General features: G+C 71.7%; 45 protein-coding genes, 1 tRNA gene and 7 pseudogenes. 31 read left to right on the top strand and 22 right to left on the bottom strand.

From position 1 onward, the window contains the following. Positions 1-148 precede the first annotated feature (148 nt). From ACWCQS_RS05235 to ACWCQS_RS05225, 3 genes are all read right to left on the bottom strand, one after another. Positions 149-223, bottom strand: a tRNA-Leu gene (locus ACWCQS_RS05235). A gap of 52 nt (positions 224-275) precedes the next feature. Further along, on the bottom strand, positions 276-1,154 hold the full coding sequence (locus ACWCQS_RS05230) for an LLM class flavin-dependent oxidoreductase (protein ID WP_451003194.1): 879 nt from the start codon (positions 1,152-1,154) through the stop codon (positions 276-278). Positions 1,155-1,220: 66 nt separating this feature from the next. Next, positions 1,221-2,240 (bottom strand): aldo/keto reductase, encoded by a 1,020-nt coding sequence (locus tag ACWCQS_RS05225; protein ID WP_451003193.1) that lies wholly within the window; start codon positions 2,238-2,240, stop codon positions 1,221-1,223. 244 nt (positions 2,241-2,484) lie between these two features. Here ACWCQS_RS05225 and ACWCQS_RS05220 point away from each other — a divergent pair, with 244 nt between their 5' ends. Beyond that, on the top strand, positions 2,485-3,096 hold the full coding sequence (locus ACWCQS_RS05220; RefSeq protein ID WP_451003192.1) for a TetR/AcrR family transcriptional regulator: 612 nt from the start codon (positions 2,485-2,487) through the stop codon (positions 3,094-3,096). Positions 3,097-3,601: 505 nt separating this feature from the next. Then, entirely contained in the window at positions 3,602-3,880 is a 279-nt protein-coding gene (locus ACWCQS_RS05215; RefSeq protein WP_451003191.1) for a hypothetical protein, read from the top strand. A 45-nt stretch (positions 3,881-3,925) separates the two neighbouring features. Here the strand turns inward: ACWCQS_RS05215 and ACWCQS_RS05210 are convergent, their stop codons facing one another. Next, on the bottom strand, positions 3,926-4,225 hold the full coding sequence (locus tag ACWCQS_RS05210) for a hypothetical protein (RefSeq protein ID WP_451003190.1): 300 nt from the start codon (positions 4,223-4,225) through the stop codon (positions 3,926-3,928). 190 nt (positions 4,226-4,415) lie between these two features. After that, a complete protein-coding gene (locus ACWCQS_RS05205; protein WP_451003189.1) occupies positions 4,416-4,664 on the bottom strand; it encodes a hypothetical protein in 249 nt (82 codons plus the stop codon). A gap of 21 nt (positions 4,665-4,685) precedes the next feature. On the opposite strand from ACWCQS_RS05205, the gene ACWCQS_RS05200 reads away from it, so the two are divergent. Together ACWCQS_RS05200 and ACWCQS_RS05195 are read left to right on the top strand one after the other, a co-directional pair. Then, positions 4,686-5,225, top strand: a complete 540-nt coding sequence (locus ACWCQS_RS05200) for an ArsR/SmtB family transcription factor (protein ID WP_451003188.1) — start codon at positions 4,686-4,688, stop codon at positions 5,223-5,225. Beyond that, a complete protein-coding gene (locus ACWCQS_RS05195) occupies positions 5,222-6,505 on the top strand; it encodes an MFS transporter (RefSeq protein WP_451003187.1) in 1,284 nt (427 codons plus the stop codon). The genes ACWCQS_RS05200 and ACWCQS_RS05195 overlap by 4 nt, the downstream gene beginning before the upstream one ends. A gap of 217 nt (positions 6,506-6,722) precedes the next feature. On the opposite strand, the pseudogene ACWCQS_RS05190 reads toward ACWCQS_RS05195, so the two are convergent. Next, positions 6,723-6,953 (bottom strand): annotated as a pseudogene (locus ACWCQS_RS05190) (Tn3 family transposase); the annotation flags it as partial. Positions 6,954-7,108: 155 nt separating this feature from the next. Between ACWCQS_RS05190 and ACWCQS_RS05185 the strand changes: the two are divergent. Further along, positions 7,109-8,209 (top strand): trypsin-like serine peptidase, encoded by a 1,101-nt coding sequence (locus ACWCQS_RS05185; protein WP_451003186.1) that lies wholly within the window; start codon positions 7,109-7,111, stop codon positions 8,207-8,209. Positions 8,210-8,337: 128 nt separating this feature from the next. Further along, positions 8,338-9,984 carry an APC family permease gene (locus ACWCQS_RS05180; protein WP_451003185.1) on the top strand — a complete coding sequence of 549 codons (1,647 nt, stop codon included), beginning with the start codon at positions 8,338-8,340 and terminating at the stop codon, positions 9,982-9,984. A gap of 52 nt (positions 9,985-10,036) precedes the next feature. Here the strand turns inward: ACWCQS_RS05180 and ACWCQS_RS05175 are convergent, their stop codons facing one another. Further along, the gene (locus ACWCQS_RS05175; protein ID WP_451003184.1) at positions 10,037-11,872 is read right to left on the bottom strand and encodes an arabinofuranosidase catalytic domain-containing protein; all 1,836 of its coding nucleotides are present in this window, start codon (positions 11,870-11,872) and stop codon (positions 10,037-10,039) included. A gap of 262 nt (positions 11,873-12,134) precedes the next feature. Between ACWCQS_RS05175 and ACWCQS_RS05170 the strand changes: the two genes are divergently transcribed. Then, positions 12,135-15,047 (top strand): lectin, encoded by a 2,913-nt coding sequence (locus ACWCQS_RS05170; protein WP_451003183.1) that lies wholly within the window; start codon positions 12,135-12,137, stop codon positions 15,045-15,047. A gap of 68 nt (positions 15,048-15,115) precedes the next feature. Beyond that, a complete protein-coding gene (locus ACWCQS_RS05165; protein WP_451003182.1) occupies positions 15,116-16,291 on the top strand; it encodes a PP2C family protein-serine/threonine phosphatase in 1,176 nt (391 codons plus the stop codon). Positions 16,292-16,303: 12 nt separating this feature from the next. Here ACWCQS_RS05165 and ACWCQS_RS05160 read toward each other — a convergent pair whose 3' ends face one another. Both ACWCQS_RS05160 and ACWCQS_RS05155 read right to left on the bottom strand, forming a co-directional pair. Next, a complete protein-coding gene (locus ACWCQS_RS05160) occupies positions 16,304-17,110 on the bottom strand; it encodes a maleylpyruvate isomerase family mycothiol-dependent enzyme (RefSeq protein WP_451003181.1) in 807 nt (268 codons plus the stop codon). Positions 17,111-17,197: 87 nt separating this feature from the next. Further along, positions 17,198-19,654 carry a SpoIIE family protein phosphatase gene (locus ACWCQS_RS05155; RefSeq protein WP_451003180.1) on the bottom strand — a complete coding sequence of 819 codons (2,457 nt, stop codon included), beginning with the start codon at positions 19,652-19,654 and terminating at the stop codon, positions 17,198-17,200. 182 nt (positions 19,655-19,836) lie between these two features. Between ACWCQS_RS05155 and ACWCQS_RS05150 the strand changes: the two genes are divergently transcribed. Beyond that, positions 19,837-21,903 carry a SpoIIE family protein phosphatase gene (locus ACWCQS_RS05150; protein ID WP_451003179.1) on the top strand — a complete coding sequence of 689 codons (2,067 nt, stop codon included), beginning with the start codon at positions 19,837-19,839 and terminating at the stop codon, positions 21,901-21,903. Positions 21,904-21,971: 68 nt separating this feature from the next. Here ACWCQS_RS05150 and ACWCQS_RS05145 read toward each other — a convergent pair whose 3' ends face one another. Beyond that, on the bottom strand, positions 21,972-22,583 hold the full coding sequence (locus ACWCQS_RS05145; protein ID WP_451003178.1) for a TetR/AcrR family transcriptional regulator: 612 nt from the start codon (positions 22,581-22,583) through the stop codon (positions 21,972-21,974). A 99-nt stretch (positions 22,584-22,682) separates the two neighbouring features. Between ACWCQS_RS05145 and ACWCQS_RS05140 the strand changes: the two genes are divergently transcribed. The 3 genes and pseudogenes from ACWCQS_RS05140 (at position 22,683) to ACWCQS_RS05130 (ending at position 24,729) form a co-directional block, all read left to right on the top strand. Then, positions 22,683-23,474 (top strand): SDR family NAD(P)-dependent oxidoreductase, encoded by a 792-nt coding sequence (locus ACWCQS_RS05140; RefSeq protein WP_451003177.1) that lies wholly within the window; start codon positions 22,683-22,685, stop codon positions 23,472-23,474. A gap of 106 nt (positions 23,475-23,580) precedes the next feature. Next, a pseudogene (locus tag ACWCQS_RS05135) lies at positions 23,581-23,677 on the top strand. A 284-nt stretch (positions 23,678-23,961) separates the two neighbouring features. Beyond that, on the top strand, positions 23,962-24,729 hold the full coding sequence (locus ACWCQS_RS05130) for a GNAT family N-acetyltransferase (RefSeq protein ID WP_451003176.1): 768 nt from the start codon (positions 23,962-23,964) through the stop codon (positions 24,727-24,729). Between the two features lie 42 nt (positions 24,730-24,771). Here the strand turns inward: ACWCQS_RS05130 and ACWCQS_RS05125 are convergent, their stop codons facing one another. After that, positions 24,772-25,620 (bottom strand): alpha/beta fold hydrolase, encoded by an 849-nt coding sequence (locus tag ACWCQS_RS05125; protein WP_451003175.1) that lies wholly within the window; start codon positions 25,618-25,620, stop codon positions 24,772-24,774. A 115-nt stretch (positions 25,621-25,735) separates the two neighbouring features. On the opposite strand from ACWCQS_RS05125, the gene ACWCQS_RS05120 reads away from it, so the two are divergent. Continuing rightward, positions 25,736-26,335 carry a TetR/AcrR family transcriptional regulator gene (locus ACWCQS_RS05120; protein ID WP_451003174.1) on the top strand — a complete coding sequence of 200 codons (600 nt, stop codon included), beginning with the start codon at positions 25,736-25,738 and terminating at the stop codon, positions 26,333-26,335. A 13-nt stretch (positions 26,336-26,348) separates the two neighbouring features. Here ACWCQS_RS05120 and ACWCQS_RS05115 read toward each other — a convergent pair whose 3' ends face one another. Both ACWCQS_RS05115 and pip read right to left on the bottom strand, forming a co-directional pair. Next, entirely contained in the window at positions 26,349-26,975 is a 627-nt protein-coding gene (locus ACWCQS_RS05115; protein ID WP_451003173.1) for a DinB family protein, read from the bottom strand. Positions 26,976-27,091: 116 nt separating this feature from the next. After that, the gene (gene pip, locus ACWCQS_RS05110) at positions 27,092-28,057 is read right to left on the bottom strand and encodes a prolyl aminopeptidase (protein ID WP_451003172.1); all 966 of its coding nucleotides are present in this window, start codon (positions 28,055-28,057) and stop codon (positions 27,092-27,094) included. Positions 28,058-28,350: 293 nt separating this feature from the next. Here pip and ACWCQS_RS05105 point away from each other — a divergent pair, with 293 nt between their 5' ends. The 5 genes from ACWCQS_RS05105 to ACWCQS_RS05085 all read left to right on the top strand — a co-directional run bounded on the left by ACWCQS_RS05105 (position 28,351) and on the right by ACWCQS_RS05085 (position 34,952). Next, positions 28,351-29,124 carry a polysaccharide deacetylase family protein gene (locus tag ACWCQS_RS05105; protein ID WP_451003171.1) on the top strand — a complete coding sequence of 258 codons (774 nt, stop codon included), beginning with the start codon at positions 28,351-28,353 and terminating at the stop codon, positions 29,122-29,124. 227 nt (positions 29,125-29,351) lie between these two features. Beyond that, positions 29,352-30,560, top strand: a complete 1,209-nt coding sequence (locus ACWCQS_RS05100; RefSeq protein WP_451003170.1) for an EfeM/EfeO family lipoprotein — start codon at positions 29,352-29,354, stop codon at positions 30,558-30,560. Further along, complete coding sequence (efeB, locus tag ACWCQS_RS05095) at positions 30,557-31,795, top strand: iron uptake transporter deferrochelatase/peroxidase subunit (protein WP_451003169.1); 1,239 nt, start codon at positions 30,557-30,559, stop codon at positions 31,793-31,795. Before ACWCQS_RS05100 ends, efeB begins: the two co-directional genes overlap by 4 nt. 204 nt (positions 31,796-31,999) lie before the next feature. Further along, positions 32,000-33,814 (top strand): phospholipase C, encoded by a 1,815-nt coding sequence (locus tag ACWCQS_RS05090; protein ID WP_451003168.1) that lies wholly within the window; start codon positions 32,000-32,002, stop codon positions 33,812-33,814. Between the two features lie 133 nt (positions 33,815-33,947). Then, entirely contained in the window at positions 33,948-34,952 is a 1,005-nt protein-coding gene (locus ACWCQS_RS05085; RefSeq protein ID WP_451003167.1) for an aminoglycoside phosphotransferase family protein, read from the top strand. Positions 34,953-35,041: 89 nt separating this feature from the next. On the opposite strand, the gene ACWCQS_RS05080 is transcribed toward ACWCQS_RS05085, so the two are convergent. Continuing rightward, on the bottom strand, positions 35,042-35,764 hold the full coding sequence (locus ACWCQS_RS05080) for an SMI1/KNR4 family protein (RefSeq protein WP_451003166.1): 723 nt from the start codon (positions 35,762-35,764) through the stop codon (positions 35,042-35,044). A 100-nt stretch (positions 35,765-35,864) separates the two neighbouring features. On the opposite strand from ACWCQS_RS05080, the gene ACWCQS_RS05075 reads away from it, so the two are divergent. Both ACWCQS_RS05075 and ACWCQS_RS05070 read left to right on the top strand, forming a co-directional pair. Further along, positions 35,865-36,890, top strand: coding sequence for a hypothetical protein (locus tag ACWCQS_RS05075; protein ID WP_451003165.1), 1,026 nt, complete (start codon positions 35,865-35,867; stop codon positions 36,888-36,890). 155 nt (positions 36,891-37,045) lie between these two features. After that, entirely contained in the window at positions 37,046-38,599 is a 1,554-nt protein-coding gene (locus ACWCQS_RS05070; RefSeq protein WP_451003164.1) for a N,N-dimethylformamidase beta subunit family domain-containing protein, read from the top strand. Between the two features lie 6 nt (positions 38,600-38,605). On the opposite strand, the gene ACWCQS_RS05065 is transcribed toward ACWCQS_RS05070, so the two are convergent. Then, on the bottom strand, positions 38,606-38,788 hold the full coding sequence (locus tag ACWCQS_RS05065; RefSeq protein WP_451003163.1) for a hypothetical protein: 183 nt from the start codon (positions 38,786-38,788) through the stop codon (positions 38,606-38,608). 149 nt (positions 38,789-38,937) lie between these two features. Then, on the bottom strand, positions 38,938-39,552 hold the full coding sequence (locus ACWCQS_RS05060; protein WP_451003162.1) for a TetR/AcrR family transcriptional regulator C-terminal domain-containing protein: 615 nt from the start codon (positions 39,550-39,552) through the stop codon (positions 38,938-38,940). 223 nt (positions 39,553-39,775) lie between these two features. Here ACWCQS_RS05060 and ACWCQS_RS05055 point away from each other — a divergent pair, with 223 nt between their 5' ends. From ACWCQS_RS05055 to ACWCQS_RS05040, 4 genes and pseudogenes are all read left to right on the top strand, one after another. Continuing rightward, positions 39,776-41,308 (top strand): APC family permease, encoded by a 1,533-nt coding sequence (locus ACWCQS_RS05055; RefSeq protein ID WP_451003161.1) that lies wholly within the window; start codon positions 39,776-39,778, stop codon positions 41,306-41,308. 35 nt (positions 41,309-41,343) lie between these two features. Further along, positions 41,344-42,915, top strand: coding sequence for an amidohydrolase (locus tag ACWCQS_RS05050; RefSeq protein ID WP_451003160.1), 1,572 nt, complete (start codon positions 41,344-41,346; stop codon positions 42,913-42,915). A gap of 106 nt (positions 42,916-43,021) precedes the next feature. Further along, a pseudogene (locus ACWCQS_RS05045) lies at positions 43,022-43,117 on the top strand. Between the two features lie 110 nt (positions 43,118-43,227). Beyond that, entirely contained in the window at positions 43,228-43,617 is a 390-nt protein-coding gene (locus ACWCQS_RS05040) for a VOC family protein (RefSeq protein WP_451003510.1), read from the top strand. A gap of 10 nt (positions 43,618-43,627) precedes the next feature. On the opposite strand, the gene ACWCQS_RS05035 is transcribed toward ACWCQS_RS05040, so the two are convergent. Beyond that, complete coding sequence (locus ACWCQS_RS05035) at positions 43,628-44,320, bottom strand: NAD(P)-dependent oxidoreductase (protein ID WP_451003159.1); 693 nt, start codon at positions 44,318-44,320, stop codon at positions 43,628-43,630. A 169-nt stretch (positions 44,321-44,489) separates the two neighbouring features. Between ACWCQS_RS05035 and sigJ the strand changes: the two genes are divergently transcribed. Next, positions 44,490-45,449 (top strand): RNA polymerase sigma factor SigJ, encoded by a 960-nt coding sequence (gene sigJ / locus ACWCQS_RS05030; protein WP_451003158.1) that lies wholly within the window; start codon positions 44,490-44,492, stop codon positions 45,447-45,449. A gap of 67 nt (positions 45,450-45,516) precedes the next feature. Here the strand turns inward: sigJ and ACWCQS_RS05025 are convergent. From ACWCQS_RS05025 to ACWCQS_RS05010, 4 genes and pseudogenes are all read right to left on the bottom strand, one after another. Continuing rightward, positions 45,517-46,065: pseudogene (locus ACWCQS_RS05025) on the bottom strand (right-handed parallel beta-helix repeat-containing protein); the annotation flags it as partial. 260 nt (positions 46,066-46,325) lie between these two features. Beyond that, the gene (locus ACWCQS_RS05020; protein ID WP_451003157.1) at positions 46,326-47,042 is read right to left on the bottom strand and encodes a DUF4232 domain-containing protein; all 717 of its coding nucleotides are present in this window, start codon (positions 47,040-47,042) and stop codon (positions 46,326-46,328) included. Positions 47,043-47,261: 219 nt separating this feature from the next. Next, on the bottom strand, positions 47,262-49,487 hold the full coding sequence (gene katG, locus ACWCQS_RS05015) for a catalase/peroxidase HPI (RefSeq protein ID WP_451003156.1): 2,226 nt from the start codon (positions 49,485-49,487) through the stop codon (positions 47,262-47,264). Positions 49,488-49,520: 33 nt separating this feature from the next. Continuing rightward, entirely contained in the window at positions 49,521-49,958 is a 438-nt protein-coding gene (locus tag ACWCQS_RS05010) for a Fur family transcriptional regulator (RefSeq protein WP_451003155.1), read from the bottom strand. 731 nt (positions 49,959-50,689) lie between these two features. On the opposite strand from ACWCQS_RS05010, the gene ACWCQS_RS05005 reads away from it, so the two are divergent. Together ACWCQS_RS05005 and ku are read left to right on the top strand one after the other, a co-directional pair. Beyond that, positions 50,690-51,652 (top strand): hypothetical protein, encoded by a 963-nt coding sequence (locus ACWCQS_RS05005; RefSeq protein ID WP_451003154.1) that lies wholly within the window; start codon positions 50,690-50,692, stop codon positions 51,650-51,652. 55 nt (positions 51,653-51,707) lie between these two features. Continuing rightward, complete coding sequence (ku, locus tag ACWCQS_RS05000) at positions 51,708-52,673, top strand: non-homologous end joining protein Ku (RefSeq protein WP_451003153.1); 966 nt, start codon at positions 51,708-51,710, stop codon at positions 52,671-52,673. Between the two features lie 9 nt (positions 52,674-52,682). Here the strand turns inward: ku and ACWCQS_RS04995 are convergent. After that, positions 52,683-53,347: pseudogene (locus tag ACWCQS_RS04995) on the bottom strand (LacI family DNA-binding transcriptional regulator); the annotation flags it as partial. 2 nt (positions 53,348-53,349) lie between these two features. Here ACWCQS_RS04995 and ACWCQS_RS04990 point away from each other — a divergent pair. The 4 genes and pseudogenes from ACWCQS_RS04990 to ACWCQS_RS04975 form a co-directional block, all read left to right on the top strand. Continuing rightward, positions 53,350-53,616 (top strand): annotated as a pseudogene (locus tag ACWCQS_RS04990) (Gfo/Idh/MocA family oxidoreductase); the annotation flags it as partial. Beyond that, positions 53,613-54,481: pseudogene (locus ACWCQS_RS04985) on the top strand (sugar phosphate isomerase/epimerase family protein). The pseudogenes ACWCQS_RS04990 and ACWCQS_RS04985, both read left to right, overlap by 4 nt. Before the next feature lie 180 nt (positions 54,482-54,661). Next, positions 54,662-55,840, top strand: a complete 1,179-nt coding sequence (locus tag ACWCQS_RS04980; protein WP_451003152.1) for an acyltransferase family protein — start codon at positions 54,662-54,664, stop codon at positions 55,838-55,840. 255 nt (positions 55,841-56,095) lie between these two features. Further along, positions 56,096-56,866 carry a class I SAM-dependent methyltransferase gene (locus ACWCQS_RS04975; RefSeq protein WP_451003151.1) on the top strand — a complete coding sequence of 257 codons (771 nt, stop codon included), beginning with the start codon at positions 56,096-56,098 and terminating at the stop codon, positions 56,864-56,866. The last annotated feature ends 136 nt before the right edge of the window (positions 56,867-57,002 follow it).

The raw sequence follows: 57,002 nt of genomic DNA, 5'->3' as shown, positions 1-57,002 counted from the left end.
CCTAAAGATGTTGAATTCGAAACTATCACACGGCCTTCGACCACCACCGCCCGGCCGCGGCCCCGCGCACCCGCAAGCGCACCGACCACAACCCACTGCACCGAGAGGAGTACCTGCTGCACGCACCTCGGAGGGCGTGAGTCGCCGGGGCGGGGCGGTCGGATTCGAACCGACGTCCTCCGAGATGCTGTCGCGGCGCACTACCTCTGTGACACGACCCCGCCCGGCCGGTGATCATACGCCGTGCCCCAGCCGGGAAGCGCCGGCGGGCCGGCTCAGGCCGACGGGCTGATGAGCTCCTCGGTGATCCACCGGGCGACCCCGGCGGGGTACGGCGACGGCAGTCCGAGCACGATGTGCCGGAACCCGGCGTCGATCGCTGCCCCGATCGCGTCCCGGGTGCTGCCGGGCCGGTCGTAGGACACGGGCAGGTGGATCGAGCGCGTGACCGAAGCGGGGTCGCGGCCGATCTCCGTGCAATAGCGGTCCAGCAGCGCACTGCGGCCGGCGAGGTCGTCGATGTCACCGCCGCCGGGGATGTTCCACAGGCCGGCGTGTTCGGCGACCACCCGCAGGGTCGCGGAGGAGCGGCCGCCGACGAGGATCGGCGGGTGGGGGCGCTGGACGGGTTTGGGGTTGCCGAACGCTCCGGTGAGGCGGTGGTGGACGCCGTGGAAGTCGAAGGGCTCGGCCTCCGTCCACAGCCGCCGGATCACCGTGCAGGCTTCGGCCAGGCTCGCCACGGCGTGCGCGGACTCGTGGAAGGGCAGGCCGTGTGCCGCGTACTCACGCCTGGCCAGGGGATGGCCAGGACGTGAGCCGACGCCGATGCCGAAGTCGAGCCGTCCGCCCGAGACGATGTCTACGGTCGTCGCGATCTTGGCCAGCATCGCGGGCGGCCGGAACCGGTTGCTGGTCACGAGCACGCCGACGCGCAGGCGCCGGGTGTGGGCGGCGAGGGCCGAGAGCAGTGTCCAGCCCTCGAAGACCGGACCGTCCGGGTCGCCGAAGATCGGCATGAGGTGATCGAACAGCCAGGCGTGCTCGATCTCCGGGATCGTGTCCGCCTCACGCCAGACCCGCAGCACATCGTCGTAGTCGACCTGCGAGGGGGCGGTCATGATCCCGAAACGAGGCCGGGATGGGTGCGGCATGAGCTGGTGGTCCTTTCGGCACAGGGAACTTGGCGGTCCGGGACACGGCCGTGGTGGATACGGCGCTCACCGGCGTCGCAGGGCCGGGTCGAGCAGCGCGGGCGGGGTGTCGTGCTTCTCCTCGGGGGCCAGGTCGACGCCGGGGGCCACGACGGCGTCGATGGCGTCGAGTACATCGGCGGACAACACGGTGTCGGCGGCGGCGAGTTGGGCCTGCAGATGGTCCCGCGTGCGGGGACCGACGAGCGCGCTGGTCACCGCGGGATGCGCGGTGACGAAACCGAGCGCTAGCTGGATCAGCGTGAGGCCGGCCTCGTCGGCGACCCGGGCCAGATGCTCGACGGCTTCGAGCCTGGCCCTGTTGGCGGGGACGCCCATGTCGAAGCGTTGCGGCATGAACGCGGAGCGGTTGGTCGCGATGTCCCGGCCCGCGCGGATGGCACCCGACAGCCAGCCAGAGGCCAGCGGGCTCCACACCAGCACGCCGAGCCCGTACTCCTCGGTCACCGGCAGCACATGGCTCTCGATCCCGCGCTGCAGGACGGAGTAGCTGGGCTGCTCGGTGACGTAACGGCCCAGATGGTGTTCCCGGGCGGTCCACTGCGCCTGGACGATGCGATACGCCGGGAAGGTCGAGGAGCCGAAGTAGCGGATCTTTCCCGCGCGTTGCAGGTCGGTCAACGCCGACAGCGTCTCCTCGTCGCTGGTGTTCGGGTCCCACCGGTGGATCTGGTAGAGGTCGACGTGGTCCACGCCGAGGCGGCGCAGGCTGTCGTGGAGCGCGGTGACCAGCCAGCGGCGCGAACCGCCCCGGTGGTTGCGCTCGTCACCCATCGGCATGGCGGCCTTCGTCGCCAGCACGATGTCGTCACGGCGGCCCGCGATGGCCTTGCCGACCATCTCCTCCGACTCACCGTCACCGTACATGTCGGCGGTGTCGATGAGGTTGATCCCGCCGTCGAGAGCGGCGTCGACGAGGGCGGTGGCCTCGTCCTGGGTGGTGCGGCCGATCCTGCCGAAGTTCATCGCGCCGAGCGCGAGAGAGCTGACCTGCACACCGGTGCGGCCCAGGGTGCGGTACTGCATGACCTGTCTCCTCACTGCGGGGGGAAGCGTCGTAGAAACAGAGGACGAATAGGGGTGTGCCGCGGAATCGGACCGCGGGAGGTGGAGCGTCGCGGCGACGGCATGGCCTGCCCTGGCCGGCCCGGCTTGGCTTGGCGGTCGGCCCGGCACTCTGCCACCATGAGCGAAGTGGAACGTCGTTCCGGAAAAGACGATACGGAACACCGTTCCGTTTAGCAAGCACGGCTGTGGAAGGAGCGGCGCTGTGAGCGACAGCGGCGAGGGGGCGGGGCGCGCGGCCCGGTCGAAGAGGAGCGATGCCCGGCGCAACGAGGAGGTGCTGCTCGACGCGGCCGCGGCGGTCTTCGTCACCTCGGGTGTGGAAGCACCGGTACGCGACATCGCGGCTCGGGCCGGCGTCGGGGTGGGAACGATCTACCGCCACTTCCCGACGCGCTCGGATCTCATCATCGCCGTCTACCGGCACCAGGTGGAGAGCCTGGCCGAGGCCGGTCCCGGTCTGCTGGAGACGAGTGCCACCGCCCACGCCGCGCTGGGGCGGTGGATCGACCTCTTCGTCGATTTCCTGGTCACCAAACACGGACTCGCCGCCGTGCTGAAGTCCGACACCGCCGGCTTCGACACGCTCCACGCCTACTTCCTCGACCGGCTCCTCCCCGTCTGCACCGAGTTGCTCGAAGCCGCGGCCGCCGCCGGCGAGATCCGCTCCGGCCTGCGGGCCTACGAGCTCATGCGGGGTGTCGGGAACCTCTGCATCGGCGCGGAGAGCGATCCCCGGTACGACGCGCGCCGGCTGGTGGAGCTCCTGGTCCAAGGCCTGCGCGCCGAGCCCGCCGACCCCCGGCCCGGCAGATGACGGCAGGTGAGGCGAGGAGCCCGTACGGATACCCCGAGAGGGAAGATGGGGGACTTCCCCGGATGTGCGGGAAACCGACGTGCCGTCAGGCTTGATACATGACGAATCATCCCCCGCCCACCCCTCGCAGCCGCCGCCCTCGGCCCAGGGCGCGGCCGACGCATACGTGCGCAAGGCAACTGGCCGTCCGCGCAACCGACACCAGCTTCGTCCTGAATCAGCTCCGGGCGCTGAACAGCGGCCGGAATCCCGACGCGGACGGACATCCGCTGCCTCAGGGCCTGGCAGGCGCGCTGAATCTGTCCGAGGTGGGCATGTTCGGCCATTCGATGGGCGGTACCGCCGCCGCGCCGGCCATGGGCGCCGACCACCGGATCACCACGGGCATCGACATGGACGGCAATCTGACCTGCATCGACGGATCGCTCATGCCCGTCGCCCGGCACGGCCTCTACCGGCCGTTCCTGCTCCTGGGCAAGGACGGCGACACGGACACCGGCCCCGGATGGAAGTCGTTCCGCGCCCACACCCCGGGGGGCACCGTCAGCTCACCCTGCAGGGCTCCGCCCATGGCTCGTTCACCGACGCGCAGGCCCTCGTGCCGCAACAGCATCTGCGGCGGTGCGAGCGGACCGACGACATCGGCACCATCGAACCGGCCACGGCGATTTGCACCAACGAGGCATATGTCTCGGCCTACTTCGATCACTGGCTGCGCGGCGGCAGCGGCCGACTGCTGGAGGGGCCGTCTCGGAAGTACCCGGACATGGTGTTCGTGAAGTGACCGTGGCGCCGCGGAGCGGAGCGGCTCGCGGGAGTGGCGCAAGGGCTAACAGTTGGGAGCGGCATAGCGCGCCAGCTGGTCCTTGATCCACGGGTCGAACACCGCCAGGCGGTGCCGGGCGGCGGGGTCGAACCACGCCAACTGGCCGGCGACCCACGGATCGATGCACTGCAGACCGCGGTGGTGGTGCTGTGCGTGCCGGGAGGGCACGGCCGTGGCGCCGGCAGTGGTGTGCCCGGTGCTCCCTGGAGCGGCCGCCGCGGGACCGACGCCGGCGAGGAGCACGCCCGCGGCCGTCGCGGTGGCAGCTCCTGCCACGCCCGCTTTCCGTATCAGCTTCTTCATGGCCTTCTCCTTCCGGTGGGGCCGATGACCGTCCCATGGCCGGAACGGGCGCCTACCCCGCGGGTCACGCCTCATGCGTCCCTCGGGTCCCGGCCCGGAACCGTGGCGGGGATCTCGCCGGTGCGCCGCCGGGAGGACCGGGCGAAGGGGGCAGGGATGTCCCGGTGAGAACGATCTTGCTGGGGTGCGCCTACCTCATACGAGCCTCGAGTTGACGGGGGAGGGCGCCGGCGCGCAGTTCGCGCAAGTCGGGGATGTGGTTGCAGAGGGTGCCAGGACAGACGCCGAGGAGCTTGGCGATCCAGGTGACGGTGCGGCCGGGATCAGGAAGCAGGTCGCGGGCGGCGGCCAGGTCCTCGTTGGTGCCGATGACGATGCGTTCGCGGATCAACTCCCCCTGGGCGGCGAAGACATGGAAAACCCCTTGCGCAATGGTCAATAAGTGTTGACCATTGGAGGCATGCCTAGCGATGATCTTCCAGAGACGTTCCACGTCACCACTGACGAACAGCTACGCGCCGTTTCCAATCTCACGCGTCACCGGATCATGGCCGTGCTCCGCTTCGAGCCCGCGACGATCACGCAGATCGCCGAGCGGGTGGGCCTTGCGAAGGGGAGTTCCAGCTACCACGTACGACTGCTCGAACGGGCCGGCCTGGTGAAGGTGGTCCGGACGCGGAAGGTCCGGGGGGTCACCGAGCGGTACTACGCAATAGCCGCGCGGAAGATCGTGCTGCCGGATCCAGGCGAGGGAGGGCCGGATGTGCTGATGCGGCATGCGGTGGCGGACCTGGAGGCAGCGCCGGTGGATGGCGAGCGGCACGTGCGGATGGCGCATCTGCGGCTCACCGACGAGCAGTTCGCGGAGCTGGGGGCGCGGCTTGAGGCACTGGCCGACGAGTACCGGGAGCTGTCCGATCCGTCGCTGCCGGACGCGTCACTCGTCTTCGCACTGTTCCACCCGGCATCGCGCGAGCAGACCGAAGGGGACGCCAAGTGACTTCAGACGTTCGGAAGTTGCCGACCGGCTTCGGGCGGCTGTGGACTGCGCAGACGGTGTCCTCGCTCGGTGACGGGGTGACGCATGCCGCACTGCCGCTGCTCGCGTTGACATTGACGCGGGATCCGATGGCGCTCGCCGTCGTCACGGCCGCAGGGACGCTGCCATGGCTGCTCTTCGGGGTGCTCGGCGGTGCGCTGGTGGACCGCTGGGACCGCCGGCGCACGATGTGGGTCACAGACGCGGCGCGTGCGGTGCTGCTCGCCATACCGGCGGCCGCGGCCGCGCTCGACGTGCTGAGCATTCCACTGCTCGCGGCCGTCGCGTTCCTCCTCGGCCTCGGCGGACTCTTCTTCGACACGGCCGCCACGGCCTTTCTGCCGGATCTGCTCGGCCGCAACCCCGCGCTCCTGGAGCGCGCCAACTCCCGCCTGCGCGGCACCCAGACCGCCGCGTCCGGCTTCGCCGGGCCGCCTGCGGGCAGCGCCCTGCTCGCGCTCGGTCGGGCGGTTCCGCTGCTCGCCGACGCGGTGTCGTTCGCGCTCTCCGCACTGCTCGTACGGTCGCTGCCTGCCGCACCCCGGCCCGTACCGCAGGCCCGTGAGTCGCTGCTGCGGCAGGCGCGGGCCGGCGCCTCGTACGTGTTCCGGGATCAGTTGCTGCTCGGGCTCGCGCTGCGTCCGGCGGTCGGGAACATCGCCTTCCTCGCCGTGGAGACCGTGCTCGCCCTCTTCGCGCACGATCGTCTCGGCATCGACACCTTCGGCTTCGGCCTGCTCCTCACGGCGGAGGCCACCGGCGGTCTGCTCGGCGCGGGCATCGCCTCCTTCCTGGGCCGACGACTCGGCACCGGCGCTGCGCTGACGTGCACGGCCGCAGTCGAGGGACTCGCCATCCTGGGCCTTGCCGCCGCCCCGAACCCGTACGTCGCCGGCCTCGCGCTCGCCGTCTGCGGAGCGGGCATGGGGGCCACGATGGTGCTCGGTCCCTCCCTCCGACAGGCGATCGTCCCCGCCCACCTGATGGGGCGGGTCGCCTCCACCTCCCGCATGCTCGCCATGTGCGCAGCCCCGTTCGGCGCCTTCCTCGGCGGCTGGCTGGCCACCGCCTACGACGTACGCACCCCGCTCTACACCGCAGCCGGCCTCCTCCTGGCCATGACCGCCGTCACCGCGACCATGACCAGCAACCGCCGGGTTGAGGCGGCGCTGCATGCCGCCGCCCCGGCCGATAGCCCAGAACCGGAATCCTCGGATCCCGTTCAGGAGGGTGCCAGTTAGGGGCTCCGCGAGGCCGTCGAGCCAGTGCTGAGCCCAGCTCGGCGTTCCTCACCTCGGCCCCGGAGCGTCGGGCGCCTGGCCTCCACGGGATGCGACGACTGGCCCAGCGGGCCGGGTGCGCCGCCGTCGATCCTCGTCGTCCTCGACAGCCTCCGGGCCCCGGAAGGGGCGCAGGCTCTGACCGGGTCCGCCGGCCTCCATGTTGAACAGACAGGGGCAGGACGAGGGCGTTGAGGACCAGACCGAGGGCGGCGAGCTGGTCCTCCTGGCCCTCCCGGTACGCCTGGCGGATCTGGCCCCGGCCGCCGTGACAGAGCACGCGGGCCAGACGGCGGCGGGACTCCTGCAGGGTCAGTTGCCGGTTCATCAGCCGGCGGTAGGTGTCATCGACCGGGTCGACCATCAGCTCGTGGCGACCGGCGCCACCGAGCAGGGCGCCGAGTGGGTCCGCGTCGGCATGCGTGCACCTGCCGACGGGAGTTGTTCGACCTTCCGTGCGCCCTGTACGGCCGCGGACGCTGTGCTGCCCGGCGGCCGCGGGCTTATGGTGGGCCGTCACTTGCGTCCGTCCGAGGGGAACCGATGGAGCCCGGGACCAGGATCGTGCGATTGGCCGCCGGCTGCGCGGCTGCCCTTCTGATCAGCGCCGGCCTCACCACCACGGCATCCGCCGAGACAGCCGCGGCACCCGTCGACACCACCAGGGCGTCCGCCGACACCACCAGGACGTCCGCCGACACCACCAGGGCGTCCGCCGACCGCGCCACGCAGTCCGCCGACCGCGCCGCGGAGTTCGCCGACAGTGTCACGCGTGGCCACAACCCGCTCGCCGACCAGCTCGACGCGTACTGGACGCCGGCCCGGATGGAGGCGGCGCTGCCCGCCGACGTCCTCAAAGGCACCGGCACCGGCATCGATACGACAGCGACCGGCTCGTCCCCCGCCGTGGACGGCCCCCGGCCGGGCGAGTACATCCCGCCCAGCAGGAGCTTCGACGGCATCCCCCAGGCCGGCACCTTCTTCTGGACGGACGCCACGGGTACCGGCCGGACGTGCAGCGGCTCCGTCGTGCGCAGCCCCGGCCATGACCTGGTTCTGAGTGCCGGCCACTGTCTGAAGGGCTACGCGGGCACCTCGCCCAAGCGGCATCTGGCCTTCGTCCCGCAGTACCACGACAGCCTCAAGCCGTTCGGGATCTTCCCCGTGCGGACCAACGGCGTCTACGTTGCCCAGCAGTACTACGACCGGGGCGAACACGCGGGCGCCGCCTACGACTTCGCCTTCGCGGTCACCGAGCCCAACCAGGACGGAACACGCCTGGAGGACGCTGTCGGCGGCGTGCGGCTGCTCACCGGGACCGGCTACTACCACTTCCCGGTACGGATGATCGGCTATCCGGCGGGGGCGGAGAAGCCCCTGGAGTGCTGGAGCTGGACCACCAGGTGGGACAGCGACGACCCGGCCGACCCGGGCACGTTCCCGCGCATCGCCTGCGACGCCTTCGTGGGCGGGACCAGTGGTGGCCCCATGCTCGTGCCCTGGCCCGGTGGATGGGCGGTCGTCGGAGTGATCGGCGGCTATCACACCGGCGGCAACACCCCGCAGATCTCCTACAGCGCCTACTTCGGCGCCGCTACCCAGGCCCTCTACCGTGCGGCGGTCACCGGCGCCCCACCGGCCGGACCGCACCTCCCCTCCGGCTGACCGACGGGCACGGGCGCTCATCGACATGCGTGGCCCCGTCAGAAACCGGTACGTGCACGTTGAGTGCCATGACCGCGTCAGCGTGGCACGATGGTGATGCAAATCACACCCTATCGAGGGGGTGCACCATGGCCGTGTCAGAAGCAACGCCCGGCCCGAAGACCCGCAAACCCGGGCTTCGGCGTGAGATCGGCTTCGTCGGTCTCATCTGGGCCTCGGAGGGCTCGATCATCGGATCCGGCTGGCTGTTCGGCGCGCAGGGTGCCCTGGCGGCCGCAGGGCCGGCGGCGATCATCTCCTGGGCCATCGGCGGCCTGGCGATCCTGATCCTGGCCCTGGTGCATGCGGAGCTCGGCGGCATGTATCCGGTCTCGGGTGGCACCGCACGCTTCCCGCACTACGCCTTCGGGGGCGCCGCCGGCGCGTCGTTCGGCTGGTTCTCCTGGCTGCAGGCGGCCACAGTGGCGCCCATCGAGGTGCTGGCGATGATCACGTACGGCCAGCACTACTCCTGGGCGAACGGCTGGGAGAAGGTCAAGGGCGGCGAGCATGTCCTGACCCCTACCGGCATCGCCGTCGCGGTCGGACTGATGGCGGTCATCACGGCCATCAACTTCCTCAGCATCCGGCTGCTGGCCCGCACCAACAGCGCGGCGACCTGGTGGAAGGTCGGCATCCCGCTGCTGACCATCTTCGTGTTCGCCATCGCCCAGTTCCACGCGAGCAACTTCACCGCGGCCGACGGCTTCAACCCCTACGGGGCCAAGGGCATCCTGTCCGCCGTCTCCACCAGCGGCATCATCTTCGCACTGCTGGGCTTCGAACAGGCCGACCAGCTCGCCGGCGAGAGCGCCAACCCCAAACGGGACATCCCGCGCGCGGTGATCGGGTCGATCCTCATCGGCATCCTGATCTACATCCTGCTGCAGGTCACCTTCCTCGCCGCACTCCCCGCCTCCCAGATCGGCAGCCACTGGGCCAACTCCGCGTTCACCGCGCTGAGCGGACCGTTCGCCCAGGTCGCCACGCTCATCAGCCTGGGCTGGCTGGCCACGGTCCTCTATCTCGACGCCGTGATCTCCCCCGCCGGCACCGGTCTGATCTACATCACCGGCTCCTCCCGGGTGTCGTACGGCCTCAGCCGCAACGGCTATGTGCCGTCCGCGTTCGAGAACACCAACCGGCGCGGTGTTCCCTGGGTGGGCCTGATCACGGCCTTCGTGGTGGGCTGCATCTGCTTCCTGCCGTTCCCCAGCTGGCGTTCCCTGGTCGGTCTGATCACGAGCGCGAGCGTGCTGATGTACGCCGGTGCCCCGCTCTCCTTCGGGGTGTTCCGCAACCGGCTGCCCGACGCCCACCGTCCCTACCGGCTGCCCGGCGGCGGTGTGCTGTCGCCGCTCGCCTTCGTCGTCGCCAACCTGCTGATCCTCTGGTCGGGTTGGACCACCGACTGGAAGCTCGGCGTCGCCATCCTGATCGGCTACGTCATCCTGGTCGCGAACCGGCTGTTCAAGATGAACCCCATCACCCCCCAGCTCGACCTGCGTGCTGCACAATGGCTGCCGGTCTACCTGGTGGGCATGGGGCTCATCGTCTACCTCAGCGACTTCGGCCCGCTCAAGCACCCCTGGTTCCCGCTGTGGTGGGACATCGGGGTCACGGCCGCGTTCAGCCTCGTCATCTACTACTGGGCCATGGCGGTCGCCCTGCCCAGCGAACAGATCCAGCGGCTGATCGACCACGTCGTCGTACCGGAGGAAGAGGACGCCCTCTGACACCCACTCCGACATCCCACCAAACGCCCTGCGGCCCAGAGGCGATCCTCTGTCAGCTCAGCCGGAACTTCTGGGCCGCCGAGCCGTTGCAGTCCCAGATCTGCAGCCGCGTCCCATTGGCCGTCGCACCACTGGGAGAGTCCAGGCACCGCCCCGACTGAGGATTCAGCAGCGAACCATCACCCTGCTGCACCCACCTCTGCCCACCCACCCCATCGCAGTCCCACAACTCCACCTGCGTGCCGTTCGCCGTCCCATTGCCGTTGATGTCCAGACACCGGCCCAGCGTGCCCAGGGAGCCGTCGTTGCGGTGGTACCAGTGCTGGTCGACCGCCCAGGACTGGCAGCCCCACAGCTGGACGGCCGCCCCGTCCGTGCCGGTGTCGTCGGCCGCCACATCGACGCACTTGCCGCCCGGCCCCGCGATCGGGGCGCCCCCGTCGACCGAGAACTTCTGGGCCGCCGAGCCGTTGCAGTCCCAGATCTGCAGCCGCGTTCCATTGGCCGTCGCACCACTGGGAGAGTCCAGGCACCGCCCCGACTGAGGATTCAGCAGCGAACCATCACCCTGCTGCACCCACTTCTGCCCACCCACCCCATCGCAGTCCCACAACTCCACCTGCGTGCCGTTCGCCGTCCCATTGCCGTTGATGTCCAGACACCGGCCCACAGTGCGCAGGCTTGCGTCGGCGTAGTGCGTCCAGTGCTGGTCCTCCGCGTACGACTGGCAGTCCCACAGCTGGACGGGCGCCCCGTCCGTGCCGGTGTCGTCGGCCGCCACATCGACGCACTTGCCGCCGGGGCCGGTGATGGTGCCCTGGGGGCCGCCCGGAACGTTCGTCTCGCCGGAGTAGCCCACGGAGACGATGTTCGCCTGGACGGCGTTCTCGGCGGCGTCGGTCGGGTAGCCGGAGACCATCACGCCCTCGAAGAACGTGCCCATGTTCCAGTTGCTGTTGTCGCCGCCCGTGCCGAGGATGATGCCGCCCTCCTGGTGCATGGGCCGATAGCCGCCGCGGGTGGGCAGGGCGCCGTCCCACCAGGTGGTGAGCGCGCCCGACTGTGCGTCGCCGCCCTTGAGGGCGTACCGCGTCTGGCCGTCGTTCTTCAGTACGGCGGTGACGAAGGTGCTGCCGTTGCCCCGGTTGGCGGTGTTGGAGCCGTTGTCGCCCTGGAACATGCCGTTCTCCAGGTCGGCCTCGACCCACGGCCCGGAGCCGGTGCACGGTGCGAAGTAGCAGGTGGTCGCGAGACTGACGGCGTCCATGTGGCCATTGCCGGTGTCGGCCGCTGTGCTCTCGGCGTTGCCGTAGTCGAAGCAGCAGGCGGAGCCCACGTGGGTGCCGCTGGCCACCATGTAGGCGCCCTCCGGCTGTCCGTTCACGGCGACACCGGAGGCGGCGCCCGTGTACCGGTAGCCGACTCCGGGCGAGATCCACACGCCGTACACCTTGTGCCCGCCGGCGGTGACGGCGATCTCGGAGGCGTCCGCGCCCCGGTCCGCGCCCATGCCGGAGGTGCCCGCCGGGCCCGGGGCGAGGTCGTTGTGCCGGGAGGTCTGGTCGTAGATCCTCGTGATGGCGCAGGTGGTGTCCGCGCAGAACCTGTCCTGCCCGCCGGCGTCGGCGTAACCGCCCGGGGACAGCAGCGAGATGTCGGCGCCCGCTCCGTCCGAGGCGCGGGTGACCCGGTACAGCGGGCCGTCGTAGGAGGAGAAGAGCGCGCGCACCGTGCTGTGCGCGGCGACGCAGGGGGTGCCGGCGGCGGCGTAGATGTCACAGGGCAGCGAACCCGCGGCCTGTGACGGTCCGGGCAGGCCGAGCAACGCGCTCAGGACCAGGCCGATGACGGCCAGGAGCGACGCGAGCGATCTGGGGCTTCCGCGCATGCTGGGCTCCTCGATGTGGGGGTGATCGGGGCTGGGAGCAGTCGAGTTGGAGCGCCGGGGCGGCCGTTGCGGAACGTACGCACAGTGGTGGTTGCCGTCAAGATTTGTTGCTTTGGCCTTATGAAAAGTTTTGGACTTGGGCCAAGTCATCGGCTGCTCTTCTGATGTGACGTCATGTCAGGCGAGCGGCTGGTTCTGCACCGCGCGTCCTTGACAGCTGGGGCTGATGGGGCAACCTTCGGGACAACGTTGTCGAAGGGACATGGTCACGATGGTGCCGTTCCGCCTTCTGTCCGTGCTGGCCACTGGCGCCCTGGTCCTGGGTGCCGCTTCAGCCCCCGCCCATGCCGATCCCGTCTCGCAAGCGCCGGTCGCCGATCCGGCCTCTCTCGTGAACCCGTTCATCGGCACCTCGCACGCCGCCGACGACTTCCCGGGGGCCGACACCCCGTTCGGGATGGTCCAGTGGAGCCCCGACACCAGCCCGCACCGGCCGGACGGCGGCGGCTACGAGTACGCCGATTCGGCCATCACCGGCTTCGGCCTCACCCACATCGCGGGGCCGGGCTGCCGGGCCGCCGGCGACATCCCCGTGCTGCCGACCGTCGGCGCGGTCGACACGGGCGCCACCGACAGCTTCTCGCACGCCAACGAGTCCGCGACCCCCGGCTCCTACACGGTGTCGCTGGACAACGGCGTCAAGACGGAACTGACCGCCACCACCCGCAGCGGCATGGCCCGTTTCACCTTCCCGTCCACCAGCCAGGCGAACCTCCTGTTCAAGCTGACGGGCAGCGAGAACGGGGACACCGCCGCCGAGTTCGACGTGGTGAACGACAGAGAAGTCAGAGGCAAGGTCACCAGCGGCAACTTCTGCGGCGAGGGCAATTCCTACACCCTCTACTACGACATGGTCTTCGACCAGCCGTTCCGCCGCGGCGGCACCGCCCTGGCCGCCGCCACGCCCACCACGCCGAGGAGCAACGCCTCCCCCAGTGCTCCCGAGGCGCCGAACAAGCCCACCCTGCACGGCGCCGGGCCCCGTACACCCCACACCTTCACTCCCCGGGCGAGCGGCTCCGACGGCTATGTCACGTTCGACACCACCACCGACCGGGCCGTTCAGGCCAAGGTCGGCATCTCCTATGTGTCGGCCGCCGACGCCGTGGGCAACCGTCAGGCGGAGAACAGCGGCTGGAACCTGGCCAAGGTGCGCGGCGCGGCGCACGACGCCTGGAACTCCCTGCTCGGCCGGGTGCGGATCGCCGGCGGGACGCCCTCCCAGCAGACCGTCTTCTACACCGCGCTCTATCACGCGCTGCTGCATCCGAACGTGATCAGTGACACCAACCGCCGCTATCCCGGCTTCGACGGCAGGATCCACACCGTCGACAAGGGCCACGGCGCCGCCTACGCCAACTACTCCGGCTGGGACGTCTACCGCTCGCAGGCCCAGCTCGAGGCCCTGGTCGCGCCGCAGACCGCCGCCGACACCGCCCAGTCGATGGTCGACGACTACCGCCAGACTGGCCTGTTCCCCAAATGGTCGGAGAACAACGGCGAGACCTATGTCATGGTCGGCGATCCGGCGGACGAGATCATCGCCGACTACTACGCCTTCGGGGCCAGGAAGTTCGACACCGCGACCGCACTGAAGGGCATGATCGCGGAGGCCACCGACCCCAACAACAATCGGCCCGGGCTCGCCTATCTGGAGCAGCTCGGCCGGCTGCCCAGCAACGGCAAGTACGGGTGCTGCAACTTCTACGGCCCGGCCTCCACCACGCTGGAGTACAACTCGGCCGACTTCGCCGTCTCGGCCTTCGCCGGTGCCCTCGGACACACCGCGGACCAGCACCGGTTCGCGGACCGGGCGCAGGACTGGCAGAACCTGTTCAATTTCGGCAGCGGTTTCATCCAGCCCCGCGACGCCTCGGGCACCTGGACGGCCGGCTTCTCGCCGACGTCGGGCAAGAACTTCGTCGAGGGCGACTCCTGGCAGTACACGCCGATGGTGCCGTTCAACGTGCACGGACTGGCGGCCGCCATGGGCGGTGACGCGGCCCTCGCCAAGTACCTGGACACGGACCTGTCCTCGCTGACCGGCTCCGGCGGCTACACCGACCTGGGCAACGAACCCAGCCTCAACATCCCCTGGGAGTACGACTACATCGGCCGCCCGTACCAGACGCAGAAGGTCGTCCGGCAGGTCCAGGACCAGATCTGGACCGACGGCCCGTCCGGACTCGCGGGCAACGACGACCTCGGTGAGATGAGCTCGTGGTACGTGTGGTCCGCCCTCGGCATGTACCCGGAGACCCCCGGCACCGCAGACCTGGCCCTGGGCAGCCCGCTCTTCAGCCAGGCCGTGATCACCCTGCCGTCCGGCCACACCCTCACCGTCAACGGCACGGGAGCCGCGGACGACGCGCCGTACGTCCAGTCCGCCACCTGGAACGGCACGGCATGGAACGCCGCCCACGCCCCCGACGGCGCCCTCACGGGCGGCGGCACCCTCACCTACGTCCTCGGCGCCTCGCCCAACACGTCCTGGGCGTCCGACGCCTCCGCCGCCCCCCGCTCCTACCCGGGCACGCCCGGCTACACCGACGTCGGGGCGTCCGGCGACACCGCCGCGGCCTCGGCCAACTTCGACGGCGCGGGCTACAGCTACTCCGCGCACGCCCTGGCCACCGCGGGAGTCACCCCCGGCTCGAAGGTCACCGCCAACGGGGTCGGCTTCACCTGGCCCGACGTGGCACCCGGCGCAGCGGACAACTACGTGGCGAACGGGCAGACGGTACGGACCTCCGGCTCCGGCAGCATCTCCTTCCTGGGCGCCGCCAACAACGGCCCGGTGTCCGGCACCGCGACCATCACCTACACGGACGGCACGACCCAGTCGGTCCCCGTCGGCCTGTCCGACTGGACGCTGAGCGCGGGCGCCGCCTCACCGCTCCCCGGCAACACCGTCGCGGCGACCATGCCCTACCGCAACCACGCGGGCACCGCTTCCGACAGCACGCGGACGTATGTGTTCGCCACGGCGCCGGTGGCCCTGAGTCCGGGCAAGACCGTCAGCAGCGTGCGTCTGCCGTCCGACGTCGCCGCCGGGGGCCTGCATGTCTTCGCGATCGGCTTCGGCGGCGCAGCGCAGGCACGGGGAGGGAACTGACCGCCGAAACATGCCGTTGAGTGGAGCAATCACCGGGGTACGGGGGCGCGGCACATCAGGCTGGACGGGTGAAGCACGGACGGACCGGCCGGGAGCCGGAGCAGGACGGCACACCCACACGGCCCCGGGTGCCGGCCCCTCCGGCGTGGCTGCGCTGGCTGCCGCTCCTGTACGTCGCGGCCGTGTTGCTGGTGGAGCCGGTCACGCCCCTCGACTGGCCGGTGAGCTTCGCCCTGATCGCCGTGCCCGTACTGGCCGCGTTCGGGCACGGCCCCGTGGCCGTCGGCGCCGCAACGGTGTCCGCCGTCGGCCTCGAGGCGGTGCTGGCCGGTACTCCCTGCTGCGCGGGCCGGTCCGCCGGCTATCTGCTGGACCGTCACTACATCGCCACCTACATCTGTACGGCCCTCGTGGGCGGCCTCGGCGCGATCCTGGCCGCCCACCGGATCCGGCGTGAACGCACGCTCGCCGACGTGCGGTTCGTGGCCGAGACCGCGCAGCGCGTCCTGCTCCGCCCCCTGTCGCACCGGATCGGCAACCTCCGCCTGCAGAGCCTCTACCTCTCCGCCGCCGCGGAGGCACGCATCGGCGGCGACCTCTACGAGGCGGTCCCGACCCGGTTCGGCGCCCGTCTGCTCATCGGTGACGTCCGCGGCAAGGGGCTGGTGGCGGTCGAGACCGCGGCCGCCATGCTCGGGGCGTTCCGCGAGGCGGCGTACGACGAACCCGATCTGCTCGCTCTGGCCGGCCGGGTGGACACGAGCATGAGCCGCAGGGCGACGCAGCTCGGCGGGACCGAGACGAGCGAACGGTTCGTCACCGCGGTGTTCGCCGAGATCCCCGCCGACGGCCACATCGTCCGCATCGTCAACTGCGGCCATCCGCCGCCCGTCCGGCTGCGGGCCGACGAGGTGGTCGAACTGGACAGCGGGCGGCCCGCGCCGCCCCTGAACCTCGGCATGCTGGTCGAGGACCCGTATCACCTCGACACCTACTCGTTCCGGCCCGGCGATCAGCTGCTGCTGTACACGGACGGCGTCACGGAGACGCGGGACGCGACGGGCGCCTTCTACCCGCTGCTCGACCGCCTCCGCGCCTGGGGTCCCCTCCCGCCGGCGGAGCTGCTCGCACGGCTCCACGACGACCTGCTGGCCTACAGCCACAACAGCCTTCAGGACGACACCGCGGCGCTCGCGGTCTGCCTGCTGCCTGTGGAACCGTCGGCCGGGCAGCAGGCCGAGTGAGCGAGGCCCGGGTCAGAAGGCGGTGTGGGCGAACCAGTTGTCGAGGACCGCGGCCGGTCCCGAGACCTCGAAGGCGGGTTCCTGGTACGACCGCCGCCCGTAGAGCAGGAGCAGCAGGTCCGCCGCCCGCCCGCGCACCGCCGCCGTGACCTGCTCCGGATCGCGGGCCTCGCGGCCCACCGGGCGGAAACCGTCCGGGTCCAGCCGCATCCGCCACTCCTCCCCGGGGCCGCCGTCGACGCCCGCGCTGCGGAACGCGAGGGTCTCGCCGTCACCGCGCAGCTTGGTCACACCGGGGGCGAAGAGGCCCGCGTACGGCAGGTTCACGAGGAACTCGTCCACGCCGTCCGCCGCGAGCACGGGGTCGATGTCCGGGGTCAGGCCGAGCGCACGTTCCGCGTCGACCCGGTGCACCAGCGTCTCGAACAGCATCCGGCGGGCCCAGAACCGCGCGTGCCGGTCCTCGCCCCACACCCACATCGGTGCCTCGGGATCCGTGTCCCGCAGTACGGCCGCCACGCCGGGCACCCCCGCCGCCACCCAGTCGGGATGGTCGCGCAGGTTTTCCGGCAGCCCCAGCTCGACGTCGCGGCTGCGGGGAGGCTCCTGCACCCGCTGGGTCAGCAGGGTGCAGAACCAGCGCTGCAGTGCTCCGACGTGCCGGGTCAGGTCGGCCAGGGTCCAGTCGGGGCAGGTGGGCACCGGGGTCGTCGGGTCAACGCCCTTGACCACCTCGCAGTAGCGCAGGGTCTCGCGGGCGACGGCCTCGCGGTAGATGTCGTACGGCAGTGGATGCCCCGCCGTGTGTGTCGCTGCCATCTGCTGCCGCCGTCCTGTTCTGCCCTGGGCACGGATTGTCGTCACGGTCAGTCTGGATGCTGGAGTCCACTCCAAGGCAAATCCGGGTCAGGGAATCTCCTGATCGGCCCAGATGATCTTCCCTTCGCCGGTGTACCGGGCGCCCCAGCGCTGGGCGAGCTGGGCCACGAGGAAGAGCCCACGGCCGCCTTCGTCCGTGCTCCTGGCGTGCCTGAGCCGGGGGGCCGTACTGCTGCCGTCGGAGACCTCGCAGGTGAGGCGGGCGTCACGGAGCAGGCGTAGCCGTATGGGCGTCGCGGCGTAGCGGATGGCGTTGGTGACGAGTTCGCTCACGACGAGTTCGGTCGTCATGGCCAGTTCGCCGAGGCCCCACTGCTCGACCTGGCGGGTGGCGAGGGCGCGGAGGGTGCCGACGGCTGCCGGGTCGGGGGGTACCTCCCACCGGGCGACGTGGTCGGATCCCAGGGTGTGGGTGCGGGTCAGGAGCAGGGCGATGTCGTCGGGCTGGGGCACGGGCACGAGCTGCCGTACGACGGACGCGCACAGCGTGTCCAGGTCGTCCCCGGTGTGGGCGAGGACCTCTCCGAGCCGGGACATACCCCGCTCCACGTCATGGTCGCCGCCCACGATGAGACCGTTGGTGTAGAGGCCGAAGAGGCTGTCCTCGGCCAGTTCGATCTCGGTGGCCTCGAAGGCCATGCCGCCCAGGCCGAGCGGGGGTCCGGCGGGGATCTCCGGGAAGTAGGCGTGCCCGTCCGGGGCCACGACGACGGGCGGCGGGTGACCGGCCCGGGCCATCGTGCACCGTCTGCTGACCGGGTCGTAGACGGCGTAGAGGCAGGTCGCGCCGATGAAGGTGCTGCGGGCGGAGGTGCCGGCGGCCGCTTCCTCGTCGCTCAGCCGGAGCACCAGGTCGTCGAGATGGGCGAGCAGGTCGTCGGGGGGCATCTCCATGGCGGCGAGGGTCTGCACCGCGGTGCGCAGCCGGCCCATGCTCGCCGCCGCGCCGATGCCGTGGCCCACCACATCGCCGATGACGAGGCCCACCCGTGCGCCGGACAGCGGGATCACGTCGAACCAGTCGCCGCCGACGCCACCCGAGGGGTCCGCCGGCAGATACGAGGAGGCCACCTCCAGCGCGGTGCCGCCGGTCAGGGCGGGCGGCAGCAGGCTGCGCTGCAGGGTGATCGCCGCCGCGTGCTCCCGGGTGTAGCGGCGGGCGTTGTCGACGCACACCGCCGCGCGTGCGACCAGTTCCCGGGCCAGCAGGACGTCGTCGGGCCCGAAGGAGACGGGGTTGAGCGACCGGACGAACGTGGCGAGGCCGAGGGCGGTGTTCCGGGCCCGCATCGGCACGGCGATGAGCGAGTGCATGCCGTACGCGCGCATGCGTTCGCTGCGCTCCGGGTCCCGTACGACCCACAGTTCGTCGGAGGGGTCGAGGACCGGGATGAGCAGGGGCTCGCCGTCGAGGAGCAGGTGACCGTGTTGGGGCGGCAGGATGAACTCGACGCGGTCGCCGATCCGGACGACGGCCTCGGGCGTGCCCTCGCGCACCGAGCGCTGCGCCGCCCGGCGCATCACGGCCTTGGCGGGCGCGGGTCCCGCGTCGGTCAGCCACGCGCCGTGGCCCTCGGTGCTGAGCACGGGTTCCAGCAGGTCGACGACGACGAAGTCCGCGAAGCGGGGGACGGCGAAGTCGGCGAGCTCCTGGGCGGTCCGCATCACGTCGAGTGTGGTGCCGATGCTGGTGCCGGCCTCGTTGACCATGGTCAGCAGCTGCCGGGCGGTCCACCGCTCGGTGACGTCCTGGACCATGTAGCAGACGCCGGTGATGGTGTCGTCGGCGTCGACCAGGGGGAAGAAGGAGGTCGAGTAGGCGTGCTGGCGGTGCGGGTCGGCCCAGCTCCAGCCCACGTACTCGTAGTCGGTCACCGGCATGCCCGTCGCGATCACCTTGCGCATCAGGCTCTCCAGGGCCTCCGCCTGCAGCCCGGGCAGCAGCTCGTTCAGCCGGCGTCCGAGCCGCACGTCCCGGGGGACCCCGCCGAGCCGTTCCAGGGTGTCGTTCAGCCAGACGTAGCGCAGGTCGGTGTCCATGACGGCCATGCCGACCGGTGAGCGGGTCAGGAACCCGTCCAGCACCGACTGGCCCATGGGCCACCGCTGCCGCTGTTCGCGGGCCGACAGCAGGAAGCACTCGGTGTCGCCGACACGGAACGAGGCCGACACCCGCAGCTGGATGTCGAGGCTGCGGCCGTCGCGGTGCCGTACGGTGATCTGCCCGCTCCAGCCGTTTCCGGCGCGGCACCGCTCGACGACACCGGCGAGCCGTACGGGATCCTCGGGCATGGCGAGCAGGCGCGCGGCGGAGGCGCCCACGACGTCCCGTGCCGCGTGGCCGAGGAACGTTTCGGCGCTGCGGGTCCAGCCGACCACGACGCCGTGTTCCGATATCACCGCGGCCGCGTCGGTGGACGCGTCGAAGAGATCACCCGGTCCCTGCGGCGTGGCTGCGTCAAAGCCCTCTGGCGCAGATTCCATCAGTTCCACCCTTACACCACTATGGGCCTGTTTGTCGGCCGGTGTGCAGGGATACAGCGGGAGATGCGGCGTCCACCCGGATGCGGCGCCGTACGGTTGGGGCGGGGCCGGGACCGGAGGGACCATGGAAGCACCGGCCGTCAGCATGCTCGCGCCTGCCCGGCCGGCGGAGGTGAACCGGCATGGCAGCGGACTCCTTGGAAGCCGGCCACGAGGGACACGGCGACGAGACGCCCCGGCCGACCGGACTGCTGGACGTGCTGAGCGTGGCCGCGGTGGCCCTGGACACCCGTGGCCGTATCGTCTTCTGGACCCCGCAGGCCGAGGATCTCTTCGGCTACTCCGCGCAGGAGGCACTCGGCAAGCCCGCGGGGCGCCTGCTGGTGCACCCGGAGCATCTGCAGGCCGTGGTGAGTCTGTTCGCCGAGGTGCTGGAGACCGGCCGGGGCTGGGCCGGCGCGTTCCCGGTCCGGCACAAGGACGGCAGCAGCCGGCTGACCGAGTTCCGGACCATGCGGCTGCTGGACGACCTTGGGGACGTCTACGCCCTGGGCATCGCGGCCGACCACACCCTGCTCCAGCGCGTCGAGACCGACCTGGCCCTGTGCGAGCGGCTGATCAACCAGTCCCCCATCGGTCTGGCCCTCCTGGACCCGGATCTGCGCTACCTCCTGGTCAACCCTGCGCTGGAGCGGATCGACGGCACTCCCGCCGAGGACCACATCGGGCGCCATCTGCGGGAGACCCTGCCTTTCCCGGACGTCGACACGGTCGAGTCCGCGCTGCGCCAAGTGCTCACCACCGGGACGTCCCTGCTGGACCAGTACCACGTCGGCCGTACACCGGCCGACACCGGCCAGGAGCACGCCTGGTCGCTGTCCTTCTACCGGCTGGAGGATCCGGGCGGGCGGGTGCTGGGCGCGGCCGTCTCGGTGGTGGACGTCACCGAGCGGCACCGCGCGGCCGCGGAGGCCGACCGGGCGCGGCGGCGCCTGGCGCTGATCGCGGAGGCCTCCGCGCGGGTCGGCACCACGCTGGACGTGGAGCAGACCGCCCATGAACTGGCGGAGATCGCGGCACCGGCGCTGGCCGACGTGGTCGCCGTGGACGTCCTCGACTCCGCCCTGTCCTGCCGTCGTATGCGCCGGCCGGACAACGGCCCGGAGCTGTTCCGTGCCCTCGCCCTGAAGGCGGCCCACCCCACGGTCGCGCTGCGCGCCGCCGACCCTCCCGGCGACGTCGCCCGTTACGAGGGGGACCGCCTGGTCACCCTGTGCGTCCACACGGGGCGGCCGGTTCTCGTACGTCATGTCGGGCCGCAGGATCTGCCGCGCATCGCCCGGGACGCCGAGGGTGGCACCCTGCTCGCCGAGGCCGGGGTCCACTCGTATCTGGCCGTGCCGCTGATCGCCCACGGCGAGGTGCTCGGTGCCCTCGACCTCAAGCGGACCGACAATCCGGCGCCGTTCGACGACGACGATGTCGTCCTGGCCGCCGAACTCGCCGGGCGGGCCGCCGTGGCCATCGACAATGCCCGCTGGTTCCAGAGCGTCCGCAACACCGCCCTCACCCTGCAGCGCAGTCTGCTGCCCGAGCACGCGGCGCACCACACGGGCCTGGAGCTCGCCTCCCGCTACCAGCCCGCGCAGGCCACCAGCGAGGTCGGCGGCGACTGGTACGACGTCATCCCGCTGACCGACGAGAAGACGGCGCTGGTGGTGGGCGATGTCATGGGCAACGGCATCGACGCGGCCGCCACCATGGGCCGGCTGCGGACCGCCACCTGCGCCTATGCCGATCTCGACCTCGATCCCGGCGCGGTGCTCCAGCACCTGGACAAGATCACCTGCGATCTGGAGCACTACATCGTGACCTGCCTGTACGCGGTGTACGACCCCGGCACCGGGCAGTGCTGCGTCGCCAACGCCGGGCACATGCCGCCCGCGCTCTCGCGGCCCGGCGACGGGCCGAGGCTCCTGGAGCTGCCACCCGCGGCACCGCTCGGCGTCGGCGGTGTCCGGTTCGAGACCACGACGGTCGCCCTGCGCCCCGGTGATGTGCTGGTCCTCTACACCGACGGTCTCGTGGAGACCCGTCAGCACGCCATCGACGACCGGCTGAACGCCCTGCTGGACCTCCTCGACGAGCCGCGCCGGCCGCTGGAGGAGACCTGCGACGTCCTGCTGCACGGCCTGCGGCACCCCGACGACCACGACGACGTGGCCCTGCTCATCGCCCGGGCGCTGTAGGCAGCGCCACGCCCTTCCAAGGGTGTTGGAGCAAGCGGGCCGGTGCCGGCCGGGGTTCGACCGGCACCCTATTGTGCCGTCGGCTCTCCCGAAGTGGGCGTGGCCGACCGGTCGGCGGACCCGCGCACGAGCAGCAGGAGGGCGTCGACCAGGTCGTCCTCGGGGCCGCCCGTGGCCAGACGCCGCAGTTGCAGGCCCATCACCAGGGCGACCGTCGTGGCGGCCAGGCGGTCCGCGTCGGGGACGCCCAGTGCGGTGAGGATCCGGGCGGCGAGCAGGTCGTAGGCCCGGAAGGCCTCGGCCGCCGCCGTGCGCAGGCGCTCGTCACGACCGGCCTGGAGGTACAGCTCGAACGGCGCCGGATGGGCGCTGTCCAGCGCCGAGCCGCAGGCCACCTGGCCCGCCAGCGACGCCGCGTCCTCGACGTCCAGGCCCTCCGTCTGGCACTGGTCGGCCAGTTCGGTGAAGTGCCGTGTCTCCTCCCGCACGAAGTACAGCAGGCTTTCCCGCAGCAGCTCGTGCTGGGTCTCGAAGTGGTAGGTGACCGAACCGAGGGACACACCCGCTTCCTTGGCGATCCGCCGGTTCGTGACGGCCGCGACTCCGTCCTCGCCGATGATCTGCAGGACGGCGGTGATGATGCGCTGGCGCATCGGGGCGGAGGGGGCGGCGTGCGGCATGGCCTGCATTCTTCCATCACCGGGTTGCCCCGCCGGTGGACAGGGCTGCTCGATCTCCCTATCGTTCGTTCGAACGAACAGGACTGAGGGGTGGTAGTCGTGCACATTGCCGGGTCAACCGTTCTGCTCACCGGTGTCACCGGCGGCATCGGCGGCGCCCTCGCCGCCGATCTGTCCGCCCGCGGCGCCCGTCTCGTGCTCACCGGTCGCCGGCTGGAAGCGCTCGAACCCCTCGCCGCTCGTTACGGCGCCCGCACGATCGCGGCCGATCTGGCCGAGCCCGACGATGTGCGGCGGCTGGCCGAGGAGGCCGCCGGCACGGACATCCTGATCGCCAACGCGGCCCTGCCGTCCAGCGGCGACGTCCTCGACTACACGCCGGAGCAGATCGACCGGGCCCTGGCCGTGAACCTGCGGGCCCCGGCGATCCTCGCCCGGCTGCTCGCCCCCGGCATGGTGGCCGCCGGGCGTGGCCACATCTGCTTCGTCGGGTCGCTGTCCGGCATGGCCGCCACCAGGTCCTCGTCCCTGTACACCGCGACGAAGTTCGGGCTGCGCGGCTTCTCGCTGGCCTTCCGCCAGGATCTGCACGGCACGGGCGTCGGCGTCTCGATCGTCCAGCCGGGTTTCGTACGCGACCTGGGCATGTTCGCCAAGACCGGCTCGGCGACACCCGGCGGTGTGCGTACCGTCTCGCCCGCGCAGGTCTGCAAGGGCGTGACGCGGGCAATCGAACGCGATCTCGCCGAGGTCAACGTGGCGCCGCCGGAGCTGCGGTTCCTGACCAAGGTCGCGTCGCAGTTCCCGGGGTTCGCGGAGCGGGTGCAGCGGCTGGCCGGGGCCGAGCCGACGGTCAACGCGATCGTGGCCGCCCAGCGTTCGAGCCGCTGAGGCGCCGCGGCGGGGCCACGCGCCGGGGCGTGTCAGGGCCGTGTCAGCGGGATCCGGCACCGTATTCCTTGTGAACGGCGGCGCGGGAACGCGAAGCCGGGAACGAGGAGAGGTGCCCGGAGTGGTTGATCGGGGACCGGCGAGCTCGACTCGAGGTCGGGCCCCTCAGGGGGCCCACGCAGGTTCGAATCCTGCCCTCTCCGCCCTTCGTTCCGTGGAAGAGCCTCACTTGTCATGCACTCGTAGGCCGTGGCAAGATCCAACGACTTCCAAAGCGCATCCGACCACTCGTCATGAAGGACTGAGGTCCATGGTTCCGGCGTCCCCCAGCGGCCGCCGCCGGCACTGAGCCGCCTGCCCGACGGCAGCCCCGCCCAGTGCCTTTCGCGTCTCCTCACGGCGGCCCGACGACGCGGTGTCCAGCACACCGCCCGCCTCCTCGCAGAGGTCATGTCCTTGTGCCGACCCACACCATGAGGTCTTCATCGTGCGCACCCATGTCCAGAGTTTTACCGTCGCCCACCTCCTGCGCCGCCCTGCGGCGCGTGAAGTCGGCGGATTCGTCGTGGGGTTCGATCCCTCGACGACCAGCCCGTACGTCAACTACGCCACCCCGTTCCCCGGCGCCGCGCCCACCGACCGCGACGTCGCCGACCTGATCGCCGCGTTCCGTGAGCGCGGGCTCAAGCCCCGGCTGGAGTTCGCCCCGGACTCCGCCCCCGCCGTGGAACCCGCGCTGCGCCGGGCCGGTTTCGGCACGGAGGCGGTCCACGAATACCTGGTCTGCACCCCCGCCACGCTGACTGTGCCCCGCTCCGGCCCTGGCTCGGCGGGCCCGGTCGAGGTGGCGGCACCGGTCACGGAAGCGGACTACACCGCGATCGACGTCGCACTGTCCGAAGCCTTCGGCGGCGAGTGGGCCCCATCCCCGGAGGGCGCGGCACGGTTGCGACGCACCGCGGAGGGCGGCGGAGCCGTCCGGTTCGTGCGCACTCCCGGCGGAGGCTGCGCCGGCGGCGCGCTCTGCTCGGCGCCCGCCGAGGGCACAGCGGAGCTGGCGGGCGTGGGCACGCTTCCCGCGTACCGGCGGCGGGGCATCGCCGCCGCGGTCACCGCGACCCTGGCCGGGACCATGTTCGGGCGGGACGCGCGGTCCGTGTGGCTGGAGTACTCGGGCGAGGGCTCCCGACGTGTGTACGAGAGGGTCGGCTTCCGGCCCGGCGGCACACGGCTGTACGTCTCACTGGACGCGTGACCTCCTGGGCCGGCGACCCCGCGTCCTGGCCGGCCCGCGGAATCAGCCTTCTTTGGGCAGGGGGTTGTCCTTGACGAAACGGCGGATCTCCTCCGTGAGCGCCGCCGGATTGTCCAGCTGGACCAGGGTGCGTGCGTCGGGGATCTCGACATAGCGGGCGTCCGGCAGCAGTTCGGCCAGGCGGCGGCCCGTCGCGGGCGGCATCATGCGGTCCTCGGCGCCCCAGGCGACCAGTGCCGGGCGGGTGAACTTCGGGAGGTTACGGGCCGCTTCCAGGTAGCAGTCCTTCCGGGTCGTACGAAGGAACTTGGCGAAGTCACGGCGGATATGACGATCTGTCAGCAGGGGGCCGTACCAGCGGGCGATGAGTTCCTTCGGGAGCCGCTTCCTGGCCATGCCGCCGAGCGAGGTCTGCATGCGGGCGAGGAAGGGGAAGCGGAAGGACTGCAGGAGGAGGAAGATTCCACCGGGGATCCTGCAGGCCGCGTTCAGGATGCGGCCCTGGATGCCCGGCGGGTAGTTGTCCAGCGCCTCGCAGGAGGTCAGGACGAGCCGGGCGAGCCGTTCGTCCCGTACGCCGACGAGGAGTTGGGCCGTGCCGGTGTCGTTCTGGACGAGGGTGACGTCCGGCAGGTCCAGGCGGTCCATGAACTCCGCCAGCAGACGGGCGATGCCGTGCGCGGAGAGATCCGCGTCCGGCCGCATGGGGCGCCGGTGGCTGCCCAGGGGCAGCACGGGGACGACGACACGGAAGTCGGGGCGCAGGGCTGAGACGACGTCGGCCCAGACCGAGTCGTCGAAGCCGAGGCCGTGGGCGAGGACCACGACGGGCCCGTCACCTCCGGTGTCCTGGTAGTCGATGGTTCCCGCGCTCAGCTCGATCTCCGGCATGCCCGTGCCTCCGCTTTCGGTCGGCCGCCCCGACAGTGGCTCTAGATAGATCGTTCTAGTGACAGAATAGGCGCCGACCGCCCTTTGGCAACAGCGGCTCCCCGGAGGTGCCACCGTGAGCGACGGCAAGGCCATCAGCACGCATGAGACCCGGCAGCGCATCGTGCACGCGGGCACCGAGCTGTTCCGGCGTTCGGGCTACACCGGCACCGGGATGAAGCAGATCGCCGAGGCCGCCGAGGCGCCCTTCGGCTCGATCTACCACTTCTTCCCCGGCGGGAAGGCCCAGTTGGGCGAGGAGGTGATCCGTACCTCGGGGGCCGTGTATCTGAGCCTGATCACCACCCTCATGGAGCCGTACGAGGACCGGGTGGCGGCCACCGCCGAGGCCTTCGCCGCCGCGGCCGGCACCCTCGCCGAACTCGACTTCGCCGACCCGTGTCCCATCGCGACGGTCGCCATGGAGGTCGCCGGCACCAACGACACGCTGCGGCGGGCCACTTCGGAGGTCTTCGACTGCTGGATCGACCACCTCGCCGCCTACTACGCCCAAGGCGGCATGCGCGAGCCCGCCGCCCGGGAGACGGCGAGCTCGGTCATCGCCCTGCTGGAGGGCGCCTTCATGCTGGGGCGGGCCGCGCGCAGCACCGAACCGGTGCGGACCGCGGGCACGGCGGCCGCGGCGATCGTACGAGCGGCACTGGCCGCGGAGTGAGCCGGCGCGGTCGTCAGGTGCGCCGGTGCGCCCGGTAGAGGTCGCGGAGCAGGGCGATCTCGGCTCCGTGGTGCAGCACTTCCTGGTTGACCCACCACACGATGTCGAGGAAGGGCTCCTCCGCGTCGCTGCCGTACGGATAGGTGCAGTATCCGACCGTGTCCAGCGCCGCGTCGTCGACGCTCAGCAGTGCCTGGCGCCAGGCGGCGGCGCCGGTCTCGAAGGCCGCGACCGCGCCGGCGGCGTCCCCGCTGACCGGGTGGTTCTCCCGGGTCGCCGAGCGGCTGCCGACGGTGTGGTCGGCGCGCAGGGACAGCATCTCGGTGAGGTGGCTCAGCCGCCAGGCCAGGGTCGTGACGGGCGGTGGCCAGGGGTGCGGGTACGGCGCGGCGTCCCGCCCCCACGGGCCGCCGCCGGCCAGGAAGGCCGCCCGTGGTCCCGGCCCGTCGGCGCGTCGTCTGACCGACCAGCAGCCCGGCACCGGTTCCCAGAAGTACTCGTCGTCGGTCATGGGCTCGACCCTGGTCTTGCCGCCGTCGCCGCTGTCCATGACCGGCCCCGCCAGTCGGCGCAGCAGCCGCTCCCCCGCGAAGTCCAACTGGTCCAGCAGCGGAACCAGTCGGGGCGGTGTGGTCGTCATCGGACACTCCTCTCCGGACGGGCCGACCCCTGTTCGAACCGGTACGGCGCCCCGTGCGGGGCGGGCCTCTGCCGACCGGCCGGCCTGACACGGCCGCCCCGCGGCCCCTTCGGCGGCTAGCCGCGGGCCGCGTACCGGTCGGTTGCCGCGACCAGCGCCTCCGCCACGCCGGGCGCACCGGCGTTGTGGCCGGTGTCGTCCACGATCACCAACTCGCTGTCGGGCCAGGCCTGTTGGAGTCGCCACACGATGCCGAGGAGGTTGCCGAAGTCGAGGCTTCCCTGGACGAGGGTCCCGGGGATGCCCTTGAGCAGGTGGGCGTCGCGCAGCACCACTCCTTCCTCGTTGCCCTCGCCGAGGAAGTGGTCGTTGCCCCAGTAGTGCGTGACGGTGCGGGCGAAGCCCATGCGGAAGACGGGGTCCTCGTAACGGGCGACGGAGCGCGGCGGCGCCGGGATCGTGGCGGTCTCCCAGTCGGTCCAGGCCCGCGCGGCCCGTTCCCGCACCTCGGGGTCGGGTGATTCGAGCAGCCGGCTGTAGGCGGCGGCGAGGTTGCCGTCGCGCTCACCGGCGGGCACGTGGGAGCGGAACGCGGCGAAGGCGTCCGGGAAGATCCGGCCGAGTCCGTGGGTCAGCAACTCGACCTCGGCGTTCGACCCGGTGGCGACGCCGGTGAGCACCAGCTCGGAGACGACGCCCGGATGGGTCTGCGCGTAACGCAGCGCGAGCACCGACCCCCAGGACACCCCCCACACCAGCCACCGCTCGATGCCCAGGTGCCGGCGCAGCAGTTCCAGGTCGGCCATGACATGGGCCGTGGTGTTGACGCTCATGTCGGTGTCATGGCGGCTCGCGTGCGGTGTGGACCGGCCACAACCGCGCTGGTCGAGCAGGACGATCCGGTAGGCGGCCGGGTCGAACAGCCGCCGGGGGTAGGGGGTGCACCCGGATCCCGGTCCGCCGTGCAGGACGAGGGCGGGCTTGCCGTCGAGGTTGCCGCAGGTCTCCCAGTAGACGTGGTTGCCGTCGCCCACATCGAGCATGCCGTGCGCGTACGGTTCCATCTCCGGATAGAGGGCCATCCGGGCACCCTAGCGCCCTCCCGGGTGCCTGCGACGGCTGATCCACGACATCCGCGCTCCGATCAGCTCGAGCCGTCGTACTGCGTCTGTCGTAGGACGAGGTACTCCCCTGTCCGCGGTGTCCTTCGCCGCTCCGCCGCCGTTGGTCATGGGTGGCATCTGTCGCGGAAGCGCCCCGGAATTGTCCGTGATCGGTAACAACCGGATCCCGCGATCAACCCCGGCCGTCCTGACAGATGCACGGAACACAGGTGCACAACAGCACAGGGACACGGCACGGAACGGGGCGGGGCATGGCGCGGCACAATGGGCGGGGTTGGTACGGCCGGATGCTTGCGGCGGCGGTCGGGGTCACCGCGGTGGCGGCCGCCACGTCGGTGTGGAGCGCGCAGGCGGGCCAGCCGGGCGGCGGTTCGGCCGGGGCGGCTGCCCCGGCCCGGCACGCCGCGCCGCGGACGGCGACCGTGTCCGCCGACATCGCCCATGCCTCGGAGGCGGGCGAGCACGCGGTCAACATCACCATCGACGACGGCCCGGACCCGGTCTGGACCCCGCAGGTGCTCCAAGTGCTGCGCGAGAACGGCGTGAAGGCGACGTTCTGCATGATCGGCCCGCAGGCCCAGGCGCACCCGGAGCTGGTCCGGCAGGTGGTGGCGGCCGGGCACCGGCTGTGCGACCACACGGTGTCGCACGACACGACGATGGACAAGAAGTCCGAGGCCTACCAGTCGCAGCAGATCCTGGAGGCCCAGCAGCAGATCACCCAGGCGTCCGGCGGGGTACGGCCGATGTACTACCGGGCTCCGGGCGGCGCCTTCACCCCGTACAGCCGGCATCTGGCGGCCTCGCACGGCATGCGTCCGCTCGGCTGGAACGTGGACTCCAAGGACTTCGAGCGGCCGGGCACGGGCACCATCGTCGCCACCGTCCAGCGGGAGTTGACGAACGGGCCGACGATCCTGTTCCACGACGCGGGCGGCGACCGCTCGCAGACCGTGGCCGCGCTGCGCACCCTGCTGCCGTGGCTCAAGCAGCAGGGCTACTCCTTCGGTTTCCCGGTGCGCTGAACGGACTCTCCGGGAAGGCGATCAGGCCGCGAGCGACATCGGAGTCGGTGAACGTGACCGGCCGGTGGTGACGTGCCCCCGGTCGTGGCCGTACGGCCGTGTCCGGCCAACCGCCGGTGAACCCCGGGGGAAATCTTGGTCATCGAAGTACTGGGACGACTGTTCGGATCCGGAGGGGTGCCTACCATGAGGCCGCTGCGTACTACGTCGTCCCGGAAAGGCTCGCCATGCCGTTGCCTCGCCTCGGCACGCGGTCCGCTCGTCTCCGGACGGCGCCCGCCGTGTTCGTCGCCCTCGCCGCGGTCCTCGCGGGCACGCTGGTGGCGTACTCGCTCGGCGGCCGGCCCCACGGCGGGACCACCGGCGCCCCGTCGGGACACGTCGTCATCGACGTGTCGGAGAGCCACTGCGGCCGCGGCTGGACCCGGCCCGAGGCCGGGGTGCGCACCTTCGACCTGCACAACTCCTCCGACGGCGCCACCGAGGTCTACCTGGAGGACCCGGCCAGCCGGCTGGTGTACGGCGAGGTGGAGGGCATCGGGCCCGGCACGACACGGCAGTTGACGGTCCGGCTGGGCCAGGGGACGTACGCCTTCAAGTGCGTGCCCGACGACGCCGACGCCGTCACTGGCCCCACCGTGCACATCACCGGCGGACAGCGCGGCCCGGGCGCCGCGCCGGTCTCGGAGCACGACTTGATCCCGCCCGCCCTCGCCTACCAGAAGTGGGTCGGCACCGGGCTGGGCGAGGTCGTCCGGCTGACGACGAAGCTCAAGGACGCGATCGACCGGGGCGACCTCGCCGCCGCCCGGTCGGCCTGGCTGCCGGCGCATCTGGAGTACGAGCGGCTGGGCGCTGCGTACGACGCCTTCGGGGACGCCGACGCGGCGGTCAACGGCACCGACGCCGGCCTGCCGGGCGGGGCGCACGACAAGGGCTTCGCCGGGTTCCACCGTGTCGAGTACGGGCTGTGGCACGGTGAGTCGGCCGACGGGCTGCGCGCCCCGGCGGCGGCGCTGGTGAAGGCGGTGACCGGGCTGCGGGACAACTGGGCGCAGACCCGTATGGAGCCCGCCCAGCTGGGGCTGCGCGCGCACGAGATCCTGGAGAACACCGTGCAGTTCGAGCTGACCGGCCGCACCGACTACGGCAGCGGCAGCAACCTCGCCACGGCCCGCGCCAACCTCGACGGCACCCGCGAGGTGCTGTCCCGGCTGAGGCCCCTGCTGACCACCCGGTACGCCGGACTTCCAGAACTCCAGGAGGAGTTGGGCCGCGCCCAGCACACCCTCGACGGGTTCCGTCACGGCGGATCCTGGACCCCGCTGGACCGTCTCACCCGCACCCAGCGCGAGGATGTGAACGCGGTGCTCGGCGACCTGGTCGAGCGCCTGGCGTCGGTGGCCACCCTGTGCGACCCGCGGAGGACCGTGTGAGCGACCCTGCAGTCACCGCCGAACGACCCGACGGCCTGGGCCGGCGCCGCTTCCTGCGCGGTGCCGCGCTGGCCGGTGCCGGGCTCGCCACCGGTGCCGCCGCCCCGGCGCAGGCACCGGCAGCCGCGACCGCGTCCGTCGCCCCCTTCCACGGCGTCCACCAGGCCTCGGCCATCGCGACGCCGCGCCGCTGTTGCGTGTTCGCCTCCCTCGACGTGACCGCCGAGAACCGGGCCCAACTCACCGACCTGCTGCGCACGCTCACCGAGCGGGCCCGCTTCCTCACCTCGGGCGGTACGCCGTCCCCGGTGGGCATCACCGCCCCGCCCGCCGACTCGGGCGTCCTCGGCGACCAACTGCCCTCCGGTCAACTGGCCGTCACCGTCGGCGTCGGCGCCTCGCTCTTCGACGACCGGTTCGGGCTGGCCGCGCTCCGGCCCCGGCACCTGACCGCCATGCCCGCCTTCCCCGACGACGACCTCCAGCCCGACTGGTGCCACGGCGACCTCAGCCTCCAACTGCACGCCGACGAACCGGACACCGCCCTGCACGCGCTGCGCGACATCGCCCGGCACACCCGGGGCGCCGCGCAGGTCCGCTGGCGCCTGGACGGCTTCTCCAGCCCGCCCCGGCCCTCCGGCACCCCGCGCAACCTGATGGGGTTCAGGGACGGCACCGCGAACCCGGACGCCACCAGTACCCGCGAGATGGACCGCCTGGTGTGGGTGGGCAAGGGCATGGGCGAGCCGGACTGGGCGGTCGGCGGCAGCTACCAGGTCGTACGGCTGATCCGGATGCTGGTGGAGTTCTGGGACCGGGTCTCGCTCAGCGAGCAGGAGCGGATGTTCGGCCGCGCACGCTCCTCCGGCGCGCCCCTGGACGGCGACGACGAGCACGACACGCCGAAGTACGCCGACGATCCGAAGGGTGACGTCATCCCGCTGGACGCACACATACGGCTCGCCAACCCGCGCACCCCGGCCACCGCCGACCAGCGTCTGCTGCGCCGCGCGTACAACTACGACCGGGGCATGGACGCCAACGGCAACCTAGACATGGGCCTGCTGTTCTCCTGCTACCAGCAGGACCTGAAGCGGCAGTTCGAGACGGTGCAGCACCGGCTGGCGGGCGAACCGCTCACCGACTACATCAGCCCGTTCGGCGGCGGCTACTTCTTCGCGCTGCCCGGCGTACGGGACGCCCAGGACTGGTACGGACGCGCCCTGTTCGGCTGAACCTGTCCGGACAACTCGGCCCGCCGGATGGGTCAATACACAGTCAAGTTTTGCCCTAGCATCCCTGACTCGGTGTTCACTCGCACGCCATCATGGCTCCGCCGACGCGCCCCGCAACGGGCGCAGCATCCGTGCTCGTACGACGCACAGACGTTCTGTCCGGAGGGGTTAACAACCATGGCAAGCAGAGGAAGACGAGCCGCGATGCGGAGCCTGGGGGCGCTCGCGGGGGCCGCGGCGCTCACCGTGCTCGGCAGCAACGCGCCCGGCTGGGCGGCGACGCCCGCCGCGGCGCAGGGCGGGCACTCCTCGACCGCGACGCCGATCAAGCACGTCGTCGTGCTCTTCGACGAGAACATCTCCTTCGACCACTACTTCGCCACGTACCCGAAGGCCGCCAACACCGACGGCACGAAGTTCACCGCGTCGAAGAACACCCCGAAGGACATCGACACCCTCGCGCACGCCGGGCTGCTGACGAAGAACCCGAACCAGTACGCGCCGAAGCGGCTGTCCCCGTCCCAGGCGATGACCTGCGACCAGAACCACAACTACGGCGCCGAGCAGTACGCCGCGAACGGCGGCAAGGCCGACCAGTACGTGCAGAACACCGAGGTCGACAAGTGCAGCGGCGGCCTGTTCGGCGAGCCCGGCCTGGTCATGGACTACTACGACGGCAACACCGTCACCGCGCTGTGGAACTACGCCCAGCACTACTCCCTGTCCGACCGCAGCTTCAGCTCCGTCTACGGCCCCTCCACACCGGGCGCGCTGAACCTGATCTCCGGTCAGACGCACGGCGTGATCTCCATGGACCCGTCCAGCGGTACGGAGAACCCGAAGCAGACGTCGACGCCCGACGCCTACACGGTGAAGTCCCCCGACGCCAAGGGCGTGGGCACGGTCATCAACGACCCCGACCCGGCCTACGACGACTGCTCCGACAAGGACCACACCAGCACCAACGCGCTGGCCTCGATGCAGGGCAAGAACGTCGGTGACCTGCTCAACGCCAAGAAGGTGAGCTGGGGCTGGTTCCAGGGCGGCTTCCGTCCGTCGACCGCGTGGAACGGCACGTCCGGCTCGTACGCCAAGTGCGACACCACCCACACCAACCTGGGCGGCGCCGCCGTGGCGGACTACAGCCCGCACCACAACCCGTTCTCGTACTACAAGTCGACGGCGAACCCGCACCACCTCGCGCCGAAGAGCGTCTCCGAGATCGGCCACAACGGTCAGGCCAACCACAACTACGACCTGACCGACTTCTCCGCCGCGCTGAAGGCGGGCAAGCTGCCGGCCGTCAGCTTCGTCAAGGCCGGTGAGTACCAGGACGGCCACGCCGGCTACTCCGACCCGACCGACGAGCAGCACTTCCTGGTGAACCAGATCAACGCGATCCAGAGCTCGCCGCAGTGGAAGTCCACCGCGATCGTGGTCGCCTACGACGACTCCGACGGCTGGTACGACCACGCCTACGTCGCCCCGCGCAACGGCTCCACGGACACCTCGCTCGGCTCCAACGGCAAGGCCACCGACAGCCCGGCCTGCCAGGAGGGCCCGAAGGCGTCCGGCGGTTACGCCGACCGCTGTGGCCCCGGCACCCGCCAGCCGCTGCTCGTCATCTCCCCGTACAGCAAGGTCAACAAGGTCGACCACACCCTGACGAACCAGGCGTCCATCACCCGGTTCATCGAGGACAACTGGCGCACCGGCCGCGTCGGCGACCACTCCTTCGACGCCACGGCCGGCTCCCTCGCGGGCATGTTCGACTTCCGGCACCCGAACAACAAGCAGGTGCTGCTGAACTCCGACGGTTCGGTCGAGCACGTCGGCCCGATCGAGCACGTCGCTCCGGTGTCCACCAGCATCACCCCGGGCCCGGCGATGCAGAACACGGCCGCGACGACCGACGCCTCCGGCTTCCCGACCCTCCCGGTCGGACTCGGCGTGGGCGCCCTGCTGGCCGCGGGTGCGACCGGCACCTACCTGACGCTGCGCCGCAGGCAGCAGGCCTGATCCCGCAGTCCCGCACACAGCGACGCGCCCCCGGTCGGTGACCGGGGGCGCGTTCGCGTCCGATGCCGCCGTGCGGCGCGTCACCTGCCGAAACGGGTGGCCGGCTCCCCGGCCGTGATGTTGAGATGGCACGGTGCTACGAGAGTTTTCGATCGCCGTGGACCGGAGCAACCACCAGTACGCGCCGACTCCCTGGGAGCAGGAGCCGTGGCGGGCCTCGGCCCTCGACTGGGTGGCGGAGCAGCTCGCCGCGCACGGCCTGCGGGCAAGCGGTGAGTTGCGTGTGCGGCTGCGGCCGTGGTCCGTGCTGGTGCGGGTGCCCGTCGAGGGGCGGGAGGCCGTCTGGTTCAAGGCGAATCCGCCGGCCAGCGCCTTCGAGGGCCCGTTGACCGCCGCACTGGCCCGCTGGGTGCCGGAGCATGTGCTCCGGCCGCTGGCCGTCGACGCCGAGCGTGCCTGGGTGCTGCTGCCCGACGGAGGAGAGCTGTTCCGCGATGTGCTCGCCCGGGAGCCGGTCGAGCCGCGGACCTGGGAAGAACTGCTGCGCCATTACGCGTGCCTGCAGCGGACCCTCACTCCGCACGCGCGCGAGATCGAGCAGCTCGGGGTGCCCGCCACACGGACCCTCGACCTGCCCGAGGCGTTCGACGAACTGCTCGCGCGGAGCACCGCGCTGTCCCCGGAGGCACTTGAGCGGCTGGAGCGGCTGCGCCCCCGCCTCACCGACTGGTGCGCCGAACTCGCCTCCCTCGGCGTCGAGGACACCCTCGACCACGCGGATCTGCACGACGGCCAGCTGTTCCGTCCGGCGCCGGGCCGGTTCACCTTCTTCGACTGGGGCGACGCGGTCGTCTCGCACCCGTTCTGCAGCCTGCGGGTCCCCGCCGAGAAGGCGTGCGCACGGTACGGGCCGCAGGTCCTGGACCGGCTCCTCGACGCCTACCTGGAACCCTGGACGGGCGCCGGCCGCACGCCCGCGGACCTGCGCCGTGCCGCCCGTCTCGCCTGGCGCCTGAGCGTCCTGGGCCGCGCCGCGTCCTGGGGCCGCACGTTCCCCGACCCGTCGGGCACCAGCCCCGGTGCCGAGCAGAGCTCCAAGTCGCTGCTGGGGATCTTCGACGATCCACCGTTCTCATAGCTCGTCGGTGGGCCCGGGCGGGAGAGCGCGAGGGCTCCCGTTCCGGGACCTGCGTACCGAACCGGTCCGCGTCGTCGACGAGCGCGCGGTCAGCGGACCCACGGACCGGGAAGCTCTGCGCGAATCGCCTCGAGATCGGCAGTCGTACGCCCACGCGCGTGGATCCAGGACCGGTCCTCGATGCCGTCCCGGCGCACCAGCCGTCCGGGCGCCGCGTACCAGCGCACCGGCGAGTCGTCCGCGCTCGCCCACATGGGATGGTCGGGCAGGTCCACCCGTGCATGGCGGGCGTGGAGGCACGGCAGCAGCGCGTCCGGGAGCTCGCAGGCGTCGTAGAGGCTGTCCGCCCCGAAGAGCGACTCGCTCAGCACGAGTTCCACCCAAGCCAGGGACATCCGATCGAGGAACGGTATCCATCCCTCCCGCGATTCCACCACCACCGGCGGATCCGGCTGCTCGATCTCGTCCAGGGGAATCCCCCAGTACGCGCAGTCCTGGTTCTCCCGCCGGAAGACCAGAACACCGGTCAGGGCGTCATCGACGTAGAGCCCCGACGGCGGCACCAGGGGATCCTGCCGCCGGGTCAGGTCGTCCCGCCGGCCGAACAGCGCGAAACCCTCACGCAAGGCAGCCGGAAGCTCGAAGCCCAGATCAGCCTCCGCAGCCGCCAACTCGTCCTCGGCACAACCGTCTTCCCCTCGCAGCCGACACCCCATCCATGCGTCGGCGAACCAGCGCACGAAGTCCCAGGCCTGGGAGCGGGTTCGCAGCCCGCGTCGCAGCATCACCGACACGTCAGGACCGTCAGGCATGCCCAGGACGCTATCGCCTCCCTCGGCGGGCCGACAGCGCGAGGTCGACGCCCGTGCCCGCTCGCGCTCGCCGGCCCCGTGCCGCGCGACACTGGGCCGTATGACCCGCACTCGTGCGCCCGCCGCTCCCCCGCCCGGCCGCCGTGCCGTGCTGACGGCCCTCGCCGGTGCCGCGCTCGGCGCTGCGGGCTGTTCCGGCCGTAGGGCCCCGGCCGAACACCCGTCCCATACTCCCGCTGCCACACACCCGTCCCAGCGGTCCTCGACCGGCACCGGATCGCCGTCGCCCTCCCCCGCCCTGCCGGGCACCACCCCTTGGCGGCCCACGTCCGCCGAAGTCCAACCGGCCGCGAAACTGCGCGCCGTGCAGCTGGTGGAGGCGATCGGCGCCTGGGCCGACGGGCACGGGGGCGCGGCGGCGGCACGGGCCAGGGTCGCGGCGCTCGGGCTGCCGACGGCACTGGCCGGCCAGGCCGGGCCGCTGCTGCCGACGGCCGACCAGGCGGCGCTGCAGGTGGTGGACGCCCAGTACGGCGGGATCCTGTCCCGGTCGGCCAGCGTGCTGGTGGTGTGCCGGCAGTGGACCCGGCGCGCCGGCACGGTGAGCGCCGACGGGACGACGGTCGACGTGCGCCTCTCCCGGTCGGGGTCCGGCTGGACGGTCGACGCCCTGCATCCGGCGCACCCGGGACCGGCCGCCCGGTCGCCTGCGCCGGACATCCGGAGCGTGCTGTCCGACGACCGGATCGTGCTGCCGCCCGCCGCCGTGGCCGACCTGCGCAGTGGTCAGGTGCACACCAGCGTGGCGCAGGCGATGCTCGCGCTGGCGCGGACGTACCGGCTGGAGGTGAGCGTCGTCCGCTCCGGGCATCCGCTGAACGTGTTCGGCACTGACCGGCCCAGCGACCATCCGCGGGGCCGGGCCTTCGACGTGTGGCGGATCGACGGCCACGCGGTCGTCGACCCGGCGACCCCCCGGAGCCTGATCGAGCGGTTCATGCGGGACGCGGCGGCCGCCGGGTCGTACAACGTGGGCGGTCCGGTACTGCTGTCGGGCGGCAGTGCCGGTGAGTTCTTCAGCGACGCCACCCATCACGACCATGTGCACATCGGCTTCCGCACCTGACCGCACCCCATGGCCTCACCCGTTCGGCCGTATCGCCGCAGGCCCGGCCGGACGCGCTCGCGCGGCCTGCCGACCGGTGTTCCCGCGGCTCTCGCGGGTTGCGCAGGCCGCGCGGGCGCCGGAACGCTGGAGCCGACACACATCCGGGAGGTGCAGTGGCTCCGGCACACGAGACCACGCCGTCGGACGGCCTCGGCCGCCGGCGATTCCTCGTCCTGTCCGCGGGGCTGGGCCTGGGCACGGCCGCCGCATGCACGGCGGCACCGCCGCATCCGCACTCCACTGCCCCTCCGGCCGGGCGGCTGCGGCCCGAGGCGGAGCGGGACGCCCCGGGCACCGCCGACTGGCGTCTGGCCTCCACCGGACCAGCGGACGCGGTGGCCGGCTACACGGACCGGGTGAGTGTGACCCCGGGCGAGCAGTTCGGACTGCATGTGTCCACCACCGCCGCCGCGTTCCGGGTCTCGGCGTTCCGGGTCGGCTGGTACGGCGGCAAGCAGGCCCGCAGGATTTGGGCGTCCGGGCGCATACCCGGCCGCGCCCAGCCGGCGCCGCGCATGCTGTCCGCCACCCGCACGGTGCTCGCCGACTGGCCGGTGACGCTGCCGGTGGACACCTCGGGCTGGCCGGAGGGCGCCTATCTGCTGCGGCTGGAGGCGGACACCGGCCACCAGCGGTACGTTCCGCTGATCGTCCGCTCCACCGACGGCACGGGCCGTACGGTCCTGCTGCACGCCCCCGCCACCTGGCAGGCGTACAACCGCTGGGGCGGCAGCAGCCTCTACAACGGCGCGTCCGGGGCCTATGCCACCCGCTCGCTCGCGGTGAGCTTCGACCGCCCCTACGACGGTGAGGGCGCCGAGAAGTTCCAGGTGTACGAGTGGGCACTGGTGGTGCTGGCCGAGCGGCTCGGCATCCCGCTCGCCTACACCACCGGCATGGACGTGCACCGGGATCCCGCGGTGCTGCGCGGCGCGCACGCCGTCGTCTGCCTGGGCCACGACGAGTACTGGACGCCGGAGCAGCGGGCTCATGTGACCGCCGCCCGGGACGCCGGTACGAACCTCGCCTTCCTCGGCGCGAACACCTGCTTCCGCCGGGTCCGGCTGGAGGCCGGGGAGGGCGCGGACAACCGTACGGTGGTCTGCTACAAGACCGCGTACCGCGCCGACCCCTGCTACGGCTCACAGCCGGCCCTGGTGACCACCGACTACCGCCTCCCGCCGGCCGCGGATCCGGAGTCCTCCCTGACCGGCGTGCTCTACGAGGGCTATCCGGTCGACGCCCCCTACGTCGTCCGGGCCGCCGACCACTGGCTGTACGAGGGCACCGGAGCACGCCCCGGCGACGCCTTCGCCCATCTCGTCGGTGTGGAGTACGACCGGATCACCCCCGGCGCTCCCACCCCGGAGCCGCTGGAGATCATCGCGCACTCCCCGCTGGTCTGCGGCGGGCGGGCCAGCCACAGCGACTCGGCGTACTACACGGCCTCCAGCGGCGCCGGTGTGTTCGCGAGCGGCACCATGCGCTGGGTGGAGGGCCTGGTCGCCGGGACCGGCATGCTGGGGCGCGACCACGGCATGGATGCCCGCACCCGCGCCTTCGTGACCCGCACCACGGAGAACCTCCTGCGCACCTTCGCGAAGGGCCCCGCGGCCCGGCACGCCCCGCCGCCGCGCGCCAACGTCCGCTCGGTGTACGGGGCCTGACGTCGGTCAGTCCGTCGCGGTGTGCCGTCCGCCCGACCGCAGATGGTCCCTGCGTGCGTTGTTGTAGATCCGCAGGAGATGCTTGGCGACGGCACAGGCCGCGCCGTCGGCATGGCACTGACGACAGGTCCGCACGTGCTGCTCATAGGTGAGGCGCGCGTTTTCCAACGCGTCGTTGAGAGAAGACATGGACATCTCCGGGCAGGGCGCGTCCAGGGACCGCACCAAGTTGACTGACTGGTAACCCGGAACAAAGCTGATCATGTTACTGGCGGTACTGGGAAACCCGTACAGACGGTCACCGCTGAGGCCGGTCCGAGGGGCCCGCGGCTCGCCGGTCAGCGGCCGGCGTCCTTCAGGAGTGCGCGCGCATGGTTCATGAAGGCGGCCAGCCCCACCTCGAAGGCGCGGTCGGCCCGGCCCTCGCCCACGGCGGCGAGCGCCTGCGCGAGATGCGGGGTTGCTATGCGGTCCGTCAGCTCCCACATCGTCTCCGGTGCGGCGAGATCGAGGGCGGAGCCGAGCACCAGGTTCTCCAGGGCGATGATCAGCGGCATGATCTCGGCCCGGTCGAAGCCGGCGTCGAGCAGAAGGCTCACCGCACGCTCGTACTGCTCCAGCACCCGCGGTGCGCGCACCGGCGAGGTCATGAGCAGGGGGATCGTCCGGGGGTGCGCGGCGAACGCGGCGCGGTAGGAGCGGGCCCAGGCCTGGACGGCCGTGTCCCAGGGGGTCAGTTCGAGGGTGCCCGGGTCGATCGCCTCGCAGACGCGCTCCCGCAGCAGTTCCACTATGCCGTCGCGGCCGTCCACATGGTGGTACACCGAACCGGTCTGCGCACCGAGCCGCCGGGCGACCTGCGGGACGCTGAAGTCGCCGGTCTCGTCGACCAGTTGCAGCGCGGTGCTGGTGATGCGCTCGCGGTCGAGGAGCGGTGTGCGCGGCCGTCCCATGGTCAGCGTTCTCCCTGAGGTCTTCCCGGATGCTCAACGGCAGGTTACATTGCGGAAACCGAAAGCCTTTAGGTTTACGGCTCCGGGCGCCCGCCATCCCTCCCGTGCGCCCGGAGACGCGGCACGGTCCGCCCACCCCCGGCCCGACCTGCCGACGCCCGCGAACCCGGCTGCCCCACCACCGGGACCCCCCTCCCCTCCGCCGCCAGAAGGGCTCCCCCGTATGTCCGTGTCCCCCGCCGAGCCACCGGAGCAGCGAGCGCCGTCCGGCGCGGCCACCCTCCGGTCCGGCTCCCTCGGCACCGCCGACATCGCCTTCTTCGTCGTCTCCGCCGCCGCTCCCCTGACCGTCATGGCCGGGGTCGCACCGCTCGCGATCCTGCTGGGCGGCATCGGCGCGCCCGTCGGCTATCTGCTGGCCGGCCTGACCCTCGCCGTCTTCGCCGTCGGCTTCACCACCATGAGCCGCCATGTGACCAGCGGCGGCGCGTTCTACGCCTACATCACCCGCGGTCTCGGACGCCCGGTCGGCATCGGCGCCGCCCTGCTGGCGCTGATCGGCTACAACGGCATGGAGATCGGCGTCTACGGCCTGATCGCCACCACCACCCAGGACACCTTGCACACCCTGTTCGGCGTCGACGTGCCCTGGCTGCCCGTCTCCCTGGCCGGCCTGCTGCTGATCGGCTACGGCGGCTTCCGCTCGATCGACTTCGGCGCGAAGGTCCTCGGCGTCCTGCTCGTCTGCGAGACCGGCATACTCGTGCTGCTCGCCGGCGGGGTGCTGGTGAAGGGCGGCGCCCACGGGCTGTCCGCGGCCTCCCTGGCTCCGGCCCATGTGCTCGTGCCCGGCATGGCGGCCGTCCTCGCCTTCGCCTTCGCCGCGTTCACCGGATTCGAGTCGACCGTCATCTACCGCCGCGAGGCCCGCGACCCCGGGCGCACGGTCCCGCGCGCCACGTATCTGGCCGTCGGATTCCTCGGTCTGTTCTACGCGTTCGTCGTCTGGATCGCCGTCCAGGCCTTCGGCGACGACCAGGTGGTACGTGCGGCCGCCAAGGATCCTGCGGGCCTGTTCTTCACCGCGATCGGCACCTATGTGGGCGGCTGGGCCGCCGACCTGATGCACATCTTCATCGTCACCAGCGTCATCGCCTCCCTCCTCGCCTTCCACAACGCCATCAACCGCTATGTCCTCGCTCTCGCCGAGGAGGGCGTGCTGCCCCGCCGGCTCGGCCGGATCCACCCGCGCCACCGGTCCCCTTATGTCGCCGGCATCGCCCAGACCGTCCTCGGCGCCGTCGTCGTCCTCGCGTTCTGGGCCGCGCACGCCGACCCGTACCAGCAGCTTCTGCTGTGGGTGAACACCCCGGGCATGATCGGCCTGTTGCTGCTGCAGCTGCTCGCCGCCATCGCCGTGCCGTGCTACTTCCGGCGGGTACGTCACAGCGAGGGGGCGGTGCGCACGGTGGTGGCTCCGGTGCTCGCCACCGTCCTGCTGACGACCGCGATCGCGCTGGTCGTGTCCCACATCGACCTGTTCACCGGCGCGTCCCCGACCGTGAACCTCCTGCTCGTCGTCGTGGCACCGAGCGTCTTCGCGCTCGGTCTGCCGCTGGCCTGGTGGCTGCGCCGCTCCCGCCCGGAGGTGTACGCCCGGTTCGCCACGGAGCCCGGTGCGAGCACCGGAACCGACGAGCACGCCGTTCCCGGCGAGGACACCGCGCCGGCCGCCGTCACCGCGCCTGCCGAGTGACCCGAACGCCCTCTTCCCCCACAGGAGTTGCCCCCATGCCCGCTGCCGACCTCATCCTCGCCGGCGCCCAGGTCCGCACCCTCGACGCCGCCCGCCCCACCACCTCCGCCGTCGCCGTGCACGACGGCGTGATCGTCGCGGTCGGCGGGGCGGACGACGTACGGGACTGGCGCGGTCCCGGCACCGAGGTCGTCGACCTGCGCGGCGCGCACCTCGTGCCCGGCCTGGTCGACTCGCACAGCCATCCGGTGTGGGGGCTGGACATGGCGACGGGCACGGACCTGTCGGGCGTGACCGACCTGGCCGGGCTGCGCGCGGCGCTCGCCGAGGCCGAGCGGATCGACGGCTGGGTCATCGGCTACGGCCTGGACCACAACGCGTTCGAGGGCCGCCCCGTCCACCACGACCTGGTGGCGGAGGTGCTCGGCGGCACACCGGCCTTCCTGCGCCTGTACGACGGGCACTCCGCCCTGGCCAACGCCGCCGCCCTCGCGGCCGCCGGGGTGACCGGCCCGCGTGCCTTCGCCCAGCACGCGGAGGTGGTCTGCGACGCCTCGGGCCGCCCCACCGGCCATCTGGTCGAGCACGCCGCGATGGACCTGGTGGCGGACGTCGTGCCCCGGCCGTCGTACGCCGAACGGCGGGCCCGGTTGCTGGAGTTGCTGGCCGGGATGGCCGCGACGGGGCTCACCGGGGCCCATGTGATGGACGGCGGCGACCTCGATCTGGTGCAGGCGGTGGCCGAGGAGACGGTCCTGCCCATGCGGCTGCGGTTCGCGCCGTGGTGCATGCCGGGTGCCGACGACGACGCGCTGCGGGAGCTGATCGAGCTGCAGGGCAGGGGCGGGCGGCACTGGCTGGTCGGCGGGGTCAAGTTCTTCATGGACGGCACCGTGGAGGGTGGCACGGCCTGGCTGGAGCACCCCGACTGCCACGGTCAGGGCACCGCCGCGTTCTGGCCGGACCCTCACGCCTACGCCGAGGCCGTCCGCACCCTGCACACGGCCGGCGTCCGCACCGCCACCCACGCCATCGGGGACGCGGCCGTACGGCATGTCCTGGACACCGTCGCCTCCCTCGGGCCGGGCGGGCGCGGCGCCCACCGGATCGAGCACATCGAGACCGCTCCGGACGAACTCCTGCCTCGCTTCGCCGAGCTGGGGGTCGCGGCCTCCCTGCAGCCGCCGCACACCGGGTACACGCGCGACGACGGCAGCGACGAGTGGTCCCGCCGGCTGGGCGACGAGCGGGCCGCCCGGGCCTGGCGGCTGCGCGATCTGCGGGAGGCGGGCGCCACGCTCGCCCTCGGCTCGGACTGGCCCATCGCGCACTACGACGTCCGGGCCGTGCTGGCGACGGCCCGCCGGCCGAAGGGCGCCGCGGCCCGCCGGCCGGGCCTGACGCCGTTGCAGGCGCTGGAGGGCTGCACCAGCCACGCGGCGGCCGCCGCCGGCGAGTCCGAGGTGGCAGGCCGGGTCGCGCCCGGCTGCCGGGCCGACCTCACCGCGCTGGCCGTCGACCCCGTACACGCACCCGGCGACGAACTCGCCGAGTCCCCGGTGGTGGTGACGGTCACCGGCGGACACGTGGTGCACCGGGGCTCCTGACACCGGGGCGCATGACGGGGCCCGTCAGCGGCGGGTCAGCGCGCGGTCAGCGGCTCCTGCCACTGTTCTTCCTGTGACCGGCACGGGACACCGGATCCGGTCACAGGGAGAGGTGCCCGGAGTGGTTGATCGGGGACCAGCGAGCTCGGCTCACGGTCGGGCCCCTCAGGGGCCCACGCAGGTTCGAATCCTGCCCTCTCCGCTCGACTGCTCGACGCCGCGGACCCGGAGGCTATGATCGTCACAGCATCGCGTGCCGGTCACCGGCTGGGTGAGGCATGGAGGTGCCGGGACATGCCCCGGAGGCATTCCTTGTCGGTCGAGTTCAACCACACCATCGTTCACGCCCGGGACAACCGGGAGTCCGCCGAGTTCTTCACCGGTCTGCTCGGTCTGGAGATCACCGCGGAATGGGGCCCGTTCATCGCGGTCGCCCTGGCAAACGGAGTCACCCTCGACTTCGCCACCATCCCCGAGCAGCACATCACGCCCCAGCACTACGCCTTCCTGGTGTCCGAGGAGGAGTTCGACGCCGCGTATGCGCGGATCGTCGAGCGCGGCATCGAGCATTACGCCGACCCGCACCAGAAGCAGCCTGGCACGATCAACCACAACGACGGCGGCCGCGGCGTGTACTTCATGGATCCGGTCGGCCACGCCATGGAACTGATCACCGTCCCCTACGGCGGCCGGCCTTCCTGACCGGCGCGCTTCACCTGCCGAATCCCTCCTTCTTGACGAGGTCGAGGAAGCGCGGCGTGCCCTCGGTGGTGCGCACGTCGAGAAGGGCGCGCGCATGCCCCTCGGTGACGGCCTCGCGCACGAGCGCGTGCGCGAGGTCGGCCCGTGAGGTGAACCGCCCGGGCAGCCGGCCGGGGGCCACCCGGTAGTCGCTGACCTCGCTCGTGTCGAAGAGGCCGGCGGGCCGGAGCACCGTCCAGTCGTGACCGCTCGCGCGCACGATCTCCTCCATGCGGCGCATGTCGTCGTAGACCGTGCGCCCGACGACCCGCACGAAGAACGGTTCGAGCACCTTCCGGAAGAAGACGCCCTCGCCGGGTGCCGGCACGTCGAACAGGACGGTGGAGCTGACGCACACCAGGCGCCGGACACCGTGCCGGGTCATGGCCCGGCTGATGTGGGTGAGGCCCGTCGAGTACACGGCGACCGGTGCCCGGCCGTAGGGGACGCCGAGCGTGGAGATCACCGCGTCGTGGCCTGCGACGACACGGTCGACCGCCGCCCCGTCCAGGACGTCGGCCTCCGCGACCGTGAGGCGGGGGTGGTCGAGCGGGAAGGCGTCGGGGTGGCGGGTCACGGCGGTGACGGTGTGTCCGGCGGCGGTCGCCTGCTCGGTGACCTGCCGGCCGGTCGGCCCGTTCGCGCCGAAGACGACGAGTCGCATGGGCTGCTCCTTCGCTGCGTGGTGCTGCTGCCGTGGACCGAGAGGGCCGCGAAGGCGGCGAGTGTGACAGCGCGGGCGCAGGATGAGAGCTACGGCACACACCCGCCCCCCGATGTCACACTCCGGGGGCCCCGGCCCTCTGGGTGGGCAGACGTCGTGAGGAGATGCCATGGCCGACAACCGGACGCCCGCGGGGACGGACACCGCCACCCAGGCGTTCCTCGACCACCGCGAGCTGCTGTTCGCGGTGGCGTACAACATGCTGGGCTCCGTCACCGACGCCGAGGACGTGCTGCAGGAGACCTGGCTGTCCTGGGCGGGGCGTTCGGGTGCCGGGGACGCGGGGCAGGCTGCGGAGATCGAGCATCCGCGGGCCTATCTGGTGCGGATCGCCGTGCGGCACGCACTCGCGCGGCGGGCGCGCATCGCCCGGCGGCGCGAGACCTACGTCGGGCCATGGTTGCCGGAACCCCTCCTCACGGACATCCCTGCCGGTCAGGAGGCCGGCGAGGACGCGGCCGAGGGCGCGGTGCGCGCCGAGTCGGTGTCCCTGGCGATGCTGGTCGTGCTGGAGACCCTGACGCCGCTGGAGCGGGCGGTGTTCGTCCTGCACGAGGTGTTCGGCTACGCGCACACCGAGATCGCGGACATCCTCGGCCGCAGCCCCGCGGCCGTACGGCAGCTCGCGCACCGCGCCCGGTCCCATGTGCGCGCCCGGCGCCCCCGCTATCAGACCCATCCCCGGGTCCGGCGGCAGGCGACGGAACGGTTCGTGGCCGCCGCGCTCGGCGGGGATCTCGGGGCGCTGCTGGAGATCCTGGCGCCTCAGGCCACGCTGTGGACGGACGGCGGCGGCAAGGCGCAGGCGGCACCACGGCCGATCCGCGGCCGGGACAAGGTGGCACGGGCGCTGACCGGCTACGCCGCGCGTGCGGCGGCGGGGCTGGAGTTCCAGCACCGGGACGTCAACGGCGACGCGGCCGTGGTGGTGTTCGAGGACGGCGCCCCGCACGCGGTGATGGTCATGGACCTCGACCCGGACGGCGCGCAGGTCCGCGAGGTGTACCTGGTCACGAACCCGGACAAGCTGTCGGCGCTGGAGCCGGGCGAGCCGCGTCCGAAGGTCTAGCGGCGCGTGCGGACGGGTCGCCGCCGGAAGCGGCGTCCCGCCGGGAGACCGTCGTGCACCGGGTCGGCTACGGCGTCACGACCGAGCCGCCGCAGGTCACCACGAGGTGCCCGTCCGAGGCGAAGGACCAGCCGAGGGCCCCGGAGTAGGGGGAGCAGCGGGAGCCGTTCGTACCGGTCCAGAACTGCTTGGAGCTGTCGGAGCTGCCGACGGTCTTGTCGTTGGGGCCGCTGACGGCGAAGCGGCACGAGGTGTTGCTGCGGAACACCGAAGTGCCCGCGTCGAAGGCGAAGTTGCGCTCGGTGTTGTCGATGCTCGCGTTGTTGGAGATGGCCATCGTGCCGGGGTTGCTGTTGTAGGTGAACCCGTGGTGGCCGTTCTTGTAGGCGATGTCGTGCCGCACGATGTGGTTGACCGCGATGGCGTCGCCGCCGAGCTTGTACCCGTTGCGGTCGCCGATGGGGTTCTGGGTGCCGTCGGTGAGCGTGCCGTTGCCGTACGACAGGGAGTACTCGATGGTCACCGGGCCGATGGTGCCCGTGTCGGTCTTGGTGTAGAGGTCCCAGCCGTCGTCGATGTTGTTGTGGGAGACGTCGTAGCGGAACACGTTCCTCGCCGACCGCGTCATGTCCCACCTGCGCAACCCGCGCCCCGCCCTCACCCCCCACGCGCGAACATCAGCGAGGCCACGGTCAAGACCCGGGTTCGAGGGAGCGCAACCTGCGGGTGGTCTCCACTCCGTCGATGCCGGGGCCCCCGGTGACCTGGACGAGAAGTATGCGCAGGCGGGTGCGGCGACGGGGAGGTGCCGCCCGCGCGGCGCGCGGGCGGCCCAGGACAGGCGTCCTGGCCGGGGCCGCCCGATGGTCGAACCGGTCAGGCAGGCTTCGTCGCCGAGACCGCGGTCGCGGTGACGGTGTTGTCGCACTCGGCGAACTCCCCGTCCGACAGCGCGACCTGGTGCGCCCCCGCGCCGGGCAGCCCCACCACGAGCGTCGGATAGACGGTGGGCTTCGCGCCGGACGCGCAGTAGCCGTCGCCCTCGCCCTGGACCTGGTGGAAGGTCAGCTTCACCCATGCCTTGCCGCCCGGCGCGAGGCGCACGGGCGATGCGGTGCCCGTGGGGGTCACCTTCAGAGGGGCGTTGTGCTCGGGGGAACCGTTGCCCGCTCCGGCCACCGACGGGTGCCCCCGCAGAACGCACGCGTGCCCGGAGACATTGGTGAACTCGACGATCGCCGCACCCGTGCCGGTGCCGTCCGGGCGGTCGGCCGCCTGGTGGGCCGTCGCCTCCACGGCCGACAGCGAGCACGCCGGCGCCGTACCGGCCGAGGTGTCGGACGCCGGAGAGACCGGGGCGCCCGAGGCGGTCGACGTGCCGCCGCCGGAGGAACCCGAGGCCGACGGAGCCGTGGTGGCGGGGCTCGCGGTGGCGGGGGTCGTGCGGGACGGGGTGGCGGAGGCCGGGGTCGGGGAGGTGGAGGCATTCGCCGACCCGTCGCCGTCGCCCGGCCCGCAGGCCGTCAGCGACAGTGCGGCGGCGATCACGGCCGTCGCCGACGCGGCGAGGCGGATGGTGTTGCGGTGGTGCATGAGGTCCCCCGATTCCGGTGTGCCTGGTTCGACCGGCTCCGTGCCGGTGCTCGCCGGGGGAGACAGAGCCGGGAGACTCCGGGTTTCCGCTGTGGCCCGTCTGTGACGGTTGTGGATCTCCTGTGACTTTCCGGTGACAGCGGGACCGACCTCCGCTCGCACGACAAGGGCGTCCGGCCCGACCCGTGCGGGCCGGGCCGGACGCCCTCACAGCCGTACTCAGACCAGGTCGAACCGGTCCAGGTTCATGACCTTGTCCCACGCGGCGACGAAGTCCGTCACGAACTTCTCCTTCGCGTCGTCGGAGGCGTAGACCTCGGCGAGGGCGCGCAGCTCGGAGTTGGAGCCGAAGACCAGGTCGGCACGGCTGCCGGCCCACTTCAGCTCGCCCGTGACGGCGTCACGGCCCTCGAACGTGGTCTGGTCCTCGGAGGTCGACTTCCACGCCGTGCCCATGTCGAGCAGGTTGACGAAGAAGTCGTTGGTGAGGACGCCGGGCGTCTTGGTGAGGACGCCGAGCTGCGACTGCTGGTAGTTGGCGCCGAGGACGCGCAGGCCACCGACGAGCACCGTCATCTCGGGGGCGCTCAGGTTCAGCAGGTTGGCCTTGTCGACCAGCAGGTACTCGGCCGGCAGGCGGTTGCCCTTGCCGAGGTAGTTGCGGAAGCCGTCCGCGGTCGGCTCCAGCGCCTCGAAGGACTCGGCGTCCGTGTGCTCCTCGGTCGCGTCCACGCGGCCCGGGGTGAAGGGCACCTCGACCTCGTGACCGCCCTCCTTGGCGGCCTTCTCGACCGCGGCGACACCGCCGAGGACGATGAGGTCGGCCAGGGAGACCTTCTTGGCACCGGAGGAGGCGTTGAACTCCTGCTGGATGCCCTCGAGGGTGCGCAGCACCTGGGCCAGCTCGTCGGGCTCGTTGACCTCCCAGCCGCGCTGCGGCTGCAGGCGGATGCGGGCGCCGTTGGCACCGCCGCGCTTGTCGCTGCCACGGAAGGTGGAGGCGGACGCCCAGGCGGTGGTGACCAGCTGGGACACCGACAGCCCGGAGTCGAGCAGCTTGGTCTTCAGGGACGCGATGTCGGCGTCGTCGATCAGCTCGCCCCCGCGCTCCGGCAGCGGGTCCTGCCAGATCAGGGTCTCCTCCGGGACCTCCGGGCCGAGGTACAGCGACTTCGGGCCCATGTCACGGTGGGTGAGCTTGTACCAGGCGCGGGCGAAGGCGTCCGCGAACTCCTCCGGGTTCTCGTGGAACCGGCGGGAGATCGGCCCGTAGATCGGGTCGAAGCGCAGCGACAGGTCGGTGGTGAGCATGGTGGGCAGGCGCTTCTTCGACGGGTCCTGCGGGTCGGGGACGATCGCCTCGGCGTCCTTGGCCACCCACTGCTTGGCGCCGGCCGGGGACTCGGTCAGCTCCCACTCGTAGCCGAAGAGGACGTCGAAGAAGCCGTTGTCCCACTGGGTCGGCGTGGCGGTCCAGGTCACCTCGAGGCCGGAGGTGATGGCGTCCGCGCCCTTGCCGGTGCCGTAGGTGCTCTTCCAGCCGAGTCCCTGCTCCTCGAGGCCGGCGGCCTCGGGGTCGGCACCGACCGCGTCGGCGGGGCCGGCGCCGTGGGTCTTGCCGAAGGTGTGGCCACCGGCGATGAGGGCGACGGTCTCCTCGTCGTTCATGGCCATGCGGCGGAAGGTCTCACGGATGTCGCGGGCCGCCGCCAGCGGGTCCGGGTTGCCGTTCGGGCCCTCGGGGTTGACGTAGATGAGGCCCATCTGGACGGCGCCGAGCGGGTTCTCCAGCTCGCGGTCGCCGGTGTAGCGCTTGTCGTCCAGCCAGGTGGTCTCGGGACCCCAGTAGACGTCCTCCTCCGCCTCCCAGACGTCCGCGCGGCCACCGCCGAAGCCGAAGGTGTCGAAGCCCATGGTCTCCAGCGCCACGTTGCCGGCGAGGATCATCAGGTCGGCCCAGGAGATCTTCTGGCCGTACTTCTTCTTCACCGGCCACAGCAGGCGGCGGGCCTTGTCCAGGTTGGCGTTGTCCGGCCAGCTGTTCAGCGGGGCGAAGCGCTGCTGGCCGGCGCCGGCGCCGCCGCGGCCGTCGCTGATGCGGTAGGTGCCCGCGCTGTGCCAGGCCATACGGATGATCAGCGGGCCGTAGTGGCCGAAGTCGGCCGGCCACCAGTCCTGCGAGGTGGTGAGAACCTCGGCGATGTCGCGCTTGAGGGCCGGAAGGTCGACGCTCTTGAAGGCCTCTGCGTAGTCGAACTCCTCGCCGAGCGGGTTCGTCACGGGCGGGTTCTTGGAAAGGATCTTCAGGTTGAGCCGCTCCGGCCACCACTGGCGGTTGCCACCGCCCTGGGTCGGGTGCAGGGCCCGGTCATGGGCGACGGGGCAGCCGCCGCTCGCCCCCTCCGCCTTCGCGTCTGTGACGATCGCGTCGTGGTTCTCAGTCATGGCAATCCTTCCGAACTGTGCGGAACTCGGTGCTCAGGAACTGCGGCCGGTGGAACAGTCGGGGCACATGCCCCAATAGACGACCTCGGCCTCGTCGATGGCGAAGCCGCGGTCGTCGGAGGCGGTCAGACAGGGCGCGTCGCCGACCGCGCAGTCGACATCGACGACGGCACCGCACGACCGGCACACGATGTGGTGGTGGTTGTCCCCCACGCGTCCCTCGTACCGGGCCGGGTGACCGGCCGGCTCTATACGGCGGACGAGACCCGCCGCGGTGAGGGCGTGCAGGGCCTCGTAGACGGCTTGCAGGGAGATGTGGCCCACGCGGGTGCGTACCCCGGAGGCGATCGCCTCGACGCCGAGGTGGTCGCCCGCCCGGACGGTCTCCAGCAGCGCGACGCGGGCTGCCGTCACGCGCAGGCCGGCACCGCGGAGTTCCTCGGCGGTGGTCGGGGTCGGGGAGGCGGTCATGCGGCCGAACCTACCCTCATAAACACGAGTGATTCAAGAAAACGAGCGATGCAATTTTGGTGACGTCCCGTCGGCCACCGTCCACCTGCGCGTCCGCCTCGACATCCGCCCGGGGGTTCGCGTTCACGTTTGCCTTCGCATGGCTCCGCCCGGGTGCCCCGGCGCACGGGTCGTCGGGGCGCGACGGGCTGGTGCGGTACGGCGATCGGCCCGGCGATCGGCCGCAGGGTGGGTCACGGGGTGGGTCGGCGGGCGTGTCGGGCGGCGGGTCGACGGGCGGGTCGGGGGCATGCCCGCATCATGTGGCCCCGGATCGGCGAGGGCGGCGCGGCAAGCCGGGCGGTCCTCCGAACGGGTGAGCCGGGGGGCTGTGTCTACGGCGCCTGGCCGGGCCGGCGGCGGGCCAGGGCGTGGCAGGCCTCCTTGAACTCCTAGTGCCAACCGGAGCCGGGCGTCCGGCAATCCTTGATGGTCCTGGTGATGGCGTAGCTCGCCATGTCGAGGTCGTGGCGCGGGCCGCCCGGGCGGTGCGGGTCCGTCGTGGCGCCGGCCTCCCCCGGTGGCGCACCGGCGTCGTCCGCCGCCGGTCTACCGGGCGGGGCCGAAGAGTGGCCGACCCGCTGTGATCCTGACCGCCTCACCCGGACGAGTCGCCCCATCGCCGCACATAATCACCACAAGACCGAGAAACTCGGTCTCCGTCACCGAGGTGGCCGTCGAGAGGGACGCTGGTGGACCTGGACGCCGTCGCCGACGAGTTGTACGGGCTGCGGCCGGAGGAGTTCGTCGCCGCCCGTGACCGCCACGCCCTGGACGCCCGTAAGGCCGGTGATCAGGCCCTCGCCAAGGAGATCGGCGCGTTGCGGCGCCCGAGCCTGGCCGCATGGGCCGGCAATCTGCTCGTACGCCGGCAGCCGGACGAGGTCCAGCCGCTCCTCGACCTCGGCGAGGAGCTGCGCCGGGCCCATCGCGAACTGGACGGTCCGCAGCTGCGCAGGCTCGCCCGCCGGCAGAGCGAGGTGATCGGCACGCTCGGCCGGCAGGCGCGGCGGCTGGCGGCGGAGTCCGGGCATCCGTTGGGTGAGGGGGTCCAGCGAGAGGTCGAGGAGACCCTGCACGCCGTGCTCGCCGATCCGCAGGCCGCCCGGGAGTGGGCGGCGGGGCGGCTCGTGAAGCCGCTCAGCGCCACGTTCGGGTTTCCCGAGGCGGACGAGGGCGTCCTCGACCACCGTCCTGCCGCCCCCGCGGCGGCCAGGGCGAAGAAGCGCGCCGAGGGCGGGGAGCCCGGCGGACGCGGAGCAGAGAGGACGCGGGGCAGGGCGAAGGAGCCCGAGGACGAGCTGGCACACCGCCGCCGTCTCAACGAGGCCCGTAGAACCGCCCGGGACGCGGAACGGCAACTGCGTGCCCGCGAAACGGAGGCCGAGGCCGCCGGACGGGAGGCGGAGAAGGCCCGCGACCGGGTGACCGCGGCGCAGGAGCGGGTGCGTGAGCTGCGCGTACGGCTGCGCGACGCAGAGGAGGAGCAGCGCCGGGCCCGTGCCGGCGAGCAGGAGGCGCGGGACCGGGTCCGGGAGGCCGACCGCGCCGTACGGGAGGCCCGGCGCCACGCCGAGACGACCGCGGCCCAGGCCGAGCGACTGGCCGGCGCCCGGGCCGAGCGTGCGTCCCCGGGCGGGGCGCACCGGCGGTGACCGGACAGCACCACGACGGAACGGACGGCCCACCCATCAGAGGAGGCGAAGAGCCATGGCGAGACCGATCTGGACCGGTGTCCTGACCTTCGGGCTGGTCACCCTGCCCGTGGGCCTGTACACCGCCACCGAGGACCACACCGTGCACTTCCACCAGCTCCAGCGCGGCACCGCGGACCGGATCCGCAACAAGCGGGTCAACGAACGCACCGGCAAGGAGGTCGACACCGACAAGATCGTCAAGGGCTATGAGATCGACGAGGGCGAGTACGTCGTCGTGGAACCGGAGGAGCTGGAGGAGATCGCGCCCGGGCGGTCGAAGGTGATCGACCTGGCCGGGTTCGTCGACCTGCACCAGGTCGAGCCCGTGTACTTCGCCCGCACGTACTACGTCGGCCCGCGCGGCAAGGAGTACGTGAAGGTGTACGAGCTGATGCGGTCGGCGCTGGATCGCGCGGACAAGGCCGGAATCGCCACGCTCACCATGCGCGGCAAGGAGTATCTGACCGCGTTGCGCGCGCAGCCCGGCGTTCTCGTGCTGCACACCCTGCACTGGGCCGACGAGGTGCGTGACCCCGCCGACGTGGTGCCCGAACTGCCTCAGCGGCGCACCAAGAGCGACAGCAAGGAGCTGCGGACGGCCGAGCAGCTGATCGACGCCCTCACGATGGACTGGGACCCGACCGACTATCACGACACCTACGAGGAACGCGTCAAGAAGCTCGTCGCCGCGAAGCGGAAGGGCGAGGAGGTCGTCGGCGAACCGGCGCCGCCGGAGGCCACCAACGTCGTCGACCTCATGGACGTGCTCAGCCGGAGCGTCGAGCAGGGCCGGTCCCGGGACCGCAAGGGCGGCGGAAGACCGGCAACAGGCAAGAAGCAGGCCGCCCGCAAGAAGGAGGACCTGGGTACCCTGTCCAAGGCGGAGCTGTACGAACGCGCGAGCGCCGCGGGCGTACCGGGCCGGTCGAAGATGACGCGGGATCAGCTCGCCGAGGCCCTTGCCGCGCAAGCGGCTTGACCGCCCAAGTCACCGGATTGAGGCCGGTGGCGGGCCGCTTGTCCCCCGCACGACCAGCTTCGGGTCCAACTCGGCCTCCCTGGGCTCCAGTTCCGGGTCCTCCAGGCGTTGTACGGCAAAGCGGACCGCGTGCTCGGCCATCAGGCGGGCGTCCTGGCGCACGGTCGTCAGGCCGATCGGCATCAGATGGGAGAGATGGCTGTCGTCGTAGCCCACGACGGAGAGGTCGCGGGGCACCTCCACACCGCCCCGGGTCAGCGCCATCAGCAGTCCCATGGCGCTGCGGTCGTTGCCGGCGAGGACGGCCGTCGGCAGTGGCGCCCCGGCGTCCCGTTCGACGTGCAGGAGGCGGCCGGCCTCGATCCCGGACTGCTCGGTGTGATCGCCCGGGATGACGCGCGCTGCTCGGCCTGGAGCCCGTGCCGGCGCATCGCGGCCCGGTAGGCACGGCGGCGCTCGGCGGAACCGGGGCCGCGTCCGCCGTCGATGTGCACGATCCGGCGGTGGCCGAGTTCCACCAGGTGCTGCATGGCCTGTCGTACGCCCTCGCCCTCGTCGGTGTGCACGAAGTCGACGCGGGCCCCGGGCGCCCGGCGGCCGACGGAGACGGTGACGGTGCGCTGTCCGAGCCGGTCGAGGAAGGCGGAGTCGGATTCGGAACCCAGCAGGATGAGCCCCCGCCTCGGTCGCCGTGCGCACCGCCGGGCAGCACAGCACCGAGGTGCTGACGGACTGGGTGGGACGCTTCGCGGACGCCTTCGACACCGAGTTCCACGAGTGGATCGCGAACCTGGCCGCCGGCCAGGAGCCCACCGGGCCGTCGGCCTGGGACGGCTACGCCGCCACCGTGATCACCAGCGCGAGGGTCGAGGCCCTGGAGTCGGGGCAGGTCGTCGCCACCGACCTCAAGCCCCGCCCCGCGTTCTACGGAGGTGCCGCGTGAAGATCGGCCTCGACCCGTACATGTTCCGCGCCCTGCCGATCGACGACATGGTGCGCACGGTGGCCGAACTCGGCTACGGGTACATCGAGTTGTCCCCGCGCGACGACTTCATGCCGTTCTTCCTGCATCCGCGGGCGGACGACGCGCGCATGGAGGAGCTGAAGAAGTCCCTGCGCGACCACGGGGTCGAGCTGTCCTCCGTGCTGCCGCTGTACAAGTGGTCCTCGCCCGACGAGACCGAGCGGCAGGCCGCCGTCCCGCTACTGGAAGCGGATGATCGAGATCACCGCGCGTCGAATGTCCGCTGATGAACTCGGAGTTCAACGGCCGGCTCGAGCGGGCCGCGGAGAGCGAGGCCGCGTTCTGGCGCTCGCTGGAGGAACTGCTGCCGCTGTTCGAGCGGGAGGGCATCGCGCTGAGCCTGGAGGCGCACCCGGACGACTTCTGCGAGGAGAACGCACCCGCGGTCGACCTGGTCCGCGCGATCGACAAGCCGTGGGTGAACTACCTGTACTGCGCCCCGCACTCCTTCCATCTGTCCGGGGCGGACCCGACGGCGGACATCGCGGCGATGATGCGCTACGCGGGCGAAAAGCTGCAGCATGTGCACATCGCGGACACCTTCAACCACAAGGGATCCTCCGGCCTGCGCTACATCCTCAACCCGCCCGGCACCCCGGCCCGGATCCACCAGCACCTGGACATCGGCCAGGGCGAGATGGACTGGGAGGCGTTCTTCGGCACCCTGCGGGAGCTGAGGTTCGAGGGCGTGGCCACGGCCTGTGTGTTCGCCTGGGAGGAGCGGGCCCGGGAGTCCTCGGCGTTCATGCTGGAGCGGATCACGAAGGAACTGGCCGCGGGCTGATCAAGGCGGTGCGTGGGGCGTCACTCGTGCGGGTGCACCCGGCCCAGGCGTCCGTGGCATAGGCAGAGCTCTGTCGTTCGGCAGCGAGTGTGATGTTTGCCATGTGGCGTGATGGACTCGGGGTAAACGGGCAAGGTACCCCTTCATGCTCCACGCCAACCCTCTGCGGCAGGTGATTCGATGACAACGGCGACGACCCGGACGTTCCGGACGACGCCGACCCGTCCCGGCGACACGACCGCCAGGGACTCCCCAGCCGCCGCCATGCCCTCGCTCCCGTCCCTCACGGGACTGCGGTGGATGGCGGCACTGCTGGTGTTCGGACTCCACGTGAACAACTTCGGCTATTTCGGAGGCACCGGTGGCCGCCTCGTTTCCTGGGGATTCAGTGCCGGTGCCACCGGTGTGTCGTTCTTCTTCGTGCTGTCCGGCTTTGTACTGACCTGGTCGGCCCGGCCCGGCGACCGCGCGCTCGCCTTCTGGAGACGGCGCATCGCGCGTGTCTACCCGGTGCACCTGGTCACCGCGGTCCTCGCTCTCGTCATGGCGTACACGCTGGCGAACCAGCCGAGACCGACACCGAAACAGACGCTGTCCAATGTGCTGCTGCTCCACTCCTGGTGGCGCCCCTGGTGGCAGACGCTGAACCCGGTCAGCTGGTCCCTCGCCTGCGAGGCGTTCTTCTATGCCTCCTTCCCGCTGCTGATCCTGCTGCTGCGCCGGCTCGGCGCGCGCGGTTCGACCGTGCTGGGCGGTCTGTCGGTCGTGGCGGTCCTGGTGCTGGCCCGGGCGGACGCGCACCACTGGTGGACGTACGCGCTGTACTCGTTCCCCGCGGCCCGGCTGCCCGAGTTCGTCCTCGGCGCGGTCACCGCGCGGCTGGTGCTGCTCGGCCGGTGGCGCGGGCCCGGTCTGGAGGCGTCGCTCGCCCTCGCGATCATCGGCTACTTCCTCGTCCCGCAGGTCGCGCCCGGGTACTCCGCCACGGTGTGCACCATCACCGGGTTCACGCTGCTGATCCCGGCCGCGGCCGTCGCGGACGTGCAGGGGTTTCCCTCGCTGTGGCGGCGCCGGCGGCTGGTGCGGCTCGGCGAGCTGTCGTTCGCCTTCTACATGATCCATCTGCTGGTGCTGCGGTCCGCGACCCAGTTGCTCGGGACCAAGCCGCACTTCGGACTGCTGGCCGGGATCGCCGTCACCACGACCGCCTTCACGGTGTCGCTCGGGCTGTCCTGGCTCCTGTACGAAACGGTGGAGCGCCCGGCGAGACGCCTGCTGCTGCGCCGGCGCCGCCGCCCGGCCGCGCAGCCGGATGCGGCCCAGGCCGGTCGCGAGGCACCGGCCGCGACACCGGACTGAACCGGTCCCTCGTCCGCTCGGAGGCTCTCGGACGAGCGGGGGAAAGTCGAAAAAGTGCCCCCGGCTCGGTCCCGGAAGGCTGCCTGCCGGTGCGCTGTGGGGCTCGGAAGGGTTGCCGGCCGGCCGTCTGGGAGGTGCCCGCGCCTCCCCTCCGCCGCCCGCTCAGCCGCCCGCCGGTGCCCTCACAGCGGCCCCTGCGACCTGGTGTCCAGCGGCCCCCGCCGCTAGGTTCCGGGCATCGGGAAAGGGGGCCGGATGGACCGGGACATCTGCACCGTGGAAGACGTGCTGCGGCTCCTGGACGGGCTGTTCACGCCGGCGGCCGACCGATGGACGCAAGGCGCGGCCGCCTGGTGGGACGGCTTCTATGCCGAACGGGACAGACCGGTGCCGTTCTTCACGGCGAAGCCGGACGAGAACCTGGCGTCCTACCTGGAGCGCGGTCTGATCGCGCCGGGGCGGGCCCTCGACCTGGGCTGCGGCCCCGGCCGTAACGCGTTGTACCTCGCCGCGCACGGCTTCGACGTGGACGCCGTCGATCTCTCGCCCGCCGCGATCGCCTGGGCCGAGGAGCGCGCTCGGGACGCGGGATCGGATACCGAGGGAGCCGGCGCCCGGGCGGGAGGCGTCCGGTTCCACTGCGGGGACGCCTTCACCCTGACGGCCGACGGCACGAGCGGGCTGGGTGGCCCGTACGACCTGGTCCACGACTCCGGCTGCTTCCATCACCTGCCACCGCACCGCCGCGTGAGCCACCTGGCACTGCTGGAGCGTGTGCTGGCGCCCGGCGGGTACTTCGCGCTCACCTGCTTCGCCGCGGGACGCATGGGCTCCGAGCTCCCCGACGCGGCCTTCTACCGCGAGCCCGGGCTGCACGGCGGCCTGGCCTACACCCCCGAGTCACTGCGTCGGATCTTCTCCGATCTGGAGGAGATCGAACTGCGCGCCATGCGGCAGGAGCCGGCCGACTCCCCGCTGTTCGGCCAGGGGTTTCTCTGGACGGCCCTGTTCCGCCGCCCTCGCTAGCCGCACAACCCGAGGAGAGCACCGGTCCGTTGCTCCGCCGCCTCCGGCCTCGGACAGCCGTGCGCCGGCTCCCGTGCACGGGAGCCCCCAGATAGGCCAGGTACAGCAGGGCGATGCAGAGGCTGGACAGGGCGGT

This window comes from Streptomyces sp. NPDC002076, assembly GCF_053593835.1.
This window is presented reverse-complemented; position numbering and strand designations above follow the sequence as displayed.

Bases quoted from the DNA above. Each gene is read 5' to 3' on its own strand.
- ACWCQS_RS05065 (WP_451003163.1), bottom strand. From the start codon at position 38,788: ATGTCTTCTCTCAACGACGCGTTGGAAAACGCGCGCCTCACCTATGAG.
- ACWCQS_RS05150 (WP_451003179.1), top strand. From the start codon at position 19,837: ATGGCAGCGGACTCCTTGGAAGCCGGCCACGAGGGACACGGCGACGAG.
- ACWCQS_RS05230 (WP_451003194.1), bottom strand. From the start codon at position 1,154: ATGCCGCACCCATCCCGGCCTCGTTTCGGGATCATGACCGCCCCCTCG.
- ACWCQS_RS05210 (WP_451003190.1), bottom strand. From the start codon at position 4,225: ATGAAGAAGCTGATACGGAAAGCGGGCGTGGCAGGAGCTGCCACCGCG.
- ACWCQS_RS05050 (WP_451003160.1), top strand. From the start codon at position 41,344: ATGCCCGCTGCCGACCTCATCCTCGCCGGCGCCCAGGTCCGCACCCTC.
- sigJ (WP_451003158.1), top strand. From the start codon at position 44,490: ATGGCCGACAACCGGACGCCCGCGGGGACGGACACCGCCACCCAGGCG.
- ACWCQS_RS05090 (WP_451003168.1), top strand. From the start codon at position 32,000: ATGCGGAGCCTGGGGGCGCTCGCGGGGGCCGCGGCGCTCACCGTGCTC.
- ACWCQS_RS05010 (WP_451003155.1), bottom strand. From the start codon at position 49,958: ATGACCGCCTCCCCGACCCCGACCACCGCCGAGGAACTCCGCGGTGCC.
- ACWCQS_RS04980 (WP_451003152.1), top strand. From the start codon at position 54,662: ATGACAACGGCGACGACCCGGACGTTCCGGACGACGCCGACCCGTCCC.
- pip (WP_451003172.1), bottom strand. From the start codon at position 28,057: ATGGCCCTCTATCCGGAGATGGAACCGTACGCGCACGGCATGCTCGAT.
- ACWCQS_RS04975 (WP_451003151.1), top strand. From the start codon at position 56,096: ATGGACCGGGACATCTGCACCGTGGAAGACGTGCTGCGGCTCCTGGAC.
- ACWCQS_RS05180 (WP_451003185.1), top strand. From the start codon at position 8,338: ATGGCCGTGTCAGAAGCAACGCCCGGCCCGAAGACCCGCAAACCCGGG.
- katG (WP_451003156.1), bottom strand. From the start codon at position 49,487: ATGACTGAGAACCACGACGCGATCGTCACAGACGCGAAGGCGGAGGGG.
- ACWCQS_RS05155 (WP_451003180.1), bottom strand. From the start codon at position 19,654: ATGGAATCTGCGCCAGAGGGCTTTGACGCAGCCACGCCGCAGGGACCG.
- ACWCQS_RS05055 (WP_451003161.1), top strand. From the start codon at position 39,776: ATGTCCGTGTCCCCCGCCGAGCCACCGGAGCAGCGAGCGCCGTCCGGC.
- ACWCQS_RS05115 (WP_451003173.1), bottom strand. From the start codon at position 26,975: ATGACGACCACACCGCCCCGACTGGTTCCGCTGCTGGACCAGTTGGAC.
- ACWCQS_RS05060 (WP_451003162.1), bottom strand. From the start codon at position 39,552: ATGGGACGGCCGCGCACACCGCTCCTCGACCGCGAGCGCATCACCAGC.
- ku (WP_451003153.1), top strand. From the start codon at position 51,708: ATGGCGAGACCGATCTGGACCGGTGTCCTGACCTTCGGGCTGGTCACC.
- ACWCQS_RS05100 (WP_451003170.1), top strand. From the start codon at position 29,352: ATGCCGTTGCCTCGCCTCGGCACGCGGTCCGCTCGTCTCCGGACGGCG.
- ACWCQS_RS05225 (WP_451003193.1), bottom strand. From the start codon at position 2,240: ATGCAGTACCGCACCCTGGGCCGCACCGGTGTGCAGGTCAGCTCTCTC.
- ACWCQS_RS05105 (WP_451003171.1), top strand. From the start codon at position 28,351: ATGGCGCGGCACAATGGGCGGGGTTGGTACGGCCGGATGCTTGCGGCG.
- ACWCQS_RS05170 (WP_451003183.1), top strand. From the start codon at position 12,135: ATGGTCACGATGGTGCCGTTCCGCCTTCTGTCCGTGCTGGCCACTGGC.
- ACWCQS_RS05160 (WP_451003181.1), bottom strand. From the start codon at position 17,110: ATGGCAGCGACACACACGGCGGGGCATCCACTGCCGTACGACATCTAC.
- ACWCQS_RS05200 (WP_451003188.1), top strand. From the start codon at position 4,686: ATGCCTAGCGATGATCTTCCAGAGACGTTCCACGTCACCACTGACGAA.
- ACWCQS_RS05175 (WP_451003184.1), bottom strand. From the start codon at position 11,872: ATGCGCGGAAGCCCCAGATCGCTCGCGTCGCTCCTGGCCGTCATCGGC.
- ACWCQS_RS05145 (WP_451003178.1), bottom strand. From the start codon at position 22,583: ATGCCGCACGCCGCCCCCTCCGCCCCGATGCGCCAGCGCATCATCACC.
- ACWCQS_RS05125 (WP_451003175.1), bottom strand. From the start codon at position 25,620: ATGCCGGAGATCGAGCTGAGCGCGGGAACCATCGACTACCAGGACACC.
- ACWCQS_RS05215 (WP_451003191.1), top strand. From the start codon at position 3,602: ATGGAAGTCGTTCCGCGCCCACACCCCGGGGGGCACCGTCAGCTCACC.
- ACWCQS_RS05080 (WP_451003166.1), bottom strand. From the start codon at position 35,764: ATGCCTGACGGTCCTGACGTGTCGGTGATGCTGCGACGCGGGCTGCGA.
- ACWCQS_RS05020 (WP_451003157.1), bottom strand. From the start codon at position 47,042: ATGCACCACCGCAACACCATCCGCCTCGCCGCGTCGGCGACGGCCGTG.
- ACWCQS_RS05035 (WP_451003159.1), bottom strand. From the start codon at position 44,320: ATGCGACTCGTCGTCTTCGGCGCGAACGGGCCGACCGGCCGGCAGGTC.
- ACWCQS_RS05075 (WP_451003165.1), top strand. From the start codon at position 35,865: ATGACCCGCACTCGTGCGCCCGCCGCTCCCCCGCCCGGCCGCCGTGCC.